Source organism: Brevibacterium atlanticum (assembly GCF_011617245.1).
Classification (GTDB): domain Bacteria; phylum Actinomycetota; class Actinomycetes; order Actinomycetales; family Brevibacteriaceae; genus Brevibacterium; species Brevibacterium atlanticum.
Genome location: NZ_CP050152.1, coordinates 3164595 through 3221604, shown reverse-complemented (window position 1 = coordinate 3221604; position 57010 = coordinate 3164595). Strand labels below are relative to the sequence as shown.

Annotated in this window: 52 protein-coding genes and 1 pseudogene (1 of these 53 running past the window's edge); 27 read left to right on the top strand and 26 right to left on the bottom strand. The window is 64.7% G+C overall.

Annotated features, from left to right (window positions below):
- A protein-coding gene (locus GUY23_RS14370; RefSeq protein WP_166973371.1) for an SDR family oxidoreductase crosses the window boundary here: on the top strand, positions 1-235 show its end. It extends 1385 nt beyond the left edge of the window; only the last 235 of its 1620 coding nucleotides appear in the window; its start codon lies off the left edge, out of view; it ends in the stop codon at positions 233-235.
- Here the strand turns inward: GUY23_RS14370 and GUY23_RS14365 are convergent.
- The 6 genes from GUY23_RS14365 to GUY23_RS14345 are packed head-to-tail and all read right to left on the bottom strand — an operon-like array spanning position 205 to position 5908.
- Positions 205-1683 (bottom strand): cryptochrome/photolyase family protein, encoded by a 1479-nt coding sequence (locus tag GUY23_RS14365; RefSeq protein WP_166973369.1) that lies wholly within the window; start codon positions 1681-1683, stop codon positions 205-207. The genes GUY23_RS14370 and GUY23_RS14365 overlap by 31 nt on opposite strands.
- Entirely contained in the window at positions 1680-3266 is a 1587-nt protein-coding gene (locus GUY23_RS14360) for a hydroxysqualene dehydroxylase (RefSeq protein ID WP_228282380.1), read from the bottom strand. The genes GUY23_RS14365 and GUY23_RS14360 overlap by 4 nt, the downstream gene beginning before the upstream one ends.
- Positions 3263-3586 carry a lycopene cyclase domain-containing protein gene (locus GUY23_RS18655; RefSeq protein ID WP_228282378.1) on the bottom strand — a complete coding sequence of 108 codons (324 nt, stop codon included), beginning with the start codon at positions 3584-3586 and terminating at the stop codon, positions 3263-3265. Before GUY23_RS18655 ends, GUY23_RS14360 begins: the two co-directional genes overlap by 4 nt.
- The gene (locus tag GUY23_RS14355; protein ID WP_166973365.1) at positions 3583-4014 is read right to left on the bottom strand and encodes a lycopene cyclase domain-containing protein; all 432 of its coding nucleotides are present in this window, start codon (positions 4012-4014) and stop codon (positions 3583-3585) included. Before GUY23_RS14355 ends, GUY23_RS18655 begins: the two co-directional genes overlap by 4 nt.
- Positions 4011-5297, bottom strand: a complete 1287-nt coding sequence (locus GUY23_RS14350; RefSeq protein ID WP_228282376.1) for a cytochrome P450 — start codon at positions 5295-5297, stop codon at positions 4011-4013. The genes GUY23_RS14355 and GUY23_RS14350 overlap by 4 nt, the downstream gene beginning before the upstream one ends.
- A 32-nt stretch (positions 5298-5329) precedes the next feature.
- Positions 5330-5908 (bottom strand): MarR family winged helix-turn-helix transcriptional regulator, encoded by a 579-nt coding sequence (locus tag GUY23_RS14345; protein ID WP_166973363.1) that lies wholly within the window; start codon positions 5906-5908, stop codon positions 5330-5332.
- A 115-nt stretch (positions 5909-6023) separates the two neighbouring features.
- On the opposite strand from GUY23_RS14345, the gene GUY23_RS14340 reads away from it, so the two are divergent.
- The 4 genes from GUY23_RS14340 (at position 6024) to GUY23_RS14325 (ending at position 10252) form a co-directional block, all read left to right on the top strand.
- Positions 6024-7151 carry a polyprenyl synthetase family protein gene (locus GUY23_RS14340; protein ID WP_166973361.1) on the top strand — a complete coding sequence of 376 codons (1128 nt, stop codon included), beginning with the start codon at positions 6024-6026 and terminating at the stop codon, positions 7149-7151.
- Complete coding sequence (locus GUY23_RS14335) at positions 7148-8074, top strand: phytoene/squalene synthase family protein (RefSeq protein ID WP_166973359.1); 927 nt, start codon at positions 7148-7150, stop codon at positions 8072-8074. The genes GUY23_RS14340 and GUY23_RS14335 overlap by 4 nt, the downstream gene beginning before the upstream one ends.
- Complete coding sequence (gene crtI, locus GUY23_RS14330; RefSeq protein WP_166973357.1) at positions 8071-9660, top strand: phytoene desaturase family protein; 1590 nt, start codon at positions 8071-8073, stop codon at positions 9658-9660. Before GUY23_RS14335 ends, crtI begins: the two co-directional genes overlap by 4 nt.
- A gap of 118 nt (positions 9661-9778) precedes the next feature.
- On the top strand, positions 9779-10252 hold the full coding sequence (locus GUY23_RS14325; RefSeq protein WP_166973355.1) for a hypothetical protein: 474 nt from the start codon (positions 9779-9781) through the stop codon (positions 10250-10252).
- A 101-nt stretch (positions 10253-10353) separates the two neighbouring features.
- Here GUY23_RS14325 and GUY23_RS14320 read toward each other — a convergent pair whose 3' ends face one another.
- Positions 10354-12030: a DEAD/DEAH box helicase gene (locus GUY23_RS14320; RefSeq protein ID WP_166973353.1), complete on the bottom strand. Its 1677-nt coding sequence runs from the start codon at positions 12028-12030 to the stop codon at positions 10354-10356.
- A gap of 341 nt (positions 12031-12371) precedes the next feature.
- Here GUY23_RS14320 and GUY23_RS14315 point away from each other — a divergent pair, with 341 nt between their 5' ends.
- The 5 genes from GUY23_RS14315 to GUY23_RS14295 all read left to right on the top strand — a co-directional run bounded on the left by GUY23_RS14315 (position 12372) and on the right by GUY23_RS14295 (position 17864).
- Positions 12372-13532 carry an ABC transporter substrate-binding protein gene (locus GUY23_RS14315; protein ID WP_166973352.1) on the top strand — a complete coding sequence of 387 codons (1161 nt, stop codon included), beginning with the start codon at positions 12372-12374 and terminating at the stop codon, positions 13530-13532.
- Complete coding sequence (locus tag GUY23_RS14310) at positions 13529-14416, top strand: ABC transporter permease (protein ID WP_166973351.1); 888 nt, start codon at positions 13529-13531, stop codon at positions 14414-14416. Before GUY23_RS14315 ends, GUY23_RS14310 begins: the two co-directional genes overlap by 4 nt.
- A complete protein-coding gene (locus tag GUY23_RS14305; RefSeq protein ID WP_228282374.1) occupies positions 14413-15168 on the top strand; it encodes an ABC transporter ATP-binding protein in 756 nt (251 codons plus the stop codon). The genes GUY23_RS14310 and GUY23_RS14305 overlap by 4 nt, the downstream gene beginning before the upstream one ends.
- A 69-nt stretch (positions 15169-15237) precedes the next feature.
- A complete protein-coding gene (locus tag GUY23_RS14300) occupies positions 15238-16716 on the top strand; it encodes an LLM class flavin-dependent oxidoreductase (RefSeq protein ID WP_166973349.1) in 1479 nt (492 codons plus the stop codon).
- A 2-nt stretch (positions 16717-16718) separates the two neighbouring features.
- On the top strand, positions 16719-17864 hold the full coding sequence (locus GUY23_RS14295; protein WP_166973348.1) for an LLM class flavin-dependent oxidoreductase: 1146 nt from the start codon (positions 16719-16721) through the stop codon (positions 17862-17864).
- A gap of 6 nt (positions 17865-17870) precedes the next feature.
- Here GUY23_RS14295 and GUY23_RS14290 read toward each other — a convergent pair whose 3' ends face one another.
- Both GUY23_RS14290 and GUY23_RS14285 read right to left on the bottom strand, forming a co-directional pair.
- Positions 17871-19079 carry a phosphatase PAP2 family protein gene (locus GUY23_RS14290; RefSeq protein WP_228282371.1) on the bottom strand — a complete coding sequence of 403 codons (1209 nt, stop codon included), beginning with the start codon at positions 19077-19079 and terminating at the stop codon, positions 17871-17873.
- A 135-nt stretch (positions 19080-19214) separates the two neighbouring features.
- Positions 19215-20288, bottom strand: coding sequence for an alpha/beta hydrolase fold domain-containing protein (locus GUY23_RS14285; RefSeq protein WP_228282370.1), 1074 nt, complete (start codon positions 20286-20288; stop codon positions 19215-19217).
- A gap of 181 nt (positions 20289-20469) precedes the next feature.
- Here GUY23_RS14285 and GUY23_RS14280 point away from each other — a divergent pair, with 181 nt between their 5' ends.
- The gene (locus GUY23_RS14280; protein ID WP_323127124.1) at positions 20470-21174 is read left to right on the top strand and encodes a peptidyl-tRNA hydrolase; all 705 of its coding nucleotides are present in this window, start codon (positions 20470-20472) and stop codon (positions 21172-21174) included.
- A 32-nt stretch (positions 21175-21206) separates the two neighbouring features.
- Here the strand turns inward: GUY23_RS14280 and GUY23_RS14275 are convergent, their stop codons facing one another.
- Positions 21207-21386 carry a hypothetical protein gene (locus GUY23_RS14275; protein ID WP_166973347.1) on the bottom strand — a complete coding sequence of 60 codons (180 nt, stop codon included), beginning with the start codon at positions 21384-21386 and terminating at the stop codon, positions 21207-21209.
- Between the two features lie 165 nt (positions 21387-21551).
- On the opposite strand from GUY23_RS14275, the gene GUY23_RS14270 reads away from it, so the two are divergent.
- Positions 21552-23081, top strand: coding sequence for a deoxyguanosinetriphosphate triphosphohydrolase family protein (locus GUY23_RS14270; RefSeq protein WP_166973346.1), 1530 nt, complete (start codon positions 21552-21554; stop codon positions 23079-23081).
- A gap of 197 nt (positions 23082-23278) precedes the next feature.
- Here the strand turns inward: GUY23_RS14270 and GUY23_RS14265 are convergent, their stop codons facing one another.
- The 3 genes and pseudogenes from GUY23_RS14265 to GUY23_RS14255 all read right to left on the bottom strand — a co-directional run bounded on the left by GUY23_RS14265 (position 23279) and on the right by GUY23_RS14255 (position 29097).
- The gene (locus tag GUY23_RS14265) at positions 23279-27076 is read right to left on the bottom strand and encodes a choice-of-anchor G family protein (RefSeq protein WP_166973345.1); all 3798 of its coding nucleotides are present in this window, start codon (positions 27074-27076) and stop codon (positions 23279-23281) included.
- 560 nt (positions 27077-27636) lie between these two features.
- Positions 27637-28017: pseudogene (locus tag GUY23_RS14260) on the bottom strand (Dps family protein); the annotation flags it as partial.
- 24 nt (positions 28018-28041) lie between these two features.
- Complete coding sequence (locus tag GUY23_RS14255; protein ID WP_166973344.1) at positions 28042-29097, bottom strand: hypothetical protein; 1056 nt, start codon at positions 29095-29097, stop codon at positions 28042-28044.
- 173 nt (positions 29098-29270) lie between these two features.
- Here GUY23_RS14255 and galE point away from each other — a divergent pair, with 173 nt between their 5' ends.
- Together galE and GUY23_RS14245 are read left to right on the top strand one after the other, a co-directional pair.
- Positions 29271-30263 carry a UDP-glucose 4-epimerase GalE gene (gene galE, locus GUY23_RS14250; protein ID WP_166973343.1) on the top strand — a complete coding sequence of 331 codons (993 nt, stop codon included), beginning with the start codon at positions 29271-29273 and terminating at the stop codon, positions 30261-30263.
- Between the two features lie 23 nt (positions 30264-30286).
- A complete protein-coding gene (locus GUY23_RS14245) occupies positions 30287-31426 on the top strand; it encodes an FAD-dependent oxidoreductase (RefSeq protein ID WP_166973342.1) in 1140 nt (379 codons plus the stop codon).
- A 3-nt stretch (positions 31427-31429) separates the two neighbouring features.
- Here the strand turns inward: GUY23_RS14245 and GUY23_RS14240 are convergent, their stop codons facing one another.
- From GUY23_RS14240 to GUY23_RS14220, 5 genes are all read right to left on the bottom strand, one after another.
- Positions 31430-32182: a class I SAM-dependent methyltransferase gene (locus tag GUY23_RS14240; RefSeq protein ID WP_166973341.1), complete on the bottom strand. Its 753-nt coding sequence runs from the start codon at positions 32180-32182 to the stop codon at positions 31430-31432.
- A 70-nt stretch (positions 32183-32252) separates the two neighbouring features.
- Complete coding sequence (locus GUY23_RS14235; protein ID WP_166973340.1) at positions 32253-32477, bottom strand: hypothetical protein; 225 nt, start codon at positions 32475-32477, stop codon at positions 32253-32255.
- 138 nt (positions 32478-32615) lie between these two features.
- Entirely contained in the window at positions 32616-33215 is a 600-nt protein-coding gene (locus GUY23_RS14230; RefSeq protein WP_166973339.1) for a hypothetical protein, read from the bottom strand.
- On the bottom strand, positions 33212-33847 hold the full coding sequence (locus tag GUY23_RS14225; protein WP_166973338.1) for a TetR/AcrR family transcriptional regulator: 636 nt from the start codon (positions 33845-33847) through the stop codon (positions 33212-33214). The genes GUY23_RS14230 and GUY23_RS14225 overlap by 4 nt, the downstream gene beginning before the upstream one ends.
- 289 nt (positions 33848-34136) lie before the next feature.
- Positions 34137-35468 (bottom strand): thioredoxin domain-containing protein, encoded by a 1332-nt coding sequence (locus GUY23_RS14220; RefSeq protein WP_166973337.1) that lies wholly within the window; start codon positions 35466-35468, stop codon positions 34137-34139.
- A 1027-nt stretch (positions 35469-36495) separates the two neighbouring features.
- On the opposite strand from GUY23_RS14220, the gene GUY23_RS14215 reads away from it, so the two are divergent.
- Genes GUY23_RS14215 through GUY23_RS18960 form a run of 5 tightly spaced genes read left to right on the top strand, consistent with a single transcriptional unit; the run spans position 36496 to position 41185 of the window.
- Positions 36496-36990, top strand: coding sequence for a DUF3995 domain-containing protein (locus tag GUY23_RS14215; protein WP_166973336.1), 495 nt, complete (start codon positions 36496-36498; stop codon positions 36988-36990).
- Positions 36882-38267, top strand: coding sequence for an MFS transporter (locus GUY23_RS14210; protein WP_166973335.1), 1386 nt, complete (start codon positions 36882-36884; stop codon positions 38265-38267). The genes GUY23_RS14215 and GUY23_RS14210 overlap by 109 nt, the downstream gene beginning before the upstream one ends.
- A 55-nt stretch (positions 38268-38322) precedes the next feature.
- On the top strand, positions 38323-38994 hold the full coding sequence (locus GUY23_RS14205; RefSeq protein WP_166973334.1) for a YciI family protein: 672 nt from the start codon (positions 38323-38325) through the stop codon (positions 38992-38994).
- Positions 38995-39035: 41 nt separating this feature from the next.
- The gene (locus GUY23_RS14200; RefSeq protein ID WP_166973332.1) at positions 39036-40010 is read left to right on the top strand and encodes a hypothetical protein; all 975 of its coding nucleotides are present in this window, start codon (positions 39036-39038) and stop codon (positions 40008-40010) included.
- A gap of 29 nt (positions 40011-40039) precedes the next feature.
- Complete coding sequence (locus GUY23_RS18960) at positions 40040-41185, top strand: FAD-dependent monooxygenase (protein WP_166973331.1); 1146 nt, start codon at positions 40040-40042, stop codon at positions 41183-41185.
- 85 nt (positions 41186-41270) lie between these two features.
- Here GUY23_RS18960 and GUY23_RS14190 read toward each other — a convergent pair whose 3' ends face one another.
- Together GUY23_RS14190 and GUY23_RS14185 are read right to left on the bottom strand one after the other, a co-directional pair.
- Complete coding sequence (locus tag GUY23_RS14190; RefSeq protein WP_166973329.1) at positions 41271-41822, bottom strand: ParA family protein; 552 nt, start codon at positions 41820-41822, stop codon at positions 41271-41273.
- Between the two features lie 199 nt (positions 41823-42021).
- Complete coding sequence (locus GUY23_RS14185) at positions 42022-42318, bottom strand: hypothetical protein (protein WP_166973327.1); 297 nt, start codon at positions 42316-42318, stop codon at positions 42022-42024.
- 54 nt (positions 42319-42372) lie between these two features.
- Here GUY23_RS14185 and GUY23_RS18955 point away from each other — a divergent pair, with 54 nt between their 5' ends.
- The 3 genes from GUY23_RS18955 (at position 42373) to GUY23_RS14170 (ending at position 46125) form a co-directional block, all read left to right on the top strand.
- A complete protein-coding gene (locus tag GUY23_RS18955; protein ID WP_166976183.1) occupies positions 42373-42915 on the top strand; it encodes a MerR family transcriptional regulator in 543 nt (180 codons plus the stop codon).
- Between the two features lie 507 nt (positions 42916-43422).
- Entirely contained in the window at positions 43423-44049 is a 627-nt protein-coding gene (locus tag GUY23_RS18645; RefSeq protein WP_228282365.1) for a DUF4143 domain-containing protein, read from the top strand.
- A gap of 237 nt (positions 44050-44286) precedes the next feature.
- Positions 44287-46125: a formate--tetrahydrofolate ligase gene (locus GUY23_RS14170; RefSeq protein ID WP_166973325.1), complete on the top strand. Its 1839-nt coding sequence runs from the start codon at positions 44287-44289 to the stop codon at positions 46123-46125.
- A gap of 74 nt (positions 46126-46199) precedes the next feature.
- On the opposite strand, the gene GUY23_RS14165 is transcribed toward GUY23_RS14170, so the two are convergent.
- The 3 genes from GUY23_RS14165 to bla are packed head-to-tail and all read right to left on the bottom strand — an operon-like array spanning position 46200 to position 48472.
- The gene (locus GUY23_RS14165; protein WP_166973323.1) at positions 46200-46997 is read right to left on the bottom strand and encodes an NAD(P)-binding domain-containing protein; all 798 of its coding nucleotides are present in this window, start codon (positions 46995-46997) and stop codon (positions 46200-46202) included.
- Entirely contained in the window at positions 46994-47485 is a 492-nt protein-coding gene (locus GUY23_RS14160) for an SRPBCC family protein (protein ID WP_166973321.1), read from the bottom strand. The genes GUY23_RS14165 and GUY23_RS14160 overlap by 4 nt, the downstream gene beginning before the upstream one ends.
- A gap of 60 nt (positions 47486-47545) precedes the next feature.
- Positions 47546-48472, bottom strand: a complete 927-nt coding sequence (bla, locus tag GUY23_RS14155) for a class A beta-lactamase (protein WP_166973319.1) — start codon at positions 48470-48472, stop codon at positions 47546-47548.
- A gap of 173 nt (positions 48473-48645) precedes the next feature.
- Here bla and GUY23_RS14150 point away from each other — a divergent pair, with 173 nt between their 5' ends.
- The gene (locus GUY23_RS14150; protein ID WP_166973317.1) at positions 48646-49641 is read left to right on the top strand and encodes a LysR family transcriptional regulator; all 996 of its coding nucleotides are present in this window, start codon (positions 48646-48648) and stop codon (positions 49639-49641) included.
- Positions 49638-50537: a serine hydrolase gene (locus tag GUY23_RS14145; protein WP_166973315.1), complete on the top strand. Its 900-nt coding sequence runs from the start codon at positions 49638-49640 to the stop codon at positions 50535-50537. The genes GUY23_RS14150 and GUY23_RS14145 overlap by 4 nt, the downstream gene beginning before the upstream one ends.
- A gap of 185 nt (positions 50538-50722) precedes the next feature.
- Here the strand turns inward: GUY23_RS14145 and GUY23_RS14140 are convergent, their stop codons facing one another.
- The 3 genes from GUY23_RS14140 to GUY23_RS14130 all read right to left on the bottom strand — a co-directional run bounded on the left by GUY23_RS14140 (position 50723) and on the right by GUY23_RS14130 (position 53371).
- Positions 50723-51559 carry a MetQ/NlpA family ABC transporter substrate-binding protein gene (locus tag GUY23_RS14140; protein WP_166973313.1) on the bottom strand — a complete coding sequence of 279 codons (837 nt, stop codon included), beginning with the start codon at positions 51557-51559 and terminating at the stop codon, positions 50723-50725.
- 169 nt (positions 51560-51728) lie between these two features.
- Positions 51729-52403 (bottom strand): methionine ABC transporter permease, encoded by a 675-nt coding sequence (locus tag GUY23_RS14135; protein ID WP_166973311.1) that lies wholly within the window; start codon positions 52401-52403, stop codon positions 51729-51731.
- On the bottom strand, positions 52403-53371 hold the full coding sequence (locus tag GUY23_RS14130; protein ID WP_166973309.1) for a methionine ABC transporter ATP-binding protein: 969 nt from the start codon (positions 53369-53371) through the stop codon (positions 52403-52405). The genes GUY23_RS14135 and GUY23_RS14130 overlap by 1 nt, the downstream gene beginning before the upstream one ends.
- Before the next feature lie 345 nt (positions 53372-53716).
- Between GUY23_RS14130 and GUY23_RS14125 the strand changes: the two genes are divergently transcribed.
- From GUY23_RS14125 to GUY23_RS14115, 3 genes are read left to right on the top strand one after another with little or no spacing between them, the layout of a single operon-like run.
- The gene (locus GUY23_RS14125) at positions 53717-54787 is read left to right on the top strand and encodes a glycosyltransferase (protein ID WP_166973307.1); all 1071 of its coding nucleotides are present in this window, start codon (positions 53717-53719) and stop codon (positions 54785-54787) included.
- Positions 54784-56427, top strand: coding sequence for a hypothetical protein (locus GUY23_RS14120; protein WP_166973305.1), 1644 nt, complete (start codon positions 54784-54786; stop codon positions 56425-56427). The genes GUY23_RS14125 and GUY23_RS14120 overlap by 4 nt, the downstream gene beginning before the upstream one ends.
- A 21-nt stretch (positions 56428-56448) precedes the next feature.
- Entirely contained in the window at positions 56449-56961 is a 513-nt protein-coding gene (locus GUY23_RS14115) for a GtrA family protein (protein ID WP_166973303.1), read from the top strand.
- Positions 56962-57010 lie beyond the last annotated feature (49 nt).

Here is a 57010-nt window from a genome sequence, read left to right as displayed (position 1 = left end):
GGTCGCGGACTCCGACAGGGAAGGCGCGGACTCGGACGGGGAAACTGGCAGGGACACCGGCGGGGACTGCGACTACCACCAGACGGCGACGTTCATCCCCTCCGGAGTGCGCGGGAGCCTCTACTGGGCCCTCGTCGCTCCCTTCCACCGGTTCATCTTCCCCGCCATGGCGAAGAACATCGCCGCCGAGGCCCGGCGTCGCGCTCAGTCCGATTCGGCCTTCATTCGGTCATAGGCCGCCAACGCTGCCTGCCGTGAGGCCTTGAGGTCGACGATCGGCTCGCAGTCCTCGCCGGTCCGTTCGGCCTGGGCGGTCCATTGGGCTTGGGTGAGGCCGCCCAGACCCTGGCCCAGCCACCGGCTGACATACTCACCGTGCGGGTCGAAGCGCTCCCGCTGACGTTCGGGGTTGAAGATGCGGAAGTATGGGGCGGCATCGGCCCCGCACCCGGCCACCCACTGCCACGACACCGGATTATTGGCCTCATCGGCATCGACAAGCGTGTCCCAGAACCACTGCTCACCGTGCCACCAGCCGATGAGCAGATTCTTCGTCAGAAAGCTCGCCGTGGCCATCCGCACCCGATTGTGCATCCACCCGGTCTGCCACAGCTGCGCCATGCCCGCATCGACGAACGGGATCCCGGTCGTCCCGTTCTGCCAATGCTGGAGTGCTTCGGGATCGTCCTCATAGGGGAAGCGTGCGAACTCCGGGCGCATCGGCTCGGTCTCGACGTGGGGCAGGTGGTAGGCCAGGTGCCAGGAGAACTCCCGCCAGTAGAGCTGCCGGATCCACGCATACCGGTCATCGTCGCTGATCTCCGGCAGGTCGAGCGCAGCAGCCAGGGCCTGCCTGGGGGAGAGCTCCCCGAATCTCAGCCGCGGTGACAGTGCCGAGGTGCTGTCTGGATCGCCCGGGACATCATGCGAGTCGCCGTAGCCATCGATGCTGTCGCCGAGGTCGCGTAGTTGTCGTTGGGCTTCCCTGCATCCAGGAGTCCAATGGTTCGCGACGGTCGATGTCCACCATTGCGGAACCGTCGCCGAGGTGGCTCCGCCGGTGTCTGTATCTGTCCCGTCGCGGAGGCCGAGGTCGTCGAGGTCTTTCGCCCAGTCGTGATCGTTGATCGTTGTCGTGAGAGCTTCGGACGGCGGCGTCTGTTTGGTCGGGGCCGGAAGAACGTCCCCAACCTGGCGATCGCGCACGACTGTGAAGTACGGGGTGAAGACCTTGTAGAAGTCCCCGCCTTGCGGGCTGATCGTCCACGGTTCGACGAGCAGCGCTCCGGGATGGGAGTGCGCGGCGATCCCGGAGTCGGTGAGCCGGGTCTTGATCTGCGCGTCGAGGTCGCGGGAGGCCGGCGCATAGCGACGCGACCAGCGGACGGCATCGGCTCCCAGGTCCGCAGCAGCCTGCGGGATGATGTCGGCGGCGGATCCGGCGGCGAAGAGCAGCGGAATTCCAAGCCCGTCGAGTGCGGTCCCCAGGGCGCGCAAGGATTCGTGCGCCCACCAGCGGGCCGCCGCTCCCAGCGGACGGGGTCCGAGGCCGTCGCTGTCACGCTGCTCTCTGATCCAGATGCCGATCACCTGGCCGTCGGCACGGGCTGCCGTCAGCGCTTCGTGATCGCTCACGCGTAAGTCGTCGCGGAACCAGACCAGCGTGAGGTGGTCATCGCTCATCGATTCGACTCTTCCTTCGACCGGTGTGGGCTGCCAAGCGGGCCACGCCCCATCGGTCCTTCAGGCCGGCGGTCCTGTCGCAGCCGACCCAGCAGTCCGCGGCGGAGCAGGCCCTTCCGTGGTGGTGACCAGACCGGGGTGCCCTCGACCCGCCACCCGGCCAGCAGTTCATTGGCGGCGAGGTAGCCGGTGGTCGCCGCTCGCTCCATGAGCGCCACCGGCAGTTCGCACCGAATGTGGTCGCCGGCCAGGACGAAGCCCGGAAGCGGAGTGGTCACCCCGGGGCGCTCGCCCCAGGGTCGGGTGTCGGTGAGTCCGCAGTCGGATTCGATGAGGAGTTCGCGATGGAGGATCTCGTTCTGCCGCGTCTCCGGATACACCTCGTGCAGATCCGCGAGCAGCCGCTCGATGAGCTCGCCCTCTGATTGCGGATCGGTCAGGGCGTAGGCGTGGAGTTCGACGACGGAACCGGAGTGCTCGTCTGCCCACCGTGCGGCACCGGTCTCGAAGCGGTCGAGCACGGAGACGTTGTCGAGCAGATCGAAGCCGCTCGTCCCCAGGAACGCTGGCCGCTCAGCAGAGGCCGCCTCGGCGAACCAGAGCCTGAGCACGGCGAAGGGCGGGGCGTTGCGCCCTGCTTCGACCTGGTCGAACCAGTTCTGCGAAGTGCGGTCGCCATGCGCCTCGATCGTGGCGATGAGTCGCCTGGTCCCGGCCGGATCGGCGGCGAGGACGAGGGCATCGGATTCAATGTCTCCGGCGGTCGTCTCGACACTCCAGCCGCGGGAGGTGCGGGAGACCGAGCGAGCCTCCGTTCGGGTCTCGATCCTCACCCCCAGATTCTGCAGATAGCGCCCGAGCGGCGCCCACAAAGCGGTGTCGTAATCGTCATCGGGCACGTCGAAGAGCAGGCCCTCGGCCGAACCGGCGAAGTAGGTGTGGAACATCGCGACGAGTTCACCGGCGGAGAACTCGTCCGGATCGGCGAAGAAGGACCGTGCGAACACCTCGAGGGCGAGGTCACGCGCCTGCTCGGGGAAGCGGAGGCGATCGAGGAACGCCGCCGCCGACTCTCCGTCATACCGGGAGAACGAGTCCGGGAAATCGACATCGATGAGCTCGACGGCCGTGCGCAGATCGACATCGGCCAGACCGCGCAGCGGGAAGGTGGGGCTGGCGAGGACGAAGCCGAGGAGATTGAACGGGGGAGTCCGCGGAATCGAGGCAAAGGAATCGGTGGGGCCGCCTCGGCGGGTGAGCGGATAATCGGCGATCGGTCGAAGACGATCGAGGTCAGGGTCGGAGCGGGTCAGCAGGTCGCGCAGGTTGTAGTACTGCCGGAAGAACGCGTGGAATCCCCGGCTCATCGTCCGGTCATCGCCGAGCGGCCACGCACTGACACGCCCGCCGAGGCGGGGCCCGGATTCGACGATCGTGACCTCGACTCCGCGTTCGGCGAGGATCACAGCGGCCGACAAGCCCGCGATGCCGCCGCCGATGACGGTCACGGTCTTCGGCCGGAGCAGACGGTCACGTCCGGGGGTGGCGGAAATACGGACGGCGTGGGGGTCGCGCGGGTTCACGGGGCCTCCTCGGTGCGGTGGTTGAGGGCACGCTGCCAGAGCATGAGCACCGCGGTGATCATGGCGAAGCCGAACCCGAAGTCCTCGATGGGGATGTCGAAGGGGAAGCGGATGCCGAGAAATTCTTGCGGGTTGTAGATGACGATCGGGTCGGACAGTTTCGTCAGCCATCCGTCGACGAGGCACTGGAAGGCCAGGCAGATGGCCAGCGCCGCCCAGTACTGCACGCGGCGGAAGATGCCGCTGCGGACGACGAAGAGTTCGAGGCCGATGACGACGAGCATGCCGATGACGGTCCACACGGTGTACTCAGCGATCATCGGATGTCGCCTCCGCCCGGTGGGTGGGGATCGGCGCTCGTCGGGTGGGCGGCCGTGGTCGGATGGCAGGCTTCGATCCGGCGGGCGGTGCGCCTCTTGACCCAGCCGATCACGGTGCCGACCGCCTCGTAGCTCAGCAGCGCGCAGACCGGGATGACGAGGAAGAACACGAGTTCCTCGAGCGGCAGGATCCCGAGGTCGATGCCGGTGACGAACCGCGGATCGTAGGTCCAGTGATCTCGAGCGATGGCGACGATGTCCCAGACGGCGAAGACGAGAACCACCGGCAGCAGAGCCTTGAGCAGAAGCGGCAGCCGCCGGTACACCCGCGCCGAGAACACGAACTCGAGCGGCAGCGTGATGAGCAGACAGGCACCCATGAGGGCGAGGTACTCCCAATGCCCGAGGCCGTCGACAGCGGCGGTCATGGTTTCGCCTGCCTGGCCGGACGGGCGGGCACGACGAAGCCGAGGTCGATGTTGCGGATCCGGTAGCCCTCGATGAGGTCATCCCACTCGACGGTGGGCTCCGTGAGCAGCCGGGGCTCGCAGGCAAGCAGCCGGTGGAGCAGCGCATCGGTCTCGAACAGGGCCAACGGTTTGCCAGGGCAGCTGTGGGCGCCGTCGCCGAAACTCAGGCCCGCGGCAGGGGCGGCTCCGCTCCGATGCGGGCAGACCGCCTCGGCGTCGGCCCCGTAGACCTCGGGATCGACATTGGCCTCACGCACGCAGACATCGACGAGGTCACCGGCCGGAACGGCCGTGCGGTCGTGCTCGTCGCCGATCTCGATCGCCGAGGTGGCGCGACGATAGAGATGCCCGACGACGGGTTCGACCCGGATGATCTCTTCGAGGATGGACAGCCGCCGAGGCTGCTCGGCCGCGAGGTAGTTCCGTCGGAGTTCCTCGTTCTCGAGCAGATGCCAGCAGGCCATCGCGATGAACTCGCGTGTCGTGACCATTCCCGCGGTGCCGTAGGTGAGGCACTCGACGAGGATGTCGCCGGTGCTGTGCCCGGAGTCGAGCAGATGGGAGATGACATCGCCGCGGTGCTCGCGCCGGTGAGCGCGGACGGCCGGGCGGACATCGTGGGTGAAGAAGCGCAGGAGCGGCACGATGCCGTTGACTGCGGCCTGCATCCATTGGCGTTTCGTCCGCCCCCAATTCTCGGCGGCGAGGTCGACCGGAGGCTGACGGAAGAAGGCGACGAGTCGCGCTGCCATGCTGTCGGTGGCGGACTCGGTGAGGCCGACCACCTGCGAGGTGACGTCGACGGTGAAGTGCAGAGCCGCCTCGTCGAGTCGGCACCGCCCCGTGACCACGGCCTCGTCGACGATGCCCTGCGCGGCGGCAGCGATGTGCTCGCCGTACCGGTCGGCGATGACGGCCGGGGCGAAGAACCGGGCCACCTCCCGACGCTGCCGGTTATGGTCCGGGCCGTCGGAGATGAGGATCGGGTGGGCGCGGAAGAGGCCGCGGGGGATCTTCTCCGCGGTGAAGCCGGCCTGTCTCGAACGTCCGCGAGCACGCAGGGCCTGCCGGGCCGGGGCGAACGCGCGAAGCCGCCACATGCTGCGGTCGGATTCGGCCGCCTCGGCAGCGGTCGCAGCGGTCCGGGCGGCGTTCGCTGCATGGGCGGCAGTGCCGATCTTCACGGTCTCGACAGCAGGGACTGCCGACTCGTCGTCGCGCAGGGCCTTGCGCTCGCTCACTCCCGAGCAGCGTTGCACCCGAGGAGCCGACGTCACGGCTGCTTCGCCCAGTCGGTGTTGCTCAGGGACAACTCCTCTGACATCCCGTCGAGGAAGCGGATGACAGCGTCGCGTTCGCGGCTGGTCAGACGGGCGGCGGCGTAGACGCGTCGGGCCTGTGAACGACCCACGGTCTCTCGTGCCGAGCGTGCCGTCTTCTCGGTGACCGTGATGGCGTAGGCGCGCCGGTCGCTGGGGTGGAGTCCCCTGATGACGTGGCCTCCGCGCTCCAGACGGTTGATCAGCTTCGTCACCGAGGCGGCCGACATGTTCATATGTGCCGAGAGCATCTTCGGCGTCACTACCTCACCTTGGCGTTTCGCGGCGATGAGGTAGTGGAGTGCACGCATGTCCTGTTCGCTCAAGTGCATGAACTTCCGCGATGCGTCCGAGAGGGTGCGCTCGGCCTCGCGCAGTCGGGCAAGGGAATTCATGAGGTGAGCGATCTGCTCTCGGTCAGCGTTCGACAGGCCCGAGGAATCGACGAGGTCACCGGGGAAGCCGTGCTCTGAGCCGGTGTACATGTTCGATGTGATCGGGTCGTGACTGTCCCCGACCTCCGGTGATTCCATAGCGCCATCTTACTGATCGATTCCCCTCCAACGCAGAAGAGTTGCTTCGCGTTTATATTAACCCAAAGTTTAGTATATTGTTGAGCCTGATGAAACTCGAACGAAGGACTCATCGATGACCACAGCCGCGGGCGTCGTATTCGGCCCCTCCATCACCTCAGAAATCGAGTCCGAGATCAGGCGCGAAATGGAGGCTCGAGCGCAGCAGCTGGCCGGACTCGGGGTGGCTGCGACCCGCGCATGGGATCTGGCCTCGCGGTGCGTCCTCGGTGGCAAGCTGCTGCGACCGCGGCTGCTCGTCGGGGCGGTCGACGCGCTGGGGGCCTCGCAGGTCCCGGGTAGTGCGGGCGCTTCGGCCCGGTCGTGCGCCTGGGCGAGAGACCGGGCCGTGCACATCGCGGCCGCAGTCGAGCTTCTCCATTTCGCCTTCCTCCTCCATGACGATGTCATCGACGGTGACCTCATGCGGCGCGGGCGCCCGAACTTCATCGGCCTCCTGCTCGAGGAGTGGGAGGCCGATGACGGCCCCGCACCCGCCCTGCCTCGGCTGCAGGCGGCCCGCAGCACCGCGATGTTGGTCGGAGACCTGCTGCTGTCGACCGCTCACCGGATCGTCTTCCGCGCAGCGCCGCCGGGGCAGACCGGAAAGCGGCTTCTCGGGGCCCTTGACCAGGCCGTGCTCGAATCGGTGTCGGGAGAGCTGACCGATGTCGCTCTCAGCGCAGGTCGCGTTCGTCCGGAGTTGGCCGAGGTCGTGGAGATGAGCCGCCAGAAGACGGCGACGTACTCCTTCGAACTGCCCTTGCGGTCGGCTGCGGTCCTTGCCGGTCTCGGGTCCGAAGTCGAGGACCTCCTCGGACAGGTGGGTGCCCTCCTGGGGCTGGCCTACCAGCTGCAGGATGATCTGCTGTCGATCTTCGGTCAGCCCGAGGAGCACGGCAAAGATCCGTACTCGGATCTGCGCGAGGGCAAGGAGACCGCGATCATCGCCCTCGCCCGGCGCAGTGCTGCCTGGCCGCTCATCGCACCGCACTTCGGCACCGGCAACCTCGGTGCAGGTGAGGGTGCGGAGGTGCGCTCGCTGCTCTCCGAGTGTGGGGCGGAGGCCGAGGTCCAGGCGCTCATCGGTGAACTCTCCGCGAATGCGCGGGACCTCATCTCAGCCGAACAGGACCTCATCGGTGCGGACATGGCGATGCTCATCGACGACCTCATCGGGGCCCTCGACGGGAGGCGATCATGAGGCGAAGCGTGGACCGGTTGGGTCCGCTCGGGCGCTACTCCTTCGTGTCGGAACGGATCTCGAAATCGGTCATCGGAGCGTACTCGACGTCCTTCGGCCTGGCGACACGTCTACTCGGTCCCCGCCACCGCGACCATGTGCGCAACATCTACGCGCTGGTGCGGGTCGCGGACGAACTCGTCGACGGGGTGGCCGCCGAGGCAGGGGTCGCCGCCGACCAGCAGAGGAGGATGCTCGACCAGCTCGAAGCCGAGACCGAAAGCGGAATGCGTGTGGGCTACAGCAGCAATCCCATCATCCACGCCTTCGCCCGCACCGCACGAGCAGCCGGGTTCGGTGCCGAACTGACCCGCCCCTTCTTCGCCTCCATGCGCACCGACCTGCAGCTGACGCCCGCCGATCCGAAGGTCACCGAGGAGGCGCAGGGGGTAGGCTTCGATGCCGACGACCATGCCGTTTACGTCTACGGGTCTGCTGAGGTCGTCGGTCTCATGTGCCTGCGGATCTTCATCCGTGACGAAGACTGCTCGAGTGATGCGCAACGGCGGCTGGTCCACGGTGCGCGCAGCCTCGGTGCCGCATTCCAGAACGTCAACTTCCTGCGCGACCTCGGCGATGACACCCAGCGCCTGGGACGCAGCTACCTCAGCGAGACGGGCCACGTCGACGCGCGGGCGCAGGAGCAGTGGATTGATGCGATCCGCACACAGCTCGATGCTGCCGCGCAGACGATTCCGCTTCTGCCCGGTGACGCCAGGGTGGCGGTCCTCTGTGCGCTGCGACTGTTCGCGGCGCTGACGGACAGGCTGGCCGTGGTGCCGGCCGCCGAGCTCCCACGACGACGGATCCGCGTAGCGGGCCCACGGAAGGCGGCACTCGTCCTGCGGGCGTTCTATGAGGTGCGGATGGGGGCGAAGCCATGAGCCGGGTGATCGTCATCGGCGGCGGAGTCGCCGGGCTCGCCACCTCGGCGCTCCTGGTCCGCGACGGTCACGAGGTGACCGTCCTCGAACGTGGCGACCGCCTCGGCGGGAGAGCAGGCAGCGTCGAAGAGCGGGGGTTCCGCTTCGACACCGGGCCCTCCTGGTTCCTCATGCGGGAGGTCTATGACCATTTCTTCGCTCTGCTGGGAACGAGCACGGACGAGCAGCTGGATCTGCGGCTGCTCGACCCCGGATATCAGGTCTTCTCCGAACCTGATGACGTCGCCGGTCTGCGCAGCGTAACCGTGCCGCACGGGGTTGAGGCGGTGGCCGAACTCTTCGAGAGCATCGAGCCCGGCGCAGGCAGCGCGGTGCGAACGTACCTGCGATCGGCGGGCGCGACTGCCGATGTCGCCCGCAGTCGATTCCTCTACAACCCGTTCGATCGGTTGACGCCGGTTATCGGTCGGGATGTTCTCCGGTCTCTGCCGCAGCTGACCCGACTGCTGATGCGGCCACTGGCCGGATTCGTAAAGCGGCGGTTCAAGGAACCCATTCTGCGTCGGATCCTGACGTATCCGGCGGTGTTCCTCGGCACCGATCCGAATCGGGCTCCGGCGATCTATCACCTGTTGAGCGCGTTCGATCTGGACCAGGGAGTCTTCTATCCGATGGGCGGGTTCTGGGCACTCGTCGAACGTATGGAGGAACTGGCTCGCGCGGCCGGGGTCACGGTCGTCACCGGAGCGGAGGTGACCGAGGTGATGGCGCAGCGGCGTGGTGGCCGAGCCGCTGTCACACGTGGTGGTCGACCGACTGTCAGCGGTGTCCGGTGGACCGCCGCCGAGGGGCGGTCGCAGGTCGAACTGGCAGACCTCGTCGTCTCTGCGGCCGATCTGCATCACACGGAGACCGAGCTGCTTCCGCAGCGGCTGCGCAGCTACCCGGAATCGGCGTGGTCGAAGGTCGAGAGCGGACCGGGGGCGATCATCGCGATGCTCGGTGTCGACGGGGCGCTGCCGGAAATCGGGCATCATTCGCTGTTCTTCACCGATGAGTGGGAGGAGAATCTGCAGGCGATCTTCGGCACCGACCAGCGGATCCCCGATCCGGCATCGTTCTACGTGTGCAAACCCAGCGCCACGGATCCCACGGTCGCACCGGGCGGGCACGAGAACCTCTTCGTGCTCATTCCGGTCCCGGCGGATGTGGAGATCGGCAGCGGGGGAGCGGACGGCGACGGGTCTCCCAGCGTCGAGGCGGCGGTCGATGCCGCGATCGAGCGCATCGGACTGTGGGCGGGAGTCGAGGATCTGCGTGATCGGATCCGGTTGCGCAGGACTGTGGGTCCAGCCGATTTCGCGCGGGACTTCCACTCGTGGAAGGGCGGGATGCTCGGGCCGTCGCACATCCTGCGCCAGAGCGCATTCCTGCGAATGCAGAACCAGTCCCGATGCGTCGACGGGCTCTATTACGCCGGGGCGACGACCGCGCCCGGGATCGGTGTGCCGATGTGCCTCATCAGCGCCGAGGTCGTGGCCAAGCGCATCCGCGGGGACCACTCGGCAGGGCCCACGCCGGTGTGATGTCACAGGCGGACTTGTCGGCGCGTGGGTGGTGGGCGGTAGTGTGGAAGGAGTGGCCGCGGCACGCGGAATGAGGCTGAAGGGCACAAAGCACGAGGTGGGAAGGCGATAGGCAGTCATGAGCAGCACAGAAGACTCCGCCGGAAACAGCTTCGCTCTGTCGCAGCCCGCAGTGAACATCACTGTCGCCGTCATGGTGCTGATCGCCGGAGCGATCTACTACTCGTTCTACCTCGTGGGGCACATTGCGGAGAACACGGTCTTCACTCTGAGCAATGTGCACGATCTGTCCGATGCCATGTTGGCTCCGGTCCTCACGTCGATGATCATGCTTCTCTTCACGCATAAGACGCTCGGCCGGTTCCTCGCCCACACCTACCTCGTGCTGCTGAGCATTGGTATTGCCGCATCATTCGCCAACGCCATGATCTTCGATCGATTCGGCTTTACGCAGTACGAGATACTCCCGAGAGTGCTTGTCACTGTTCCGGTGGAGATCGTGCTGTTCACGGTTCTCACGGCCCTCTTCATCAGCGGCGAAGCCACCGTGCGCGAACTCAGGGACCGAACTCGGCGCCGAACAGCTGCGTGACTGACGGCTGAGGCCGCCGGGGTCCCTCGCCGCAGACATGACGCCGGTCAGCCCAGTGTCGAAACTGGGCTGACCGGCGTCACGTGTTGTGAGGAGTGGGCTCAGCTGCTGGTCGAGTAGACCTGCTGCGAGCCTCCGGCGCGCGTGCGGTTGCGGCGCCGGGTCTCGGGACTCGTGCCACGAGAGTCGGAGGCGCGGCGGCTGCTCGGCTGACGGCTCGAGTCACCCGAGCGCTGACCGCCCGACCGACCGCTGCCGGAACGTCCGCCGCGGGAGTTCTCACGGCTGCGGTCGGAGCCACCGTTGCCGGCGCCATCGCGTCCCGAGCTTCCGCCCCGTCCGCCGCGCCCACCTCGGCGACGGCGGGATGATCGACCATTCGACGTGGAAGGTTCGGTCTTCTTCCGCGGCTGTGCCGGTTCCTTCGGCTGCGGTTCGACATACTCAGCGATCTCACCGACGAGCTCGGCCACCTCGGGGGAGTCAGCGGTGACCCTCTTCGGGGTCGCTTTGATGGCGGCCTTGCGGAGCAGGACCTGGGTGTCCTTGCGCTCATCGGGCGTCATCACGGTGACGACGTCACCGGCGCTGCCGGCGCGAGCAGTGCGACCCGAACGGTGCAGGTACGCCTTGTGCTCGGTCGGGGGATCGACGTGGACGACGAGCTCGACGGAGTCGACGTGGACGCCGCGAGCGGCGATGTCCGTGGCCACGAGCACCTTCGCATCACCATTGGTGAACGCGGTGAGGTTGCGGTCGCGGGCCCCCTGGGACAGGTTGCCGTGGAGGTCGACGGCGGGAATGCCGGCTGCGGTGAGTTGGCGTGCGAAGCGCTTGGCCCGGTGCTTCGTGCGGGTGAAGAGGATGCGGCGGCCCGTGCCCGAAGCGAGTTTGTGGACGAGTGCGTTCTTGTCATCGACCGAGACCTCGAACACGTGGTGGGTCATGGCCGAGACGTGCGAGGTCGCCTCGTCGACGGAGTGGAGGACCTCGTTGTGCAGGAAGCGACGGACGAGCTTGTCGACGTCGTTGTCCAGAGTGGCGGAGAAGAACATCCGCTGCCCCTCGGTCGGGGTCTGCTTGAGGAGGCGGGTGACGCCGGGTAGGAAGCCGAGGTCGGCCATGTGGTCGGCCTCGTCGAGGATGGTGACCTCGATGTGCTCGAGCGTGAGGACACCCTGGTTGAGCAGGTCCTCGAGGCGGCCGGGGCAGGCGACGACGATGTCGACGCCGGAGCGCAGCGCATCTTCCTGGCGGCGCTGTTTGACTCCGCCGAAGATCGTCGTCGTCTTCAGGCCGACGGCCTTGGCCAACGGGTCGATGACCTCGGTGATCTGGGTGGCGAGCTCACGGGTAGGAGCGAGGACGAGTCCGCGGGGTTCGCGGGTGCGGTGTGACCTGTCGCCGGCGGCCTGCGATTCGGCGAGGCGGGCGACCAGGGGAATGGAGAAGGCCAAGGTCTTGCCGGATCCGGTCTTGCCGCGTCCGAGCACATCGCGACCGGACAGGGTGTCCGGAAGAGTGTCCTGCTGGATCGGGAAGGCGGAGGTCTTGCCTTCGCGGTCGAGAGAAGCGACGAGCTTCTGGGGAACACCGAGTTCGGCGAACGACGTCGGTGCTGCGGTCTTATTGGTGCGAGTGGTGGTACTTCCGCTGCGACCGTTGGAGGAGCTGCGGTTGGTGGTGCGTGTCTGTGACGTAGTGATGGGATGGCCCTTCGACGTGCCGGAGGGCGTGCTGGTGCCGTGGATTGGTGGCAGGCAGCCGCTTCCGGTCATGGAATGAGCGCTGTCGGCGCTCTCGATCGCCGAGAGAAAACGGCTACGGAATATGCGCGGGTGATTTCACCCAGCTGCAGAGACGAGGCGTCCTGACGACGCAGGGAACCCGAAAACGGGTTCGCAAGTACCTCCAGTATAGCGGGGGAGAGGCTGAGGGCAGAATCGGCGGCGACGGCCCCCTTAGATTAGTAAGTCTATGAAGTTACTAGACAATTTATGAAGCTGGTTGACGCGACGGGACCGCGCATAAGTGCCGTGACCATAGCGTGTGGGAATCGCCGACTCCCCGCACGCGGGAGATCGGTGCCGACGACACCGATCGAAAGGTCACCAGCCTCATGGCACTTCCACCTTCCGGCGGCTCCGCCCGCAGGACACCGCCACTACCGACATCACGACATCGACGACGGGACCAGCGCACCCGACGCCGCGCCCACGGCCTCGTCGGGATCCTCGCCGCAGCAGCACTGACCCTGAGTGCCTGCGGGGGAGCCGCCTCGGGGCAGGGGTCGGTCGCCGACCTCCAGGATGAGAAGCTGCCCGAGGAGATCCCCGCCGACACGACCCTGCGCATCGCCGACCAGCAGGAACAGCAGCAGGTGGCGCTGCAATCCTCGGGAGAGCTCGAGAATCTCGACTTCAAGGCCGAGTTCTCGAACTTCGTCGGCGGACCTGAGATCCTCGAGGCCTTCCGCGCTGATGCCGTCGACGTGGCCCGAGTCGGCGACACCCCACCGATCCACGCCTTCGCCTCGGGCGAGGTGGTGCCGATCATCCTCGCCTTCCGCTCGAATCCCGACTCGGTTCGGCTTGCCACCTCACCGAAGACGAAGGTCCACTCGACCTCCCAGCTCAAGGGCGCGAAGATCGCCTACGCCGAGGGCACCGCCCAGGGCTCGATCGTGCTCAAACTGCTCAAGAAGGAGGGACTGAGCACCGACGACGTCGAACTCGTCCGCCTCGAACTCGCCGAGTTCAGCGAGGCCCTGCAGTCGGACGAAGTCGACATCGCGCCTCTCACCGGTGCCCGCTTGGCCCGCTACCTCGACGGCTACGAAGACAAGGGCGCGGCCTACCTCCCGGATAAGGAGACCTCAGGACTGGGCACCGGGCTGAACTTCATCTACGCCCGCAAGGAAGCCCTCGAAGATCCTGCCAAGGCGGCAGCCCTGCGCTCCTACGTCGAACACTCGATCAAGGCGAGCCAATGGATCGACAAGAACACCGACCAATGGGTCCAGGACTACTTCGTCGACAACCAGGGCGTGAGTGAGAAGGACGGTTACTTCATCCGCAAGCAGGAGGGCCAGACGGTCTTCCCGACCCTTGACGACGTCGTCGACGACGAACAGAACACCATCGACGTCAGCTTTGACGCCGGCGAACTGCCGGTCGAGGTCGACGCGGATGAGATGGTCGACCGCCGGTTCGACGACGTCATCACGAACACCGTCGACGAGATCGGCGCCCACCAGACCAGAGAGGAGCTCGACGAATGAGCACCGCCACCGTCAACCACGAAGAGAGCGTGCACAATCATGATGAGAGCGTGCGTCTGGCTCCGGGCCAGCACAGCGTCAGCTCTTCGACCGCCCCTGCCCTCGAACCTCGCCGGTCATGGCGAAGCCGCCTCTCGCCGCGCCGCATCTCGCTGGGCATCGTCATCCTCATCGCTGTGTGGGTGCTCGGCTCGGCGCTGGGACTCATCGACCCGCTCATCCTGCCGGCGCCGTGGACCGCGGCCGCCACCGGTCTCACGCTCATCGAGAACGGCCGCCTCACCTCGAATCTGCTCACCTCGGTGCAGCGGGCGGTCATCGGGCTGGGACTCGGCACGGTCATCGCCGTCATCCTCGCGCTCTTCTCCGGGCTCTCCCGCCTCGGCGAGAGCCTCATCGACGGACCGATGAACGTCAAACGTGCCGTACCCACCTTGGCTTTCATCCCCCTGGCGGTCGTGTGGCTGGGCATCGGGGAGGGGATGAAGATCACCCTCATCGTCTTCTCCGTGATGGTGCCCATCTACATCAACACCCACGCCGCCCTGCGCGGACTCGACGGCCGCTATCAGGAACTCGCGTTCACCCTCGACCTCACGAAACGCGAGTTCATCACCAAGGTCGCCCTCCCCGGCGCGCTGCCCGGATTCTTCACCGGGCTCCGCCTGGCCGTGACCAGCGCCTGGACGTCACTGGTCGTCGTCGAACAGATCAACGCCACCTCCGGAATCGGCTTCCTCATGAACCAGGCCCGCCTCTACGGACAGATCGACATCATCGTGGTCGGGCTCGTCGTCTACGCCGTCCTCGGCGTCGGCAGCGACCTGCTCGTCCGCCTCGCAGAAAGGAGGGCGCTGACATGGCGCCAGACACTCTCACGGTGACAGGCTCTCATACCTCATCCCAGACGAATTCCCCTACCCCCGCCGAGGCGGCCCCGCAGCTTGTGCGTGTCCGCGAGCTGACCCGCCGGTTCGCTTCCCGCACCGTGCTCGACCACATCGACGTCGACATCGCCGCCGGTGAGTTCGTCGCCCTCCTCGGGCGCAGCGGATCCGGGAAATCCACCCTGCTGCGCGCGCTCGCCGGCCTCGACCGTGGGGCAGAGGGAAGCATCGATGTGCCCGCCGAACGTTCGGTCGCCTTCCAGGACTCCCGGCTGCTGCCGTGGCAGAGAGTGCTTGAGAACGTCACCCTCGGACTGCGCGGCGACGATCCCGCCGGGCGCGCACGGGAGGCCCTCGCTGAGGTGGGGCTGGCCGGACGGGAGCAGTCCTGGCCCAAGGAACTCTCCGGTGGTGAGCAGCAGCGGGTGTCACTGGCCCGGGCGCTCGTGCGTGAGCCGGCGCTGCTGCTCGCCGACGAACCGTTCGGCGCCCTTGATGCGCTGACCAAGTCGAAGATGCACGGACTCCTGCACACACTGCTCGAGCGACATCGTCCCGCCGTCCTCCTCGTCACCCACGACATCGACGAGGCGCTGCTGCTGGCCGATCGGATCATCGTCCTCGACGAGGGACGGATCTCGACCGATCTGCGGGTCCCGGCGGCTCATCCGCGGACCGTCTCCGATTCCGAACTCGCCGAGCTGCGGATCTCCCTGCTGGAGTCCCTCGGGGTCGACACCCGGGTCTGAGATCCCACCCTGCCGCAGGCAGCCACCCCAGACATCGGAAACCAACGCTCTGAATCGGAAGGACACGCCATGACGACGACACCGCCCACGGCGACGACACTGCGCACGACGCCACCGCGTGAGAGGACCCTGCACCTCAACGCATTCCTCATGACCACCGGTCACCACGAAGCCTCGTGGAGGCTTCCCGACAGCGATCCCGAAGCCGGAACCGACATCGACCATTACATCAACTTGGCGCAGACTGCCGAGCGGGGAGGCTTCGACTCGATCTTCTTCGCCGACAGTCCCAGCCTGCGCGCCGAGGTGGGACGACGGCCCGCGGGCAACCTCGAACCGCTCACGCTGCTGAGCGCGCTGTCCGTGGCCACGAAGCGCATCGGCCTCATCGCCACCGCCTCGGCGAGCTACAACTCTCCCTACAACCTGGCCCGCCGCTTCTCCTCGATCGACCACATCAGCCGGGGGAGAGTCGGCTGGAACGTCGTCACCACCGCGGGGTCCGACGCGGCACGGAACTTCGGTCTCGATGAGCGTCCCGCCCACCAGACCAGATACGAACGTGCCGAAGAGTTCCTCGAGGTCGTGCAGGGTCTCTGGCAGAGCTGGGATGCCGACGCGGTCATCGCGGACAAGGCCACCGGCGTCTGGGGTGATGATGAGAAGGTCAACGCCATCGACCATGAGGGTCGCTTCTTCAAGGTCGCGGGACCGCTCAACATCCCTCGCTCACCGCAGGTCTACCCGCTGATCGTGCAGGCGGGATCCTCCGAATCCGGCAAGGAACTCGCTGCGAAGTTCGCCGAGGCGGTCTTCACCGCGCATCAATGGCTCGACGAGGCGGCCGCCTTCGCAGCCGATGTCAAGGACCGTGCGCGCAGGTACGGCCGCAACCCCGAGCATGTGAAGATCCTGCCCGGAATCGTCCCGGTCATCGGCGCCACCGAGGCCGAGGCCCGAGCGAAGGACGACGAGCTCGACCGCCTCATCCGCCCCGAGTTCGCGCTCGCCCAACTCGCCCAGACCCTGCGGGTGTCCCCGGATGCCCTGGCGCTGGATCGGCAGCTGCCCGCCGACCTGCCTGATGAGGACGAGATCGAAGGAGCGAAGTCGCGGTACACGCTCATCGTCGACCTGGCCCGGCGGGAAGGGCTCACAGCACGCGAACTCATCGGCCGCCTCGGCGGGGGTCGCGGGCATCGGACCGTCGCGGGCACACCCGAACAGATCGCCGACGCGATTGAGGAATGGTTCGATGCGGGAGCGGCCGATGGTTTCAACATCATGCCGCCGGCGCTTCCCAGCGGACTCGACGATTTCGTCGACACGGTGGTCCCGATCCTGACCGAACGGGGCCTGTTTCGGCACGACTACGAGACGACGACTCTGCGCGGTCACTACGGCCTGCCGGTCCCCGGTCCGCGGAATTCCGGCGAGTCGTCCTCTGGCCAGTCGACTCCAGGCGAGCCCACTCCTGGCCGGCCCACTCCTGGCCAGCCCGACCGGGATGACGAAGACACTGCAACGACGATCAGCGAGGTGGCCTGACCATGACCGAGCCGAAGTATCTCTGGTACATCCCCAATCAGGCCCGTCCCGGGCACCGCGGCGATGAAGTCCGCGCCGACCACAACTCGTTGGACACGCTGACCGAACACGCCCGGGCGGTCGAGGCCAACGGCTGGGAGGGTGCGCTGCTGGGCACCGGGTGGACGCGGCCGGATACGTTCACCGTCGGCACCGCCCTGGCCGCCCGCACGGAAACGTTCCAGCCACTCATCGCCGCTCGGCCCGGGTACTGGCATCCGGCGAACTTCGCGGCCGCGACGGCCACGCTCGATCACCTCAGTCGGGGACGTGCTCTGATCAACATCGTCTCGGGCACTGACTCGGCGTCGGCCTATGGAGACACCGTGATCGAGAGGAGCGAGCGCTATGCCCGCACCCAGGAATTCATCCACCTGGTCAGGCGGCTGTGGACCGAAGACGCGGTGACTTACGATGGGCGGTTCTACACCCTCAACGACGCGACCCTCGGGGCTCGACCATTCGCTGTGGGGGAGCGGACGCAGCCGACACTGTACTTCGGTGGGGCTTCGGCCGAGGCCGAGAGAGTCGCCGCCGCCGAGGCGGATGTGCAGCTGTTCTGGGGAGAGACCTACGCTGCTGTGGCCGAGAGAATTGCGCGTCTGCGGGCGCTGTCTGCCGAGGTCGGGCGGGCCCATGCGCCCTTGGAATTCGGACTGCGCGTGACCGTCGTCGTTCGTGAGACGAGTGACGAGGCGTGGAGCGTGGCTCGGGCACGTGTGGCGGGCATGCACGATGAGAACCAGGCGAAGGTGTGGCGGGAGAACCACCGGCAGTCGGTGGGGCAGGACCGTCTCGTTGCGCTCGCCGATGAGGGCGACGTCCTCGACGATGTCCTCTACACCGCTCCCGGTCGCCTCGGTGGGCAAGGCGCGGGAACCACGTGGTTGGTGGGTTCGTTCGCCGAGGTCGCCGCGGCGCTCGACCGGTACCGCTCGCTGGGCGTCTCCCACTTCATCCTCTCGGACACGCCGTACCTGACCGAGGTCGAGCGGGTCGGGCAGAACCTGCTGCCGCTGCTCGAACGGGATGGGGCGGGCGCGACCGTGACCGAGGGGGACAGGATCGAGCGCGTCGAGTCTGAGCGCGTCGGGGCCGGGCTCGGATAGGACCCCTCAGCGCTGGACGGGGGTGGGGCCGGTCGTTTCGGAGTCCAGGTCCGTCATTTCGAGATCGGGCTCGGCCGCCTCGAGCACGGGATCGGCGGCAGCGCGGTCGTGGGCTGTCACCTCGAGGATCGGAACAGGGGCAGATTCGTTGACTGGATCGGTCACCTCACGATCGAATTCAGCGGTGAGGCCGGATTCTGTGGTGGGGCCGACCGGACTCTGTCGTTTCCGACGGTGGCCGGTGACCCACCCTGCCAGTGTCACCGAGGCCCAGCCGATGACCATGCCGGCGACATCGTCGAGGAGGTAGTGCCAGCCGAAGTACAGGGTGGCGATGATCGTCACGCCGAAGAAGATCCAGGCGGCCGCCCTGATCGCCGGCTTCTGCTTCGTTCGTGTCATGAACAGTGCCGCAGCGAACGTGACCGAGACGTGCAGCGAGGCGAACGCGGCCACTCCTTGGATCGAGTCGCTGCCGAAGGGGTTGCTGAGGTAGTCCATGCGAGTGGAGATCAGAGAGTCCTGGAGCTGGCTGACCCCGGTGTCGGGCAGCGCCCGATAGGCCTCGGGATTGCTGAACGCCGGCCCGACCGACGGCAGCAGGTAGTAGCTGATGACACCGAAGACCCAGTTGAGGCACAGGGTCGTGGCGTACCAGGCACCGATGGCGTGGTTGCGGCTGAGGACGAGGACCGCGCCGAGGCTGATCGGGATGAGCGGGAGATACGCGAGGTAGGCGATCGAGAGCAGGCTCGCCATGACGTCGGTGCCGAGCACATCGTGGAGCACCACTGCCGGGTTGTGGCCACCGGTGAGCCAGTAGTCGAGGTGCAGCAGCTGCCGGTCGTAGAGGGTGCCGTCGCGGACGACCGGCAGCACGCTCTTGAGATTGCGGTAGGCAACGTAGCAGAGGTAGAAGCTCAGCAGGCCGGCACCGATGCACAGCAGACGATGGGTGTTCCACTCCTTCTTGGCGACGTCGACGAGGCTGCCGGACAGGTTCCGCCACCCGCTTCGTCTCACCGCCTCGACGAGGAGTCCGCCGCCGATGAACCCGAGAGCCAGCAGGGGCAGTCGGATATAGGAGGGTCCGAGGAACCCGTCGGGATCGCGCAGCGGGAGGTCGAGACAGAGGGATGGGATCACGGCGGCCGCTCCGACGAGCAGAGACAGCGCCATGGCAAAGGTGTAGGGCCAACGTCGCATTCTGGTCATCGGCACACCATAGTGATTCTGTTTCAGTGCTTCGTCGGATTTCCCTCGAAGCCGGCTGACCGGTGGGCGGTTCTGCGGTGTGGTAGCGGTGTGGAGAGCTGTGCGTTTCGTCGGTGCCGCGGCGGGCGTGGTGCTTCAGCGCAGCTGTCGGGCAGCGAATGCTGTAGCGTGGCGCAGCACCGTGGTGGTGTCGTCGAGGACACGTCCGAAGTGGAGGAACGAGTGGAGGACGTGCGGGTACTCCTCGAACGTCACCTCGGTGCCTGCGCGTTGAAGTGTTCTGGCCAGCGCGCGGCTGTCGTCGCGCAGCGGGTCGAGTCCGGCGGCTGCCACGAACACCGGTGGCAGACCGGTCAGGTCGGCGGTCAGGTGTGCGACGTAGGAGGATTCCGCGTCGTCGGGTGAGGCGAAGTATTCGCTCATCAGATTGTTGAGGTCGCCGGCTCCCATTCCGTCCCAGTCGCCGCCGAAGAGTCTGCGGCTGGCGGAGTCCACGAGTCCGTGACCGCCGTAGATCGAGATGAGGGCGCGCAGGGAGGCAAAGCTTGCGGGTGCTGCCGCCACGACTTCCGGTTCGTCGCGCAGCAGCAGTGCCGCACCGATCGCCAGACTGGCTCCGGCAGAGTCGCCGGCGGCGGCCAGCCGTGCACCGTCGAGTCCGTACTCGCGACCGTGCCTGGCCAGGTCATCGACGATCGCCGCGCATTCGTGGAGGGCCTGCGGGAATGCCGCCTCGGGGGAGAGGGAATAGTCGACGCCGATGACGGCGCTGCCGGTCGCCTCGGCGAGGACCCGCATGATCCGGTCATGGGTGTCGAGGTCGCCGACGCTGTACCCGCCGCCGTGGAGGAACACGATTCCGGGCAGAACCGCCTCGGCGGTAGGGCGGTGGATGCGGATGGGAACGTCGACGCCGGCGGCACGGATGTGTCGATCGTCGGTGCGGGCCATGATCGGCCCGCCCTCGTTCCACAGGGTTCGTTCGGCGCGGTATTCGGCGCGCTTGGCCAGGGTGTCGCGGTCGGCGGGGGAGAGTTCACCCGCTGAGTTCGCGGCCATTTCGCCGATCGCCCGACATTCCTCGGCCCGCGCGGCCTGGATCGACAGGACCTCGCGCATCTGCGGTGACATCGCCTCGACGATGTCGGTGGGAATCGTGGCGAGCAGCTCTTCGGTGAGCTCGGAGTCGACGGTTACGCCGGGAATCATCGGCCTCTTTCCTGGTCAGCAACTGTTTCGCCCAGTTTAGCGAGGCACGGTGGCGGACGCGGCAGCGGTCCGCTCTGGTACCCACGGAATATCCCGCGCCCGAGGCTGTTAATACTCTGGACGTGCGTGACCATCTGGCCGCGCCGCCTGAGGAAGCGACGGACACAGCAGGAGCGAACCTTTGACCGAAAACTTGCGCAACGAACACATGCGCCGACACGAAACCGACCATGAGGTGCCCTGGTCCCTGCCCATCGTCGTGCGCCGGTCGAAGACCGCTATCACCCGCCACATCGACGTCCTCGAAGCCACCGCCCGCGCCGTCGTGACCTTCCTCGACGATCCGCGCACCCAACCTGGCGGCCAGTGGCACGATGCCGTCGCCTACTGGCGCGATGGCGCCATCCGCAAGGTCGTGCGCCGCGGTGACGGCAAGAAGCTCGAGGATGCTCGGGCGTTGGGCAGCGTGAGCGTGACCTTCGGCGGCACCGACGATTTCGGCCCCGCCGAGGCGCTCGTGTTCGAGCCCGGCCCCGTCGAACCGTTGCCGCACGAGCTGAAGAAGCTCCAGGTCGGCGGCACAGAGTTCCCCGATGAGGGCGAATCGTCGGTCCCCGTCGCCGAGGCGGTCGTGACCGTCGAACTCTCACCCGAACTGACGCTGACGACCGGCAAAGCCGCTGCCCAATGTGGGCATGCCGCGCAGTTGGCGTATGAGCAGATGCCCGCCGAGGTGCGTGATCGTTGGCGCGACTCGGGCTTCAGTCTGCGCGTGCAGACGGCTACGAAGGACGCATGGGCGGACAACGAGCAGCAGGTCAGCGTCGTCGACGCCGGTTTCACCGAAGTCGACGGACCCACGGAGACCGTGCGCGCCAAGTGGTGAGCGGCGCGTCCTGCTCGGCTGGTGAAGAGGTCTCAGGCCTCGTCGAGGTCGTTCAGTTCATCCTCGGTCAGCGGCCGCGTCTTCGTGCCGTTGCCGAACTCGTCGAGATAGATCATGTGCTTGACCATCTCGCCGGTCTCTTCGTCCTCGACCTCGATGATGTCGCCGGGTTGGGTCGCCGGCTGGTAGAAATCCTCATTGACTCCGGTCATCGTGACCACCTCCTACAGGTATCTCGACCGTACTCCAGTGTGACAAGAGTCTCAATCATCCCCCTTACTACCTGACGGCGGCCCAGCAACCTGGCGCCAGGTTGCTGGGCCGCCGTCAGGTAGCAATAGAGGGTCTGTCGGGACCGGAATCGGTAGGCTGAGTGGATGGAACGTCTCAAACTGCACACCACAGGGGGCCGCGAACGCAACGTCGCCGAGGTGGCCCGTCCCAACGAGGACGAGTTCCGCGTCGATATCGAACGGATCCGATTCTCCCCGTTCTTCTCCCGGCTGGCCTCGGTCACCCAGGTGATCCCACAGGCCGGGTCCGGTACTGTCATCCACAACCGGCTGACCCACTCACTCAAGGTCTCCGCGGTGGCCCGGTCGATCGCGATCACGCTCAACAACGCCGATGAGCGGACACGGGAAGTTGTGGGTCGCCTCGGCGGGTGTGATCCGGTGGTCGTGCAGGCGGCAGCGGCCGCCCACGATCTGGGGCACCCACCGTTCGGCCACCTCGGCGAGAAGGAGCTCGACCGAGTGGCGCGGGCGCTGCTGCGCCTCGATGACGGTTTCGAGGGAAACGCGCAGACATTTCGGATCCTCACAGCGCTCGACAGCTGTGAGGCCACGGCGCGGGGGCTCAACCTCACGCGGGCGGTCAGGGCGGCGGTGCTGAAGTATCCGTGGGAGCGCGGGGAATGGAGCGGTGATCGGGTGGACTCGGCGGCGCGGATGCCGCGTGGGGTCGGCGATGAGGTCTCCGAAGGGGCGATGAAGTATTCGGCCTACGTCACCGAGGTCGACGAGATGGCGGAGGTGCTCTCCGCATTCCCGGCGATCGGGAGGTATCAGCAGACGCTCGAGTGTGCGGTGATGGATGTCGCCGACGATATCGCATATGCGGTGCACGACCTCGACGATTTCTACCGGTCGAACGTGCTGCAGTACACGGCGGTGTCGGCTGAACTGGGACGATGGCTGCGTGACTGCCGGGAATTGGCGGCATTGGATGATGCCGAACTGGACCGGCGTCGGCCGGGGCATGCGCTCGAGGCGATTCGCCGGCACACGCGGGAGAAGGATCCGTGGATCGCGTCCGAGGAGGCGTTCCGGGAATCGGTCGAGCGGATCAATCGGGACCTCGTCGAGGGCCTGCTCGCGGTTCCCTACGACGGTGGACTGGAAGCCGATCGGGCAGTCACCCGATTCACCAGGAGGTGGATCGATCGGCTGCAGGCCTCGATCGTCGTCGACCCGGATCCGCACATCCGCAGCGGGCATGTGCGGCTGAGCCAGGATGCGTGGCATGACGTGGTGGTGCTGAAGTTCGTGCATGCGAAGTTCGTGCTCGAGCGTTCTGATCTGGCGGTCTATCAGCGCGGGCAGACTCGGATCATCGCGTCTTTGGTCGAGGGGTTCCACGAGTGGCTGCTCGATCCGGATGAGGCGACGCGGATTCCCCGGCGTCTCGTCGATTCCGTTGAGGCGTCGACGCAGGAGTATCAGGACCTGTACGCGCGCAATCCTGCCGCGCTGGGGGAGGAGGGTGCGGCGGCGATCGTCCGGCGGGGCCGAGCCCGGGCGGTCGTGGACTACGTCGCCTCGTTCACCGATGCGCAGGCGATGTCGGTCAATGCCCTCATCACCGGAGCGTCCGAGGAGCCGTGGGAGGCCGGACGCGGGTTGTAGGTTTTGGGGCGTGGTGTGGGCGGCTGCTTTCGGTGTTCTGCGGTTCGGGCAGCGGGAGAGCTGGGGCACACGAACGGCGGGGCCACCGGGATTGGTGCCGACGACACGCAAACAGCGGGCACACGAACGGCGGGGCCGGAGTTCTCACTCCGACCCCGCCGTTGTGGCGTCAGCTCAGTGACTGAGCTGGGTCACCCTCAGTGTTTGCCTGCCGAGGCACGGTAGCGGCGGGTTGCCCACACCGCTGCGGCACCACCGGCGAGGAGCAGTGCGGCGAATCCGACCATGGCCGGGACGCCGTCGGCACCCGTCCGCGGAAGGTCTCCACCGGCGCTGCTGCCCGAGGCATTCGTGCTCGAGCCAGCCGAGGCGTTGGCACCGGATCCGGCATTGGCGCTCGCCGAGGTTCCGGCGTTGGCTGATGCGGCCTGGTCCGAATCAGCCGACGCCGAGGAGTTCGCCGACGTGGCCTTCTCAGAATCGGCCGAAGCGCTCGCCTCGTCACCATCTGCCGAGGCGCTGGCTGCGCCTCCGTCGGCCGAAGCATTGGCCTCGTCACCGTCGGTGGAGGCATTGGCCTCTGCACCTTCAGCGGCTGCGTCAGCCTCGTCACCGTCTGCCGCTGCCGCAGCGGAAGCCTCCGATGAGGAGTCCGCCGTCGATGCTGCCGAAGCGGCGGCCCCGGCGTTGGCGTTGGCTGCGGCGGATGCTTGTGCGTTGCTGTCATCCTCATTGTCGGCGTTCGCGGCGGCGTTGGCTGCCTGCTGTGCCGAGGCGTTCGGATCCGAGGTCGCGTCCGTCGAGGTCTCCGAGGAAGCCTCTTCGTCGGCGGCCGACTCCGCAGCTGCTTCGGCGTTCTCGTCCGCTGCTGCCGATGCCGTTTTGTTGGCATCGTTATCGGCTGCTGCTACTGCTGCTGCCTCGGCTGCCGCGTTGTTGTCGTCATCGGCGTTGGCCGAAGCCGAGGCCGAAGCGGCTGCGTTCACGTTGGCATTCGCGTCAGCTTCGTCAGCTGCATCGGCGTCCGGGTCGGCCGAAGTGTCGGCCGCAGCTCCGTCGTCATTGCCGTCGGCATCAGCCGCGGCCTGAGCCGAGGCCTCTGACGAGGAATCAGCATTAGCTGCTGTCGCTGCTGCTGCAGATGCGTTGGCATTCTGAGCGGCAGTGGTGTCAGCGTTGGCCGAGTCATTGTCGTCGCTGTCGGCTGTCGCAGTTGCGGCTGCCTGAGCGGCGGCGTTGGTCTCCGTGGTCGCATCGGTCGAAGCCTGTGCGGTGGCTTCTTCGTTTGCGGCGGAGGACGCTGCTGCCTCGGCGTTCTCGTCCGCTGCAGCGGATGCCGTGTTGTTGGCATCCTCATCAGCTGCTGCTTGAGCAGCTGCTTGCGCGGCGGGATCTGTATCGGCATCGGCCTGTGCAGATGCGGCGGCCGAAGCGGTAGCGTTCGCGTTCGCCGTGGTGTCATTGCTGGCGTCCGAAACCACCGAATCATCGGCGTCGGCAGCGGCAGATGCCGACGCTTCAGACGAGGAGTCAGCAGTAGCTGCCGAGCTGGCAGCCGCCGAAGCGTTGGCATTGGTTGCCGACGAGGCCTGAGCATTCGTCGAGTCCGAGTTGTCGGCGTTCGCGGCGGCATTGGCTGCCTTCTGCGCCGAGGCGTTGGTCTCGGTCGTCGCGTCCGCCGAGGTCTCCGAGGAGGCCTCTTCGTTGGCTGCGGATTCGGCAGCTGCTTCGGCGTTCTCGTTCGCTGCTGCCGATGCTGCGGTATCAGCGTCGGGGTTGGCCGCCGCCTGAGCTGCTGCCTGCGCGGCCGGATCGCCATCGTCATCTGCATCGGCGGATGCCGAAGCCGAAGCCGCTGCGTTCACGTTTGCATCTGCTTCATCACCTGCAGCTGCGTCCGGGTCGGCATCGGCCGAGGGATCAGCGTCGGCGTCTGCGGCTGCATTCTCCGAGGCGGCGGCCGACGAATCTGCCGTCGAGGCCGCCGACGCAGCAGCTGCCGGATCGGCGTTCGCTGCAGCGGAGGATTCCGCATTCGTGTTCTCGGAGTTGTCGGCGTTCGCTGCGGCCTGAGATGCGGCTGTCGACGAAGCGCTCTCGTCTGTCGTCGCGTCGGTCGAAGCTGTAGTCGATGCGTCTTCCGTCGCTGCAGCCTGGGCTGCGGCCTGTGCATCCTCCTCCGCGGCGGCTGAAGCGGTTGACGTGGCGTCATCGTTGGCTGCGGCCTGCGATGCTGCCTGGGCCGCCTCGTTGCCATCGTCATCGGCAGTTGCCGATGCGGCAGCAGAAGCCGCTGCGTTCGTGTTCACGTCATCATCACCGGGCTCCTCCGGAGCATCAGCTGTTGCACGAACCGACGACGACGCGAGGTTGATGTCGATGGCGTTTGCCGACGGCAGCAATTCCAGACTTACGGCGTTGACCGTGAAGCCGTCGCCGTTGTCGCCGTCAACGTAGCTGTTCTCGAGCGCAGACTGGGCGCTTACACCCTCCTGCTTGGCGGGCACAGGCGACTGCTCATTGATTGTAAGGTCGACGACCTGGTTGAGCGCCTTGAACACGGGATCGAGCGAGGTCAGGACCGGATTGACGACGCCGGTAAGACTCTTCGAGAGCTCGTCCGAGGTCGCACTAAGGATACCGCCGATGAGCGGCTTGGTAATGCCGAGTACTGCATTAATAACCGGAGTGGTAATCACGTTGAGAATTTGGCCGACACTGATGTTTGTTCCGAGGACGCTGATCTTAAGATCTGTAGTGACGGTCGGCTTGGTGGTATCTGTACCCGCCAGTTGGCCGAGGGTGGCGTCCACCGTGACTTTGCCTCCGACTGTCTGCCCAAGCAGCGAAATCGACGCGGGCAGGTCGATGACAAGGTGGACGTCATTGAGAGCATCGGAGACAGTATCGGTGATCTTCTCGGTCAGAGCGCCGAGTGCGTCAGACACCGCGGTTGTGATCTTGGAAATCGTATCCGACGTCAGCACCTGAGTGTTCGGGTCCAGACCATTCAGATCCTCACCATTACCACCCTCGACGACCTTGGCAAGATTGATCTTGATCTTTCCGCTCTCGAGATCGATGGATACGATGCCGGACTTGTCTTCGAGCTCCTTGTTGATGAGGTTCTCCACGATGCCGTTCAGAGCATCTCCGACTTCGACGGACACCTTAGTGTCAGCTCCGCCGACTTTCACGGAGGCCAGCAACACGTCGAGATTGAGGCCGATGCCCGCAAGGGAATTCGCGAGGCCCTCATCCCCGATGACTTCTTCGAGAGTGCCGCCAGCGCCGTCGACGACCTCTGTCAGCGCACTAGAGATTCCTTCAACGGCAGGACTCGAGACGGTCAGAACGCCATCAGCGACCACGTACTCCGGAGTGTAATCAGTGCCGTTGCTATCGGCGGTCGAAGCGATCGCGCCAAGCTCGAGACTGAGGTCGTCGACAACCTGGTCGGTGACTCCACTGAGGCCGAGCTGATTGAGGACAGCAGTCAGGTCGACGTTGGCGTTACCGAACTTGCCCTCGTTTATGTCGTCGAGGTTCAGGGCACCGTCGGACCCGACAGCGCCCGCGCTCGCTTTTGCCTCATTGTATTTGGGGGCGTGCCCGTATGAATTGAGAGCTCCGGCGTTCCCCAGATGGAGTAGGCCCTCTCCGTCTCCTTCGCTGATCAGCGGCAGGGAAGCTCCGTTGCCCAGATCGATCTTGAGCGCATTGAGAGCTCCGACGTCGAGAGGAGTAGTGCTGGCTCCTGTGTGATCCGGCGAGCTGCTGTATGCCGAAGCTGCGTCGGCGAGCTGTCCGCCGAAAAGCTCGGACTGAATCAATTGCCCCCACGCTTCGGCGTCTTGCTGTGCTCCATTGTCAGGTCGCCCGGCCGCTGCCGCCGGGGACACGGTCATTGCAGTCAGCGCGAGTGCCGATCCGGCGGCGACCGTGCCTAATGCAATCTTCCGACCGGTTCCAGGCCGGCCTCTCAGTATTCTCATGGTTCTCCACATCGTTCGGATCCTGATCACTTCCAAGCACGGCCTGGGCGGAAACGGGCAGTTTCCTGGCAGATCGCTCACAACATTACGGAGTAATCAAAAAGTAATCAGTAAATCACAGGGAAAGTTACACCGTCGTTATAGTTACGCTCAGGTAGGTTCGGGTGATTGTGGAGGTCTGGTGCGATGCGCCTCGATCGTGCCTAGACCGGAAAACCCCGCAGTGACGGTCGTGTTGGCTCTCAGTGAACCCATCGATCGGGGTAATGAGCCAGTCATAATTGGGGACACTATTTCTGCTCCAGTTTGTCGCAAATCGACACACGTGAAACTTCCAGCGAAATCATGTCGTGACCATACAGTGATCAGCAATGCTGCGAATCGCGCAGTGTGGGCAGAAAACACCCGCCGCCAAACAGCGCCTACAGTCGGCTCAACCGACGGGAGTGACAATAATCGGCGAAGGAGTTGGGGATGGCCACCAGGTCTCTCACCAGACCGGGCGCAACTCCGGAGCGGACTTCGCCAGTCTCTATTGCGGCCCCGGCAGTCACAGCGACTCACTTGGGAGTGCGGGTCTCGGCGCTGATGAACCAGGCCTGCTGCTCGAGTTGAGTGATGAAACTGTGGAAGCTGTCGGCGGTCGTCGGATCCGCCGAGTCGACCTCGTCGTGGCAGCCACGCATCGAGGCCACGGTCGCTTCGATCGACGCGACCATGTGATCGATGGCGTCGTGGGTGCTGATCTCTCCGTTCGGGAACTCCGGCAGCCCGGTCTGTTCGGCGATCTCCGCGGGGCGGCCGTCAGGGGAGGCGTGGAGCGCCCGCATACGCTCGCCGATCTCATCGCTGCCGGCACGGGCAGCGTCTGTGACCTCATCGAGGTTGAGGTGGAGGTCACGGAAGTTCGTGCCCACGATGTTCCACCGCGCCTGCTTGCCGCTGCAGGTGGGACGTAACGCCTGTCAGGCTGTGTCGGTCTCCTCGTCCTGGGCGGTGTAGACGCGGGAGCGCAGTCGTTGGGCGTGAGTGAGGTTCTTGAGGTCGATGTCGCTGTCGAAGCTCGACCCGAGTGCGCCGGCGACGACACCCATCGCGGCGCTCAGCCATGCGATGTCGAGGTAGTTCGTCAAGCGGGCCTCGGGCCGGTGGATCGTCTGGGCCATGAATTCGGGGTCGATGACGATGAGCCCACCGGCGAGGATGCCGATGACCAGCAAGACATAGAGCCCGGTGACGCAGATGGTCAGTGTGAGAACAGTGGACAGGTTGTAGTAGAAGACGACCTGAGCCAAGCGCTCATTGACCGGACGGTCCCAGAGGCGATTGATCGTGATCAGCCAGCCGACCATGACAGCGATGGCGATGGCGCCGATCGAGATGAGACGTGCGGTCGAGAGGTGGTGGGACATCTGCCAGATGGAACTGTAGAAGATGCCGAACGCCCCTGTGGCAGCGGCTGCGGCCATGGCTCGGGAGAGTTTGCGCGACATCCGCAGCGGCTCGTTGGCCATGGTCATGCCCAGCACGAGGCGAGTCCCACCGGTGAAGGTGTGAGCGTGGAGGGTGCGGCGGCCCGAGTCGGCCCGACTCGACCACTGGCCCCAGCGGGGAAGACAGTGTGTCTTCGCGGGCAGATGACCATCGGGGAGGAGCTGATTGACGCAGCTCATATAGACCTTGAGCAGACGGCGCTTCGTCGTCAGAGCGCCGAGGGTGGGGCACGAGATCACAGCGATGTTGCGGTCCGGCAGCACCTCGGCGATGAGCGGTTTGCCATGGGTGTGGCGCGGGATGTCCGTGAGCATGATGACGAGGTCAGCTGCGGGAAAGCGGTCGACGATCGCGTCGAGCGTCGACAGCTCGAGCCGGTGGTCGGCCTGGACGCGCAGCGCTTGCGTGCACACGTCGACAGTCACCTCCGATTCGAAATCTTGTCGGAGGAGTTCAGCGAACTCGTCCTTGAGCGAGGCCACTCGGCGGCTCGGGGGCCCGGGATCGCAGGTGAGGAGGATGTGCATTTTCCCACTGTGGCAGGGCCGACTGCTCATGGCCAGGGCGGCCGCGCTTTCCGACGCTTTCCCCACCAGCCGTTCAGGTCCGGGTCGATGGCTCCGTTCCGTGGCGAGCACGTATTCTGGTTCCGATGATGTTCTGATGTCGACGAGTCGACGAGACGAGGAGGGCCCGAGCCATGACAGTACTGGTGACCGGAGGGGCAGGCTACATCGGTTCGCACGTGGTGAGGCTGCTCACCGAACGAGGTGACGACGTCCTCGTGGTCGATGACTTCTCCACCGGAATCGGAGCCCGGGTCGACGGTCTGCCTGTCGTCGATCTCGACCTGGCAGCCCCCGATGCTACCGACCGCCTCGTCGCCGCTATCGAAGAGCACAACGTCGACTCGATCATCCACTTCGCCGCGAAGAAGCAGGTCGGCGAGTCCGTCGAAGAACCGGTCATGTACTACCGGCAGAACATCGGCGGCCTGACGAACATCCTCGCCGCTGTCGAACGCGCAGGCATCGAATCGCTCGTCTTCTCCTCCTCGGCCGCGACCTACGGCATGCCCGATGTCGACATGGTGGGAGAAGACCTCGACTGCCGTCCGATCAACCCCTATGGCCAGACGAAGCTCATCGGCGAATGGATGATCGACAACCAGATCACGGCCTCGAAGATGCGCGGGACGACGTTCAATGCCGTGAAGTTGCGCTACTTCAACGTCGCCGGAGCCGGCTGGCCCGAGCTCGCCGACACCGCAGTCATGAACCTCATCCCGATCGTGTTGGGCCGGCTCGCCGACGGCAAGGCTCCCGTCGTCTTCGGCGACGACTACGACACCCCCGACGGCACGTGCATCCGCGACTACGTCCACGTCAAGGACCTCGCCGAAGCCCACATCGCCTCGCTGGACTACATGAAGGCCGGGGGCACTACGGAGACCGTGTTCAATGTCGGTACCGGCACGGGCGCCTCGGTCAAGGAAGTCATCGACACCATCGCCGAGGTGACCGGCCGTGACATCGTCCCCGACATGGGCGAGCGTCGCGCCGGAGATCCGCCGGCCCTCGTTGCCGACGTCTCCCGGATCCAGGCGCTGCTGAGCTGGAAAGCCGAATTCGGTCTCGAAGAGATCGTCCGCAGCGCCGTCGAAGCCGCGGAAATGCTGCCCGAGCAGAACTAGGCATCGTGTAGAAGGGCTGGTTCATGTCCCACCACATCGTCATCGGCGCCGGGCTCGCCGGAGCCGCGACCGCCTATGCGCTGACCGCCCGCGGCGAGGACGTCACCGTCCTCGAACGGCACACCCCAGCGAACGATCGCGGCAGCTCCCACGGCTCCGCCCGCATCTTCCGCTACGCCTACCCCGACCGGCTCTACACCGAACTCGTCGTGAGATCCCGCGACCTCTGGTCCGCAGTCGAGGCCGCAGCCGGCACCGAGCTCATCTCCGTCACCGGTGCGATCGACCACGGCGACGTCCGGCACACCGCCGAACTCGCCGAGATCTTCGACGCCGTCGGGGTCGACCACGAAGTCCTCGACCCCGCACAGGCTTCTGAACGCTGGCCGCAGTTCGCCTTCGACACCGAGGTCCTCTTCCACCCCGATGCCGGCGTCATCGACGCCGAAACCACAGTCAACACTCTCCTCGACCTGGCTCGGGCCACCGGTCACGCTCGGGTCCTCACCGATTGGACGGTCGCCGAGGTGACCCGACGTTCCGCGGGCGGCTTCAGGGCCACCTCGGCGACAGGGGAATCCGTCGAAGCCGAAAGCGTCATCGTCGCTGCCGGCGGATGGCTGCCCGCCCTCCTCGGCGCTCTCGGACTCCCCGAGGGATTCCTCTCCGCGCTGCCACGGTTCGAAGTGCGGCAGGAGCAGGCCTTCCACATGCCCTACCGCGACGCCGACGAATCAGGGCTGCCGCGCACCCGCTGGCCGACGTTCATCCATAAGTCCTCCGAGATCTTCACCTACGGTCTGCCCGGCGGCCGGGATGCCGGATTCGCCGGTCAGAAGCTCGCCCAGTTCAACGGCGGCCGAGTGATCGATTCGGCGCTCGACCAGGACGGACAGATCACCGAGGAGATGCGGACTCGGATGATCGACTACGCGAAGCGCCACCTGCCCGGACTCGTGCCGGAGCCGTACGCGGAGACGACGTGCCTGTTCACGAACACCCCGAACGAGGACTTCGTCATCGATGAGGTCGACGGGCTCGTCATCGTCTCCGCCTGTTCCGGGCACGGGGCGAAGTTCGCGCCGCTCCTCGGCGAGTTCGCAGCCGACCTCGCGACCGGTGCCGGCGGCGTGCCTGAGCGGTTCCGGGTGGGTGCCCGGTAGTTCTCACCCTCGCTTCGACGCCACGATGAGGTGACGGGTCGAATACGCGACGAAAGGGTCGCCTCGGCGCATCCGGGCATCGAGTTCACGCAGCTGCGGCTCATAGCTCTCGACCGTGAAGTCGGGAACCCACCACGGGCATTTGCGCAGGATCCACACGATGGCCCCGACGTCGTAGAACTCCATGCGGCAGCGTGCGGTCCGCAGCGAATCGACGGTGAGTCCGGCAGCCTCGGCGGCGGAGGATTCGGCTTCGGGATCGCGGGCCTTCCGATTCTCCGGCAGCGGCCCGAGGAAGAACTCGATGAGGTCGAACGCCGATTCGGGACCGACGTGCTGGGCAAGATAGGTTCCTCCGGGCACGAGGACGCGGGAGATCTCCGACCATACGGGTGTGACCGGATGACGCGAACTGACGAGGTCGAAGCTGCCGTTGGCGAAGGGCAGTCGGTGCGGGTCCGCCTCGACGACATCGACACCGCGCGGACCGAGCCGGTGCCGGGCGATGGCGACGTTCGGGGCGTAGGACTCAGTGACGGCCATGCGCGCGGGCAGGACCGGTGCCTCGTCGATGACCTCTCCGCCGCCGGTGTCGATGTCGAGGGCCGCAGTCGCCGTCGACAGGCGCCGGGCGAGCAGTGTCGCGTAGCCCCACGGTGGACGCTCTTCGGTGGCGCGCCAGTCGAGCCAATCGAACCCCCATCCGGAGGCGTCGGCGGACTGGGCCTCGGCGACGAGCTCGTCGAATGTGCGCATAGGGGTATCCTCTCACCGATCAGCCGATGGCAATTCGAGAGTTGTCTGCGGGCCCGCACCCATTGACCAATTATGAGTCGTTGCCGGGTTTGGCCACAATCCTCGAAACCACGATGATGAGGCCCCATATGCCGATGGGAATCGCTGGCCAGAATGTCACCAGTTCCCCGGAGAGAATGGAAATGACCACCCACACCGCTGTTAAGACGGCTGAGAAGCTGAGCCATGCGCTCACTTCCTTCTTCAGCTTGCTGTTGTCGGGGGCGCTATTGAGATTGCGGTCGGGGTCAGTCATCGATCGGACCTTCCTTCGGTGTGGTGTCATGGATGGAGAAGCGGTGCAGTTCAGTGCAGAGACGGGGACGGGTCCGCTGTGTTGTGAGAATCTCCGAAGTGAAGACATAGAACGGCCGTATGCCTATCTGCCGACGACTTACGGCGCATCGGATCGTTGAACTTCGGTCTTCCTGTTCTCTGGTCGGTCGAGAGCAGGGTCGCCGGTTCCTGCGAAGGCGGGACCGGCCAAGAACCAGATGCCGGTGACGATGCCGATGGTGTGAAGAATCCCCCAATACGGGTGTTTGCTGATGGTGCTGATGCTCTCGGGAATGGCGCCACCGTCAACGGCGATCATGATGACCAGGCACACTGCAGCGATGGCAGCGGCAAGCAGTACGCGCAGCCATTCTGCCCAGATGGCCTTCACCTCTTCGGTGGAGCCTTCGGGCGGTTTGACTGGCTTTGGACCGTTGGCGAACCGATAGCGGAACCAGACGTCGACGCGTCCGATGATTTGGTGTCCGAACGCCACAGTCAGGCCGAGATAGACCGCTGCCAATGCATGCGCGTGTGTGGGTTCGGCTCCGCGCAGCAGATCAACGGAGACAAGAACGACCAGCGCGAGGTCGATCAATGGTACGCAGGCGAGGATCACAGAACTGACACGCCGCGCGCCGAGGAGATAGCGCGTCGCCAATCCTCCGAGAAGGAGCACCCAGAACGCGATCTCGGCTCCGATGATGGCGATGATCATGAGCTTCCCTCCGGTTTCAGACTCGAGAGATGGTCGTCGAGACCGGCGATCACATCGTCAGTGCTGACCAGCTCCGGGGCTGTCAGTCGCCGGAGGAGGAGGCCGTCGATGACGACGGCAAGTTGCTGAGCGGCCTTGTGCCGATCGAGGTCCTCCGCTGCTGCGCCGGAGTGGACCAGCCGATCGATGCAGTCTTCGTAGAATCTCTGCAGTCGCAGGTAGCTGTCACGAGCCGTTGCCTGCAGCGGCGGATGGATGACGGCTTTGACGACGAACTGGAGATGCGTCTGGAAGTTCGCGGTTCTTTCGTCGCCGATGGGCAGGAGCTGATGCAGACCTGCCCTGACCTCGTTGAGACTCCTTTCGGCAGGTTGAGACGCCGAATCTGCCGTGCCGGCGTCGCGCATCGCCGCTTCCACATTTTGGGCGGTCCGCTGCATGAGTTCGTTCATCGCAAAGACGTGGAGCTCATCCTGCGTAGAGAAGAAGTGCCTCACTGACCCGGCGGACAACTGCGCTTCTTTGGCCACTGCCCGCACCGAGGCGGCCTCGAGGCCTCCCTTGCGCAGAAGTCCCCACACCGTATCGGCCAGCAGTTTTCGTCGTGCGTCTGCATCGATAGTTCGTACCATGCAAACCAGACTAACACAGCTGTATTAGTTTGAGTCAAGAGTCAGTTCTGGATGCTTGTCGGTGCGTCTTGCCTGCGCGAGGGCGCAGAAGTCGTGAAGACTGAAATTCGATACCAGGGCCAGGCGGTCATGGCTGTCGGAGGGGTAGTTGTCGGCTGGTCTGACGATTAGTCTCCTGCCGGCCGAATACCGGCAGCGGTGCGCTCGATGTGGGTGGTGAGAATGCTGCTCAGGCGGCCCGCCGGCTTGGTTCGGCGGTCTCAGATGTCGCCGACGAGGTGAGCCAGCGTCACGCGCCGGTGAGCAGTACGAGGACGGTGCAATGGGATTCGAAGGGATTGCGCATCACATGTTCCTGATCTGCAGGAATGGTGATGGTGTCCCCGGTGCCGAGTTCGAAATCCTCCGCGCCATGGGTGTAGATCATCGAACCGGTGACTATATGGGCGGTCTCGAAGGACCTGGGCGGATGTGGCGCGAAGGTGACTGTCGAAGTGCCAGGCGGCAGTTCGTAGCGAACGAGTTCAGGGCCGTTCGGCGGTTGCATGATCGTCGTTCGACTCACGCCTGACTCATCGCTGAACTCGATGGACTCTCCCTTGCGCACGATGGTCGACTCCGTCGGTCGCAGGAGATCGGTGATCTCAACCCCGAGTACGCTGGAGATCGCCACAGCGTTCGTCAGGCTGGTATTCAGGGCTTGATTCTCTATCCGAGAGAGTGTGCCGCGGGAAATTCCGGTCGCGTCCGACAGCTGCTCGAGCGAAATCCCGATCTCTGCGCGTCGCGCTCGGACGGCGTGCCCGAATCGTCCCGTGACGGAAGAACCCATTGCCTCCACCTCAAAGTTTCCCATTCGGCACGAAAAGGCTACCATCCGAAACGCTTCCGACTGCAACGAGGGTGACAGTTGCTTCCCACCGCGGAGTATCGCCGAGCGAAGCTTTCCCGGCTCGGTCCACAGCGCGCCCCTGCTGTCCCACAGTTGCCCATTGATGAAGATTGACGGTGTGCCAGAGATGTGTTCAAGGGCATCTGTCTGGACGGTGCTGTGAAGCCATGGCTCATAGTCGAGATCGGCGATGCATCTGCCCAGTTCTTCTGGGGCATCGGATGTTGATGCCAGCTCCTCGATTCGTTCGTCAGTGAGTCCCGGAGTTCCCTCTTTCGGCTGGTGGGCGAAGAGTCGATTCTCGAATTCGAGGAAGCTGCTCGGCTCCGAGTCATACACGCACGCGGCTGCATTGGCGGCGCGGGTGGAGTAGTCGCCGGTCGTCGACATCTGATCCAGCATCGTCGTCGTGTGTATTCGCAATACTTCTTCTTCTACGAGGCGTTTGATGTCTGCGCCGTTGGTTTCGGGGAACAGGGCGCAGAAGGGGCACATGAAATCCAGGTAGACATCGACGATCGGCTTACCCTCCGATTCATCGGCACCGAAAGGGAAGTATGGTTCGTCCGCAGAGATTCCTGCTGGTGCATCAACGCCAGAACTGAGCGCAGGCGCGGCGGTTGAGCTGTCAGGAGAGTCAGCTGCAGATCGATGCACTATGCCTAGGGCGGTTGCGGCCAGGGTGATCGCCGCTGCTGCGCCGATGAGCCCGTAGGGAATTCTCCGCACTCTTCGTTCGGTGTGGGCTTCAGCAGCAACGGCTGTTCGCTGCTGGTTGCAGTGTCGCCGCTTCGGCTGAAAGCGATTCGGACTGCTGGGGGACGATTCGTTCCTCTCGTGGACCTGCAATGTTGAGCCGTGACGGCGGTCGGGGCGATTCCTGTTCCTCGCCTAACGGAGCCTTCGAACTCGGCGCACTCGGCTTCACTGCCCCGGTGTGGGAGCGTTGCCTGTCCAGAGGGAGTGTCGAGAAGCTCTATTCGCCAGTGTTGCGTAAACGCGCCATGATGACTAGATTACGAAACATGGTATCAGGCGGATGTCGCTTGAGAACAGAACTTCCAGAGACGCTTCGAAGTGAAAGAAGACCAAGGTCGAAACTCCATGAAAAATGGTGAGAGCGCAGAACCGTCGGACCCGAGTCGAAGTCGGGCAAGTGAGAAGCTCAAGCTTGTCGATGGACTTGATGGGCGATGGCGAGTGATTTCGCTGGTATCGGCTTCTGATACGTTCGTGGTCGGGTCCGACTCGTTCGTCATCGCCGGGCTGCTGCCGAACGTCGCAGCGACTCTTGATGTCTCAACCGGACGGGCAGGGTCACTGGTGACCGTGGTCTCCGCGGTCTACGCATGCAGTGCACTGCCGTCGGCTGGTGCAGGTGTTGTCGCAGTTCCGATCTGCCTATCCCTCCCGAAATCGGCGGCCCGTCAGACAACGGACCTCGTGGGCGTGGGGAGAATGCTCTCGGAACCGAGAATCACTGCTGGACTGATCCGGACGCTCCTGATTTTCAGCGGTGTCTATCTCGTCTGCACATACCTCAGCACTATCGCGACGCTCGAAGCAGGGGCATCATCCAGGATGACCATTCTGCTCACTGCCTTTGGCCTCTCGGCCAGTCCGGGAGAGTCCGTCGCCGGCCGACTGGCGACCGACCCCAGGCGAGGCAGAATCGTGCATTGCTGCCTGAACCCGCCGCTTCTCACCCTGCCCATCATCTGCAGCGGTCAGCGTCAACTCGCTCACGGGCCAGCCGATGCAACACAGTAGTCATGAGCGTCTGCCCCTGCTGGGCGCCGCAGCCTGTGGAATCATCCACGCCGGGTTCAGCCTGTATTGGGCCTTGGGAGGCCAGAGCCTCATCGACACACTTGGCTCGGACATCGCGGATTTCTTCTCTACCCGTCAGGCACTCTTGGGCGCGGTAGGAATAGTGAAGATCATTGCTGCCTGTGCCCCTTTGGCCCTCGGCATCTTCGAGTGGCCGCACCCGATGGTGACAAGAGGGTTCTGCTGGGCCGGTGGGGGAGCCCTCGTCGTCTGGGGAGGTGCAAATACAGTCATCGGCAACGCTGTCCTGCTTGGAGCAGGCGACGACAGCCGCACTGTGGACCGAGTGGCGATGGCCGGTCACGCCTGGTTGTGGGACCCTCTATTTCTTCTCTGGGGAACATTGCTGCTGATCGCGCTCGCCGTCGGTGTGCCCCGACACTCAACCAGAACGAGACCACGTCGAAAAAGACAGAGGTGATCATCATCAGGCCGGCCAGAAGCACAGACCAACACCACGCGGACAATGCAGAGGGTCTTTTCGGAAGAAGAGCGGCTCGGCGCTCATCCGTGTACTCAGCACACGGTCGCATCATCGCCGCGTGGAGCCTTGCTCATCTCATCAACGACGGATGTACCGGAGCCGTACTGGCGGCGATCCCCAGCCTGATTGTCTACAAGGGCTTTGACCAACAGACGATCACGACGATCATTGCCGTTGGCTCCGTCATTTCCAGCATCGGCCAGCCCATCGCCGGACTCGCCGTGGACAAGACTCGACGGACCGTCATCGGTGCGATCGGACTCAGTGCCTCCGGAATCGGACTGGCGATGTCATTTGCAGGGCGAGATACGGTGGGGATCACGACGGCTGTCCTGCTTCTCTACGTCGGATCATGCATCTTCCACCCAGCGGCCGCATATTCCATCCGGCGCTTCGCAGACGCCGGCCCTCGTTCGACCGCAGTCTTTGCCACTGGGGGAGCACTCGGATTCGCCGTTGCTCCGCTGCTGTTTCGGCCAGAGTTCGTCCATGCCTCGTGGCTGATGGCCGTGGTCATCGCTGTTCCTGGAGTGCTCGTTTCACTGCTCTGCCTGCTGGCCAATCGAACGTCTCCAACGGACAGCCTTCCGCACAGCACCAAGGCCCAAAGGCGATTTCGCCCTAACCGCATGTTCGTCCTGGCGGTTGTGTCGGCCTGCCTGTGGTCAACCGTATTTCTCGGCATCAACACGTTCCTGCCGTTGACCATGCACTTCAGTTTCGGAATCGCGCTCGATACTGCTAGCAGAGGTCTCGGATTCTTCGGTGCCGGGGGAGTCGTCGGAACTCTGGTGGGAGGTTGGGTCGGCGCCCGTATCGGTCTGAAGCGCACGATGATCATCGCTGGGGTCGCATCAACCGCATGCGCGACCTTCCTCGGACTGGCAGGTGACGCCACATGGGTGCCGTTCCTTGCGCTTGCTCTAGGCGCTGCGCTCTACCTGGCCTATGCGCCGCAGCTGCTCATCGCGATGAAAGCAATGCCTCACCATACAGCTGCGGTGTCTGCGATCATCCTCGGTTCCTCAACGACTATCGGCAGCGTCTTCATTCCGGTCCTCAATCAGGTCGCCGAAGCCCTTGGACATCGCGCGCCTCTGGTCGCACTCATCCCGTTCTCCGTCCTCATGATCGTCATATCGACAATGCTCACATCCGACCGGCCTCACCGAGAAAGGGACCATTCAGATGCCAACCGAAACGACAACGACTGATACAGGCAGCAGCGACGATCTGCTGTTCATCATCGACATCGACTACATCAGCGAGATGGCTCGCATCGACCGATTGCTGCCCGACCATCGGGAATGGCTCGATGAGCACTTCAGGACGGGGACTTTTGTCAGTTCAGGGCCCAAACAGCCTCGTTCCGGGGGAGTGATCCTGGCCCGCGGCATAAGCAAAGAGGAGGTCGCGAGCGTCGCGGCATCCGACCCATTTATCCTCGCCAGGGCTGCAGTCAACAGGGTCATCACGTTTACCGCAACCAAGAATGCCGATACTGACACCATGTCGAGTCGGCTAACCACCGCGACTGCAGGCAGCGACTGCTCGCAGTTCACGAAGATCGATGCAGAATTGACCGCGTTGTCGAAGTGGATCGACGAGGACAACGCCGATCGTGACCCGGAGGCCGTGACGTGGGGGCGGATTGCGAAGACCATCGAAGAAGCCGGCGAAGCTGTCGCTGCCTATATCGGTATGACCGGTCAGAACCCGCGCAAGGGAGTGACGCATTCACAGACCGATGTCGAAAACGAGCTCCTCGACGTCGCCATTGCGGCATTAGGTGCCTATGAGCATATGACGAATCATGCTGGATCTGCGATGTGCTCTCTGGCGAGGAAGCTCGACAAGATCACCAAACGGGCGGGGCTCTCTGCGGCCGAGGTGACCGGTCCACGGAACGTCGAAACGACAGGCACCGACGCGGAATCGTGACCACGAATCCGTCTCCATCAAACAGAATGAAAGGAACCACCATGCCGAATCTGCTGACTCGATCCGACCTGAGAGAGCTGTCGTCGGACATCGGACTGTTGAACGAGGCCATCGACAGACTTGAGGGTTCGCTCATCCGAAGCCATCTGGGCGACGCCGGCGAAACAACCTTCACGGGTGTGAAGCTTCCCAACGGCGACGAGCTGGCCAACCAGTTCACCTCCTGTTCCACAGGGGCAAGCCTCAGGCTCTTCCCGCGGGTCCATGAGGGCCCACGGCAGAACGCCCGTCTCGGTATCCGGATCAGCCGTGAGACCGGCGAGGTCGAGACACTCATCTGTCTTGACGATTTCAACGAGTTGCGGACCGCGGTTCCAGCAGCAGTGGGTGTGCGTCATCTGGCACCAGAGTGTGCCAGCAGGCTGACTGTCCTTGGCAGCGGCGCACAGGCGCACAGCCATGTGCGCACGATCTCCCAAGTGATGCCGCAGCTCGAAGCGATCACAGTCTGGAGCCCGACGCAATCCAACCGAGAACGGTTTGCAGAGGAGGTCGGCCGATCTCTTTCAGTTCCCGTCACCGCGGCCCCGACCGTCGATGCCGCCGTCGACGGCTCCGACGTCATCACGGCCGCGGGTCGCTATCACCCGGGAGAACCTGCTCTGCCGCGGCCCGAGGCAGTCAGCCCTGGAAGTCTCTTCGTCACGATGACCGGATCGGGTATGAACCTCCTCAGCCTCGGTGCACGCTTCGTTGTACCCACACGACAGCACCCTGAGCTCATCGCACAAGGGTTCTCCAGCGGATTCCTCAGTCAGGCTCCACCGACGATGCCCTCCGAAGCTGTCGAACTCGCAGACGTCATGCTGGACCATGAGCCTGCTCGTTCTTCTTCGGGACAGACTGTGGTGTTCGAGCTCGGAGCCCCATACCTTTGGGATCTGCCGATTCTCGACTGGATCAATGACTGGGCGATCGCGCGTGAACTCGGCACCAGCATCTCATTCTCCGACTGATCGCTGTCGATCTCACTGAAGGAGAGAAGATGCGGATTGCCGTGATCGGAGCCGGAATCGCTGGACTCACCGTCGGTCTCGGACTTCAGAAGAGTGGCCACGACGTGATGATGTACGAGCAGCGAGCGGACGCAACCTCCATCGGTGCAGGGCTCACGCTCTTCGACAATTCATTCGCCGCTCTGGACCTGCTGGGTCTCGGCGAGGCGGTCAGAGACGTGTCGAGCAGTGATATAGCCAGAATTCGTGCTGGTCACCGACGCCCCTCTGGAGAGTGGCTCCTGACACTCCCACAATCGACGGTCGCTTCGATGCGCAGTGTTCACCGCGCGGACCTGCATGGTGCACTCCTGCGTCAGCTCGAGCCCGAGACTCTGAGACTCCGAGCCCATGCCACTGTTTCCTCAGACGGCTCTCCGACTGTCACGCTCGGCGAGCAGAGTGAGCAATTCGACCTCGTCATCGCAGCCGATGGAATACGCAGCCGCAGTCGCAGCGCTATCGGTCTTGACCCGGGCCTTCGCTACGCTGGGTTCACCGCATGGCGAGGAGTGAGTACCGATCCGGTCGATATCGGAGGTGAAGCAGGAGAAACCTGGGGGCCTGGCCAGATTTTCGGGATCGTTCCCTTGAGGGACGGGCGCATCTATTGGTTCGGGACGCGAAATATCCGAGAAGGCTCTGACTTCGCTGATGAACGTGAAGTCGTACGGCACCTGTTCACCGAATGGCATAGGACAGTTGGGAACTGCATCAGAGCGACGTCGGCCGAAAACATTCTCCGTCACGACATCTATGACCTCGCTGCCCCGCTCCGTTCCTTCTCACGTGGACGGACAGTGCTCATCGGAGACGCCGCTCACGCTATGACACCCAATCTCGGTCAAGGAGCTGGGCAGGCGATCGAGGACGCGGCTACTCTGGTCTGCTTGCTGTATCGTGCGTCGACAGGTCAGGTCGACACGGCACTGGCAGCGTACTCGGAGCTGCGCGGACCCCGGACACGGTCGATCTGGAGACGATCACGTGTTGCCAGTCGCGTTGCACAGACGGCGAACCCCCTCCTGGTGTCTCTTCGAGATTCCGCCCTTCGCCTCACTCCTGGGCAATTTCTCGGAACGGTGACTGATCGGCTCCAGTCGTGGCCATGGTTGCAGAGGCATTCCCGTGGATGAGATCAGCTGGAATCCAGGCATGTGAGATGAACCATGCTGGCGAATCGGCGGACGGATCACCGCAGACCGTGTTCGGCGACCTCGCCTAGTCCTCCGGCGCGTCAATGCGCTCCAGCAAGCCCGGATTCGAGTGCTTGATGACATCGACAGCGACGTCTCGCACGTTCCTGTCAGTCGAGTCGAAGACGGCGTCGAAGGCACCAGCTTCGTCGATGATCGACGAAAGCTCTTTGAACCGCGCCAGGTGCCACTTCAATTCGTCATCCGAAGTTCCATGGCGTCCACGCAGCCGTGCTTCTCCAACGCCTTCATCAGCGGTGATCCGGCAGACGGCCATGGGACCACCACCGCAGGCGGCTCGGTACCTGGGGATCTCATCTCTGTCCTCGAGCACGCCAGCGAGCACGATCACGTCGGCGCCGGCTGCGCGGTAGTTGGACGCGACAGCTGACAGATTCTGCATCTCGATCTCGTGGTCGAAGGGGTCATGTTCCTCGCAGGGCCAGCTGCGGCGCAGACCATCGAGATCGATCACAGCGTGCGGCACTCCGGCCTCAGCCAGAATGACGGCGATCTCGTCCGCTGTCGTCGATTTTCCGACGCCGACAGTTCCGTTGAGAAAGATGTTGGTGAACACTGGGTCCTGCTTTGTGCGGTTGGTTTGGCTGTTTCCGGGAGATGTCGATTCGACGATGATTCAGACGTCGGTGACATGGGCCCCGAACGAATGCATGGGACCATCGTCTCATTGATGAACCCACGGCCGTGCCCGAGTGTTCAACTGCCCCCTTCGTCAGTGAGGAATTGGCCGGAGAACCAGTCCTTGAGATCCGTCGTCAGATCCGACGGCGCCTCGAAAGCCACCACGTGCCCGGCACCGGGGAAGTGAGTGAGGCTGGGGTCTGCTGGCAGCAGGCGAGCCAGGCGACAGGAGGATTGCTCGACGGGAATCCACGGATCGTTCTCACCCCACCCGATGCGGACTGGACATCGCACTTCGACGAGGCGGTCGACGATGGGTGCGGTGTGCTCAGGGGAGAGTGTCGGTCGGGGCCGATGATCCGGGTGGCCACCTCGGCGCCGTCGCTCAAAGTGATACGGCGGGACTGCGAGGTGGTGTCGTGGTCGTCCATGTCTCGAACCTAGAACTTCAGGTTCACCTGAAGTCAAGACGGCATGATAGGCGGATGAAGATCGGTGAGGCAGCACGCGAACTCGGGGTGGCCACGCACGTACTGCGGCATTGGGAAGACGAAGGCGTCGTTGTGCCCGACCGGACGGGTGCGGGGCATCGAGACTATTCGGACGAGCACGTGAGCAGGGGCCGGATCGTGCTGTCCTGCCAAAGTGTGGGGATGAGTCTCGCGGAGATCAGGGCGATCCTTCACCGCGGCGAGGCTGGTCGTGCCGTGATCATCGAAGCCCGCATCGATGCGATCCGTCGCCAACGTGCGGCTCTCGGAACCGCCGAGACCTTCCTCCTCCACGTCCGCGGGTGCCGGCATGACCTGATGACTCGGTTCCTGGAATGCTCGGAGTACGCGGGGCGAGCTGAGAGTGGTGAGACTGGACAGGATTGCGAGATGCTCAGTGAGAACATCGCGATCTGCTCAATAGAAATACCGCGATCTGCTCAATCAGGTGGTGGATTCGGTCTATGTCATACAGCAGGCGAATCATTGACTCCGTTCTGGATGAGGTCTTTCCGCCCCTGTCGGCGATCGCTGTAGAGGGTGCTAAGGGCGTGGGCAAGACAACAACGGCGACACAGCGTGTGCGGTCTGTTCTGTCACTGAATCGACCTGCCCAGCGAGAAGTCGTTGTGGCCGATTACGATCACATTGTCGATATTCCTACGCCGGTCCTGATCGACGGTTAGCAACTTGTGCCGGAGGTCTGGGACAGGGTTCGAACCGCCGTTGATGATGACTCTTCCGGCGGTCGGTTCCTATTTGCGGGGTCGGCGGGCGTGGCACCGAACGCGCGAATCCATTCCGGAGCAGGCCGTATCGTCACGATGACCATGCGTCCTCTGTCGCTGGCCGAGCGAGAGTTATGCGAACCCAGCGTTTTCCCTGTCGGAGCTCCTGCGCGATGCAGAGCTTGCGATTGGTGGGCAATCGCCGATCCGGCTGTCGCAATACACCGAAGAGATACTCGCTTCGGGTTTTCCCGACATCAGGCAGTTGCCTGCCAGAGCCCGCCGCCTTCAGCTCGACAGTTACGTCTCGCGGATCGTGGAAAAGGAACTGCCCGACAACGGAATCGAGGTCAAACGACCTGACACGCTGAGGTCGTGGCTGTCAGCCTGCGGGGCCGCAACGTCGACCGATGCAAACTTCACACAGATTCTTGACGCGGCGACGGCCGGAGAGGCTGACAAACCTGCGCGAAATACAGTCCACTCGTATCGAGAGCATCTGCAACGGCTCTTCATCCTCGACCCGCCGCCTGCATGGACCCCGGGATTCAATCCGCTCAAGCGGCTCACCAGAACCCCGAAGCATCACCTTGTCGATCCAGCCATCGCCGCAAGATTGAGCGGGGTCGGTCAAAGCGGCCTGCTCAAAGGAGACGGACAAAGAGCCGCGGCTGCGACTCGTACATGGCTCGGAGCGCTGTTCGAATCGCTGGTGACTCAGAGTGTGCGGGTTTACGCGGAAGCAGCCGAAGCACGGGTGGGACACTTGAGGACGAGGGACACCGACCGCGAGATCGACCTCATCGTCTCGTCGAGAGTGAAGATCGACGCGTTGTGGCCATTGAGGTCAAACTGGCCGCAACAGTCGGCGACTCCGACGTGCGACATCTCAATTGGCTGGCGAAGAAGGTCGGGGATCGACTGGTCAATCGAGTGGTCATAACTACGGGCGAGTCGGCCTACCGTCGTCCCGACGGGGTTGCGGTGATTCCGTTGGCGCTGCTCGGTCCTTGAGCGTGGATGGACTCTGAGGCGGTACACCGCGAAATGCTCAGTAGGGCATGCACTGGAGGGCCACCTCGGCGAGGGGCTGCTTCGGTGCACGGGGCCCAGTGCACATTGCACGAATTCTCGGTTCGGGGGTGGTCACAAAACGGACCATAAGCGGCATGATGGCCTTATGACCACTGATATGGATATTGCGCTCAGCGCCGAGCTCGATCCGATCGTCGACATCGCCGCCGGACTCGGTCTCGACGCGAAGGACATCATTCCCCACGGATGGACGAAGGCGAAGGTGCCGATCGACGTCCTCGATGAGGCTGCGGCCGGCACCGATGATGGCCGGCTCATCCTCGTCACGGCCATGAGCCCGACCCCGGCCGGGGAGGGTAAGACGACGACGAGCATCGGACTGGCCGACGGGCTCAACGAACTCGCCCGGTCGAAGCCCGAAGTCGGCAAGGCCGTGCTCGCTCTGCGGGAGCCGAGCATGGGCCCGGTCTTCGGGATGAAAGGCGGGGCGGCCGGCGGCGGATACGCACAGGTCGTGCCGATGGAGGACATCAACCTCCACTTCACCGGCGATTTCGCGGCCATTGCCGCGGCGAACAACCTCGCCGCGACGATGCTCGACAACCACATCCACTTCGGCAACGTGCTCGACGTCGACCCGCGGCGCATCCACATCCGCCGGGTCGTCGACCTCAACGATCGCGCGCTGCGCGGGGTGGTCATCGGGCTCGGCGGACTCAACGGGGGAGTGCCCCGCGAGGACGCCTTCGACATCGTCGTCGCCAGCGAGGTGATGGCGGTGTTCTGCCTGGCCACCTCGTTGGCGGACCTCAAGGAGCGGCTGGGTCGGATCGTGCTGGCGCACAGCCGCGGCCGCGAACCGATCACCGTGGCAGACATCGGTGCGGCCGGCGCGATGACCGCGCTGCTGCGCAATGCCTTGGCACCGAACCTCGTGCAGACGCTCGAGCATTCGCCGGCGTTCATCCACGGCGGGCCCTTCGCGAATATCGCGCACGGCTGCAACAGTCTGCTGGCCACGAAGGCCGGGTTGGCCTTGGGGGACTGGGTCGTCACGGAGGCCGGGTTCGGTGCGGACCTCGGGGCCGAGAAGTTCCTCGACATCAAGTGCCGGACCGCGGGCATCTGGCCCTCGGCCGTGGTCGTCGTCGCGACCCTGCGGGCACTGAAGTATCACGGTGGGGTCGACGTTGCCGATGTGAACTCAACGAATGAGTCAGCCGTGATCGAGGGGATGAGCAACCTCGAGCTGCACTGTAAGAACCTGCGCGAGATCTACGGGCTGACCCCGGTGGTGTGCTTCAACCGGTTCCCCACGGACACCGATGAGGAGATGGCAGCGGCGATTTCGCACTTGAGGGGGTTGGGGATTGCGGCTGTTGAGTCCACACACTGGGCGGACGGAGGCAAGGGTGCGCTGGCGCTCGCCGAGGCTGTGGTTGAGGCGGCTGGTGGTGCGGGCGCTGGGGCTCGGGCCGGTGGGCGCGACGGTACGGCCGGACCTGCTGTCGAAGACGGTTCACTCTTCGTCGGGGGCGTGGCCGCCGGGGACGCCGAAGCACCTCCGGCAACGACCGCCTCGGCGTCGGGAGCTGCCTCGCGGGCGGCCTCGGCGAGGTTCAGCTACGAGCTCGACCAGCCGCTGGAAGACAAGATCCGCACCATCGCCCAGCGGATCTACCAAGCTGCCGATGTCGATCTGCCGACCGCGGTGAAGCGGAAGCTCAAGCAGTTCACCGAGGAGGGGTACGGAGACGCGCCCGTGTGCATCGCGAAGACCCAGTATTCGCTGTCGACGGATGCGAGTCTGCGCGGGGCTCCGACAGGCCACATCATCGAGGTCAAAGACGTGAGGCTCTCGGCGGGAGCCGGCTTCGTCGTCGTCATCGCCGGTGACATCATGACGATGCCCGGCCTGCCGAAGGAACCGTCAGCGCTGAAGATCGACGTCACCGAGGACGGCAACATCACCGGCCTCTTCTGACCCAATTGCTACCCGACGGCGGCCCAGCAACCTCGCGCCAGGTTGCTGGGCCGCCGTCACGTAGCAATTAGCGGTCAGTCGGCGTTGGTCACTCGTTCGAACACGGCGTCGAGCGTCGCTGCGAGGTTCGCGCGGTTCGTCTCGTCCATCCAGTCCCGGTTGACCTGCTCGTTGAGGCCGCCCGGGGTTTCGTGGGCGGCGACGAGGTCGGCGATCGGGGCCTCGGATTGGTCGAGAGTGGTGCCGAGACCGACGAACTGACCGCGGATGAAGTGGTCGGCATCGGCCTGGTCCCAGCCCCGGTCGACCAGCCACGCGGTGATCGTCTGCAGGAACGCGAAGTGTGCCGACATCGTTGCGGTGACTGCGGACAGGGTGCTGAACTTCGTCTCGTCCTCGGCAGTGACCGACCCGCCGAGGAGGTCGAGGAGGGCCTCGACATCGTGGTCGGCGGGGTACATCGCCGTCACGCCCATGCGCTCACGGACGGCTGGGAGTGGGATGATCCGCACGACCCTCGGTGAGTTCGGCAGATGGTCTGCCAGTACGTCGGTGGAGACTCCGGCAACTGCGCTGACCACGGTCTTCTCCGCCGGAATGTCGAGGTCGTCGAGGACGTCGGCAGCCTGCTGAGGCAGGACTGCGAGGACGATGAGGTCGCTGCGATCGACGACCTCCTGATTGCTTGCGGCCACCTCGGCGGTCCCAATTGTGCCGGCCAGATGACGTGCGTGGTCGGCATTGCGCGGGGAGAGAGCGAACCGCAGGCCGTTCTCAGCCCGGCCGCCGTCTTCAGTGGCGGTGCCTGCGCTCAGACCCTCGACCATCGCCGAGGCGATCTCTCCGACTCCGATGAATCCGATCGTGCTCATGCTCTCCTCCTTGAGATCTCGTCCTGCTGTTCGATGACCCTCTTGATCGCGCGGAGGGTCTCAGGGATGCCCTTCCTCGCCGCCGCCGTGCGCTCAGCGACCTGCTCGTCAGCCCGGTCCCCGTATTTCTCGACGAAGAACTCCTGACCTTCGGGGAGGAACTCCCACGACTCGGTGAGCCGAGTGCCACCGTCCACTGCCTCCACGCGGTAGGTCCAGTGAACCCGGCCGGGTCCCACGCTCCACCCGAACGCACGTCCGTCATCGGCGACGATGACCTGACTGCGAGTCTCCCATTCGCGGTCCGCAGTGACGTTGCGTCCGGTGAACCAGGCGCCGACCTGTGGCCCGTCGCCGTCGTCCCACCAGCACTCACGACAGATCGGCGACCACTCGCCGGTTCGTGTTACGTCTGAGACCGTTGCATAGACGGTATTCGGATCAGCATTGATGAGAATCGAATCGGCAAAGGTAAGAGATGCGGTCATGCTCGTAACTCTACCGACTGCGCCGATCAGGTCGGCGGCTGTCCGTGGAGTCAGCGGATGTCAGCGGAACCCGTCGAGCACCGCCTCGGCGACGGCAGCGACGAGCGCCGCTCCGGAATCTGGGTCCTTCGCTTCGGTGAGCACCGACAGCACGATCGGGTCCTCGCCCGGAGGTGTCACGACGGCGATGTCGTTCTGAATCGTGTCGGAGTGGCCAGACTTGTCCTTGACGCTCCACCCGTCGGGAGCCCCGGCACGGATGAGGGGATCTCCGGTCTCGTTGTCCGACATCCATTCCAGCAGCTGGTCTCTGTCATCGGTCGACAGCCGTCGGGGATCGAGCAGTCCTTTCAGATCTGCTGTAAGAGCGTCCGGAGTCGTGGTGTTGTCGGTGCGTCCGGGGGTGACGACGTTGAGACCAGGCTCCTCGTCGACGATCTCAGTGGTTGCATCTCCCTCGTTTTCCAGCGCCGCATTGAGACCCTCGGGACCGCCGATCTCATCGAGCACGATGTTCATCGCGGCGTTGTCGCTGACTCGCAGCGCGGCCTCGGCGATGTCGGTCAGGGGAAGACCGTCATCGACGTGCTTGCCGGTCACAGGCGTCCAACCGGCTTCGTCGACATCGTCCTGTGTCCACGTCACGTTCTTTTTGAGCTGCTTCGGCGTCGTGCGGTCGAGGAGCTCGGCCACCGCGAACACCTTGAGAGTCGAGGCGAAGCCGAAGCGTTCATCTCCCCGATGGCCGACCGTAGTGCCGTCCGCCGTGTCGACAGCGCTGACTCCGACTCTCGCGTCGTAGCGGTCTTCGAGGGCCTTGAGTTGATTGTCGAGCTGCCGGTGAGCGGAATCCTCCGTGACCGCTGGCGCCGCGTCGGTATAAGAACCGGACTCGTCCGCTGGTTGTGCCTCGCTTGAAGCGCAGCCGGCGGCGACCAGAACCGTCGCCGTCGACGCTGCAAGAATCTGCAGTGCTCGGATGTTCATCGATTCGTTCCGTTCTCTCCTGGTCAGTCGCTGTGGGATTGGGCGTTCGGACAGGAGCGGTCTCACTGTCGACGAGCTCGCAATGCTCGGTGCTGACTATCCTTCTCCGTTCTCGTCATGCAGTCGAAGACTCGAACATCAGCTGCCATATCAGCAACGCATATCATGAGGTGATGGACCTGGTTAACGCGTGCCGAACATTCACCGCCGTCAGCGAACTCGGCAGCATGACACTTGGTGCTGCCGCCAACGGGATCCCGCAGCCGGTGGCCAGCCGGCGCATCGCCGGACTCGAGAAGCAGCTCGGTGCGCGTCTCTTCGAACGGACCGGACGCGGAGTCAGCCTCACTCCGTTCGGGCGTGACATGCTCGCCTCGGCGACCCGCCTCGTCGAACTGGCCGACGAGATGATGCTCGACGCCGACAGCGCGAAGCTGCGGCCGATCTCCCTGGCGGTTCCGACGGCCTGCTCCAGACGGAACCTTGCGGTGTTGGCCGCCTCGGTGAAAGACAGGGGACTGCGGGTCGACTTCCACTCCGTACCGCCGGGCCAGCGAGCCGACGATCTCGCTGGGAGAAGAGTGCGCGCGTTGCTGCGAGCCGTTCCCGCGGACGAAGGCACATGGGCCGTCGCGTTGGGATGTGCTCATCGCTCTCCCCTGATGGCTCCTGTGCGTATCGCTGATCTGAGGAGATCCCGTTCGCGGGTCCCCGGTGACGACTTCGAACTCGCAGGTCGACGCCTGCGACTGACGAGCGAGGACAACGTCCCACACATCCGCGACCGGATCCGGCGATGCGCCGAGACCGCGGGCCTGCTTCCCTACCAAGTCGTCGTGGACACCTCAGATCCCGACGCAGTCGCCGCGGTGCTCAGTGAGGGTGACCTGCTGCTTTGCAGCGAAGCCGAAGCCGCGGAACTCGAACTTCCCTGGGTACCGCTCATCGACCCGACCATCTCTCGGGGCTATACGTTGGCGGCCGCAGCGGACGAAGACATAGCCCTGCTTGCCGACTTCGCCGAGGAGTTCGCTGACTGCCTCGGCGGATCGATCGTCTCAGGCCCGAGACGACGAGGCTCGGCGACGGTGAGGACGCATGCGCGAACAGGCCGGGCCGCCTCGGCGCAGGGCCCGCAGATCGCACGATCGACTGGGGAAGCGCCATGATCGGGCGGAAGAAGGTCGTCAGAGCGGCCGGAGCAGAGCTTGAGAACGCGGGTCTTCGCGCCAGAATCATCGCCCGTGATCTTGATACGAATGCTGAGGTTGCGCTCTCGCCCGACGGAGCGCTGCCGCTGGCGTCCTTGGTCAAGGTGCCGATCGCGCTGGCAGTGCTCAACCGGATCGTGGCGGGGGACCTCGCCGCCGACGAGCAGGTCCGAGTAGAACCGGCTGCTGCCGGATCCGCGAGCCCGACGAGTGCGGCACGATTTCGGCACCCGGCGCGGATCGCGCTCGAGGATCTGCTTACCTTGGCCGTATGCTTCAGCGACAACACTGCCGCCGATGCACTGCTCGACCTTGTTCCCGCAACTGAGGTCGAGCAGGATCTCGATGCTCTGGGGCTGCGGGACATCGATATCCGGCACCGGCTCGACGCGCTGACCATGACGCCGCTGGAGAGCCTGGACGGAACCGAAGCACACCTTGCCTACGACTTGGCGACCGCGGGGCCGACCCACGGCGATGGTCACCGGATCTGGCAGCTTGACGTCTCCCGCGCCAACTCCGCCACCGCACGCGGCCTGTTGGGTCTCCTCGCCGAGGTGTGGCGCCCCGCAAGGCTCGACCACGGCGTCGCCGCGCGGCTGCGGGAGCTGATGTCCGGCAATGTCGTTCGCCATCGCCTCGCCCCCGACCTCATGTCCGATTCGGCTCGGTGGTCATCGAAGACCGGGACACTGCTCCACCTCAGGCACGAGATCGGCGTCGTCGACCACGCCGACGGTCAGTCGATCGCCATCGTCGTGCTCAGCGAATCAAGCAATCCCGCATCGGTTCAACCCGCCGCCGAGGCTGCTCTCGGCGCCGCGGCTCGTGCCCTTCATGATCTGCTGAGGTGAGGGACCGCCTCGGCGGGATCATCACGGCGAGAGTCTCGACGGGACCGTCTTCGACGAGGGAACCCGCTGTGTCCTGTTTGGTGCGACGGTTCGTCACGGCGGTCTGCATCTCCCCATACAACCTGACGGCGGCCCAGCAACCTCGCGCGAGGTTGCTGGGCCGCCGTCAGGTAGCAATAGTGGGGTCAGAAGCTGGGGAGGACCGATCCGTCGGACCACTTGTCCTCGATGAACTTCTTCACCTCGGGGGAGTGGAGCAGCTCGTCGAGCTTCTTGATGTTCTCGTCATCCTTGTTCTCGGTGCGGGCGGCGAGGAAGTTGCCGTACGGGTTGTCCTCGGCCTTCTCCAGCAGGATGCCGTCCTTGGCCGGGCTCAGGCCGGCTTCGAGGGCGTTGTTGCCGTTGATCACCGAGGCGTCGACGTCCTCGAGGGTGCGAGCCAGCTGTGCCGCGTCGGCCTCGACGAACTTCACGTTCTTCGGGTTGTCCTCGACGTCGGAGAGCTTCGCATCGACCGCGTCGACTCCGTCCTTGAGGGTGATGAGCTTCGCGTCCTCGAGCATCTTCAGTGCCCGGCCCTGGTTGGACGGATCGTTGTTGATGCCGATCTTCGCGTTCTTCGGAATGTCACCCACGTCCTTGATGTCCTTCGAGAACAGCGCGAAGGGCTCGAGGTTGATGGGTTCGAAGCCGGTGATCTCATAGCCCTGGCCCTCGACCTCGGAATCGAGGTACGGCTTGTGCTGGAAGTAGTTCGCGTCGATGTCACCGTCGTTGAGCGCCTTGTTCGGCAGCGTGTAGTCGGTGTACTCCTTGACCTCGATCTTGAGGCCGGCGTCCTCGGCGAGGTTCTCCTGGACGAAGTTGAGGATGTCACCCTGCGGCACGGGGGTCGCACCGACGACGAGCTTCGTGAGGTCGCCGTCCTTCTCTCCGACGGAATCATTGCCGCCGCCGACGAGTCCGCAGCCCGAGAGCAGCAGGGTCGCGCTGGCCGCGATCGCGATGAGCTTGGTCTTCATGGTTCTCCTTGATGTGTTGTGTGTGTCGTGGAGCGGTGGATGAGGGACGATCGCCGGAAGGCAGTGGTCAGAGGCCGGTTCATAGTTGCGAAATGTCTGATCTATACGGGATTCGCCGACCTTTTGCCACTATCAACTCGGTGATCGCCAGCCACACCGCCGAGGCGGCTCAGCGGTGGTCGACCGCGCGGGCCAGCCGATCGCCGATGAACTGGATGAGCGTGACGATGAGAACGAGGACGATGATGCAGGCGATCATCGTGTCCGCCTGGTAGCGCTGGTAGCCGTAGGAGATCGCCAGCGCTCCCAGTCCGCCGCCGCCGACGGCACCGGCCATAGCGGTGTAGGACACCAGAGTCACCGAGGTGACCGTGGCGGCACCGATGAGACCGGGCTTGGCCTCAGGGACGTAGACCTGGCGGATGACCTGCCCGTTCGAGGCGCCCATCATCAGGGCCGCCTCCACCTTGCCCTCGGAGACCTCACGCAGGGAGTTCTCGACCAGGCGGGCATAGAACGGGATCGCCCCGATCGTCAGCGACACCACGGTCGCCTGCCAGCCGAGCGCCGATCCGACGACGAACCGGGCGAAGGGGATGAGGGCGATGATGAGGATGATGAAGGGGATCGAACGGGTGATGTCGACGATGAAGGACAGCACCCGGTAGACGAACTGGTTCGAGTTCAGTCCGCCCTTGGAAGCGGTGAACAGCCAGATGCCCAACGGCAGTCCGAAGAGGACGGCGAGCCCGGTCGACCAGGCGGTCATCAGCAGCGTCTCGATGGTCGCGGGCCACATCTGATCGGTGATCGCGGGGTTGTCGAACCATGTGGGATCGTTCATCAGGCAGCCTCCTCCGCATGGATTCCATCGGCTTTCAGCGCGCTGATCAGGCCTTTCGACTGGTCAGTCGACGTCACGGTGAAACGCAGCCGGCCGATCTGACGGCCTTCGATCGTCTCCACAGCCCCGGCGAGGATCGCCTCGGCGCTCACTCCGGCCTTCTGTGCGGAGGTGAGCACGGTGGGCAGGTCGGTGCCGGCCAGGGAGACTTCGACGAGGCGGCCGTCCGAATCGGCGAGGCCGACCGGGGGCAGGGGGACGAGGTCCTTGGCCAGTGCCGATCTGGGCTCGGAGAGCACCTCGGCGAGCTTCCCTGTCTTGGCCACGCGGCCGTCGGCGAGCAGTGTCACGGAATCGCAGATCTCGCGGACCACGGACATCTCGTGGGTGATGATGAGGACAGTGATGCCCAGGCGATCGCGCAGGGAGCGGATGAGGCTGAGGATCTGATCGGTCGTCGAGGCATCCAGTGCCGAGGTGGGCTCATCGCACAGCAGCACCTTCGGCTCTGCGGCCAGCGCCCGGGCGATGCCCACGCGCTGCTTCTGTCCGCCGGAGAGCTGAGCGGGGTAGTTGTCGACGCGCTCCCCGAGGCCGACGAAGTCGAGGAGTTCGCGGGCTTTGGCCAGGCGATCGGCCTTGCCGACTCCGGCGATCTTGAGCGGCTGGGCGACGTTGTGCAGCGCGGTGCGCGAATCGAGGAGGTTGACGTGCTGGAAGACCATGCCGATGTTGCGGCGCGCCTCGCGCAGACCGGCCCCGGACCGGTTCGTCAGATCGACGCCGTCGATGGACACCGTGCCCGAGGTGGGGCTCTCGAGTCCGGTCAGGCAGCGGATGAGCGTGGACTTGCCGGCGCCCGAGCGGCCGACGACGCCGTGGATCTCTCCGGCAGGGACCGTGAGGTCGATCTCCTCCAGGGCGACGGTGCCTCCGAACGCCTTCCGCAGTGCGCGCAGTTCGATCACAGGCGCCTCCTCGTGTGGTTGGTCAGCGCCGCGCACGGTGGTGGACGGCGAATGAAAGGGGATGGGGCGGCCTACGGTCGAGTAGGGCCGACGATTCAGGATGCCAAGGAATTCCAGGATGTTCACATGCGGATGTCATAAATCGACGCACAACGCCGTGATCGTGACCAAGCACATACTCGCCGAGGCGGATCCGAGCTGTCGGTGCATGCTCAGGGGAAGGTGCATTGCAATTTCCCATTCCGTAACCCGCAGTCCATGTCCGAGGCGTAGACCAGTGGAATCGGCAGAACTGCGCACCGAGATCGGCTCGGCCGGCGCACACGAACGACGATGGGACTGGGTATGCAAGAGACGACCGTGAGGATCGCGGCGATCGTTCCCTGCCACAACGAGGAGATCACCGTCGCGAAGGTCGTCGGCGACCTCAAAGCCGCCGTCCCCGGCATCACGGTCTACGTCTATGACAACTGTTCGAGCGATCGCACCTCGCAGCGTGCCGCCGAGGCCGGCGCCATCGTGCGCAAGGAGAACGTCCCGGGCAAGGGCAACGTCGTCCGCCGCGCCTTCGCTGACATCGATGCGGACATCTACGTGATGATCGACGGCGACGATACCTACGAGGCTGCGCACCTGCCCGAGATGATCGATACCCTGATCTCGGGCCCCTACGACCACGTGCTCGGTGTGCGTCAGGACAACCAGGAGACGACCTCGTATCGGCCCGGCCATGAGGCGGGGAACCGGATGTTCAATCAGCTGACCGGGGCACTCTTCGGATCCGAGGTCTCCGACATGCTCTCGGGCTACCGGGTGTTCTCCCGCCGCTTCGTCAAGTCGTTCCCCGCGATCAGCCGCCGGTTCGAGATCGAAACCGAACTGACCGTGCACACGATGTCGCTGCGCCTTCCCACCACCGAGGTGGCCGTGGACTTCCGCGACCGACCCGACGGAAGCGAGTCGAAACTCTCGACGTTCAAGGACGGGTTCCGCATCCTCGGGCTCATCTCCGCGCTCGTGAGGCACGAGCGCCCGCGCCTGTTCTACGGCACCCTCACCGTGCTGCTCGCGGCTCTGTCGCTGGTCTTCGGTCTTCCTGTGGTCTGGGAGTTCTGGCAGACCGGACTCGTGCCGAGGTTCCCGACCGCGATCCTCGCCGCAGCTCTCATGGGTCTGGCGTTCCTGCTCGGCAGTGTGGGGCTGACCTTGGACGGTCTGCGGCGAGCGCGTCGTGAGACCTCCCGGTTGGTCTACCTCAGCCTGCCCGCAGTGTCCGGACGACCCTTCACGCAGCGTCAGGCTCCGCGACAGACCGGTCCCGCGGACCGAGAGTTCTCGACTTCGGAGGCAGAGATCTTTGCCGACCCGGCACGGATGAAGCCGAACCGGCAGGTGCGGGCACGCTTCGCTTCATGACCGAACTGCAACCGACGAATGATCTTCCGGATCCTCCTCACGCCGACTCACCCATGCCGGCGCCGAAGCCGGGGACGAAGACGCTGACGTCATCGTCACGGCTCACCGTTTCATCGATGCCCGATCTGCTGCGGCGACCACTGCTGTGGGATCTGCTGCTGGGAGTGCTCGTCGTGGCATGGTCGATGATCTTCCTGCGCTTGTTCTGGCCCGGTCGAGCCAACGTCGACATCGCCAATCAGTACCTACAGGCCACCGGGAAGACTCCGGTCACCGATTGGCATCCACCGGTGATGAGCGCGGTATGGCGGATGCTCATGGCCGTCACCGGAGCGCAGGGCAGCCTGCTTCTGCTGCAGGTCGTGCTGCTGGCTGCAGCCGCGTGGGCGATCGGTGTGCTCGTTCACCGGTCAGGAGCACCGAAGTGGGTGTCGCTCTTAGGGCCGGGCATGATGGTCACTCCCTGGGTCGTGTCGCAGATGACGACGTTGTGGAAGGACACGCAGATGGCTGTGGCTCTTCTCCTCGGCATCGTGCTCATCATGATCACGCGCTTCGTTCCGAAGTCGTGGCTGCTGTGGCTTCCTGCGCTGGTCCTCCTCGTCTACGCGGTGGGGGTGCGCAAGAACGCCGTGTTCGCGGTCGTCCCGATCGCTGTGTACGGCGGGTGGTGCCTGGTCCGTGCGTGGCGGAACCGACGTCGACGGTCGGGCAGTGTTGCCGTGCCCGCCGGTTCAGCCGATCCTGCGAGCTCGGTCGCGGTGACGAGCCCTGCGCAGAAGCGCCGCCCATTCCTGATTGTCGCAACGTCGCTCATCGTGCTCGTGCTCATCGGGGGAGGCGTCAAGGTCACCGATGCGATCATCGAATCGCAGACGAGCGTGAAGAAGACCGGTCAGATCTCCCAGATCTTCCTCGATGATGTGATGTTCTCCGTCCCTGATGCCGAGCTCAAGGCTGCGGGTGCCCCGAAGGAACTCACCGACCACATCAGCACCGCACGCGAGAAGTGCCTGGAGAAGGGTGAGATCTGGGACTCGTACTGGAACTGCTACGGCAAGGGCGAGAGCGGGGAGGACTTCTCGCCGATCGCTCATCAGGACGCACTCAAACGCCTCTGGCTCGACCATGTCATCACTCACCCGCTGCGCTACGTCGAATACCGGGCGTCGGTGTTCTCCTACTACTTCTTCACCTCCGCGGTCGAATACTGGCCGGCCGAATGGCACGTCGAAGCGGCGAAGGCCGGCCTCGACGAGGGTGACCCCAAGGCCGACTACATCGTCCGCCCCTATGTCGAGGACTTCGCCCTGGGCACGTTCCCGATGCTGTTCACTCCCTGGTTCTGGACTCTGGCGGCCATCGTGCTGCTCGGCCTCGCCTTCCGCTCGCACGGACGCGGCCGGCGACCGTACTCGCGGGCGCGGTCCTTCTGGCCCGAGATCACGACCTTGGCCGCCTCGGCGCTGTGCTATGTGTTCGGGTATTTCCCGATCGTGCCGGCCAACCATTTCCGGTACACCTTCTGGCCGGCGCTGGCCGTCACCGTCGCCTGTGTGCTCGCACTGTCGATGTGGAGGAGAGGTCGCACGGACGCTCCCACACCGCCGAGCGCAGCATCCAGCGAGTCCGAAACCTAGAGTCATAGACTGGCCTCAGTTATGAAAGAGTCATTCTCGGTCCGTCTCCGGCGCCTCGCGGTGGAAGCCTTCAAGTTCCTCACCGTCGGCGGGCTCGGCTATATCGTCGACGTCGGGCTGTCGAATGTCCTCGCCTACGGCCTCGGCCCGATCCCCGCTCTGCTCGAGGGCAGCCCGATCAAGTCGAAGATCATCTCCACGATCCTGTCGATGATCGTCGTGTGGATGGGCAACAAACTCTGGACCTACGGGGACCGGACCACCCATTCGAACCTGCGCGGCGTGGTCCTGTTCGTCGTCGTCAACCTCGTCGGCATGATCATCTCCGTCGTCCCGCTCGGTGTGACCTGGTACTTACTCGATATGCGCGACCAGCTCACCTATAACCTCTCGACGAACGTCATCGGCATCGGGTTGGCGATGATCTTCCGCTTCTACGCGTACCGGACGTGGGTGTTCAAAGACCAGACCCCCGACGCCGAGGTGGTCGTGCCCATGGAAGAGCCGAGCCGAGTCCCCGACGACCGGGGTTGAGCACAGTCGGCCAGTTCAGTGCTCTGCGGCATTCCCCGTCGAGACAACG

Bases quoted from the DNA above. Each gene is read 5' to 3' on its own strand.
- GUY23_RS14365 (WP_166973369.1), bottom strand. From the start codon at position 1,683: ATGAGCGATGACCACCTCACGCTGGTCTGGTTCCGCGACGACTTACGC.
- GUY23_RS18655 (WP_228282378.1), bottom strand. From the start codon at position 3,586: ATGATCGCTGAGTACACCGTGTGGACCGTCATCGGCATGCTCGTCGTC.
- GUY23_RS14355 (WP_166973365.1), bottom strand. From the start codon at position 4,014: ATGACCGCCGCTGTCGACGGCCTCGGGCATTGGGAGTACCTCGCCCTC.
- GUY23_RS14345 (WP_166973363.1), bottom strand. From the start codon at position 5,908: ATGGAATCACCGGAGGTCGGGGACAGTCACGACCCGATCACATCGAAC.
- GUY23_RS14340 (WP_166973361.1), top strand. From the start codon at position 6,024: ATGACCACAGCCGCGGGCGTCGTATTCGGCCCCTCCATCACCTCAGAA.
- GUY23_RS14335 (WP_166973359.1), top strand. From the start codon at position 7,148: ATGAGGCGAAGCGTGGACCGGTTGGGTCCGCTCGGGCGCTACTCCTTC.
- crtI (WP_166973357.1), top strand. From the start codon at position 8,071: ATGAGCCGGGTGATCGTCATCGGCGGCGGAGTCGCCGGGCTCGCCACC.
- GUY23_RS14325 (WP_166973355.1), top strand. From the start codon at position 9,779: ATGAGCAGCACAGAAGACTCCGCCGGAAACAGCTTCGCTCTGTCGCAG.
- GUY23_RS14320 (WP_166973353.1), bottom strand. From the start codon at position 12,030: ATGACCGGAAGCGGCTGCCTGCCACCAATCCACGGCACCAGCACGCCC.
- GUY23_RS14315 (WP_166973352.1), top strand. From the start codon at position 12,372: ATGGCACTTCCACCTTCCGGCGGCTCCGCCCGCAGGACACCGCCACTA.
- GUY23_RS14310 (WP_166973351.1), top strand. From the start codon at position 13,529: ATGAGCACCGCCACCGTCAACCACGAAGAGAGCGTGCACAATCATGAT.
- GUY23_RS14300 (WP_166973349.1), top strand. From the start codon at position 15,238: ATGACGACGACACCGCCCACGGCGACGACACTGCGCACGACGCCACCG.
- GUY23_RS14295 (WP_166973348.1), top strand. From the start codon at position 16,719: ATGACCGAGCCGAAGTATCTCTGGTACATCCCCAATCAGGCCCGTCCC.
- GUY23_RS14290 (WP_228282371.1), bottom strand. From the start codon at position 19,079: ATGACCAGAATGCGACGTTGGCCCTACACCTTTGCCATGGCGCTGTCT.
- GUY23_RS14285 (WP_228282370.1), bottom strand. From the start codon at position 20,288: ATGATTCCCGGCGTAACCGTCGACTCCGAGCTCACCGAAGAGCTGCTC.
- GUY23_RS14275 (WP_166973347.1), bottom strand. From the start codon at position 21,386: ATGACCGGAGTCAATGAGGATTTCTACCAGCCGGCGACCCAACCCGGC.
- GUY23_RS14270 (WP_166973346.1), top strand. From the start codon at position 21,552: ATGGAACGTCTCAAACTGCACACCACAGGGGGCCGCGAACGCAACGTC.
- GUY23_RS14265 (WP_166973345.1), bottom strand. From the start codon at position 27,076: ATGAGAATACTGAGAGGCCGGCCTGGAACCGGTCGGAAGATTGCATTA.
- GUY23_RS14255 (WP_166973344.1), bottom strand. From the start codon at position 29,097: ATGCACATCCTCCTCACCTGCGATCCCGGGCCCCCGAGCCGCCGAGTG.
- galE (WP_166973343.1), top strand. From the start codon at position 29,271: ATGACAGTACTGGTGACCGGAGGGGCAGGCTACATCGGTTCGCACGTG.
- GUY23_RS14245 (WP_166973342.1), top strand. From the start codon at position 30,287: ATGTCCCACCACATCGTCATCGGCGCCGGGCTCGCCGGAGCCGCGACC.
- GUY23_RS14240 (WP_166973341.1), bottom strand. From the start codon at position 32,182: ATGCGCACATTCGACGAGCTCGTCGCCGAGGCCCAGTCCGCCGACGCC.
- GUY23_RS14235 (WP_166973340.1), bottom strand. From the start codon at position 32,477: ATGACTGACCCCGACCGCAATCTCAATAGCGCCCCCGACAACAGCAAG.
- GUY23_RS14230 (WP_166973339.1), bottom strand. From the start codon at position 33,215: ATGATCATCGCCATCATCGGAGCCGAGATCGCGTTCTGGGTGCTCCTT.
- GUY23_RS14225 (WP_166973338.1), bottom strand. From the start codon at position 33,847: ATGGTACGAACTATCGATGCAGACGCACGACGAAAACTGCTGGCCGAT.
- GUY23_RS14215 (WP_166973336.1), top strand. From the start codon at position 36,496: ATGCAACACAGTAGTCATGAGCGTCTGCCCCTGCTGGGCGCCGCAGCC.
- GUY23_RS14205 (WP_166973334.1), top strand. From the start codon at position 38,323: ATGGCTCGCATCGACCGATTGCTGCCCGACCATCGGGAATGGCTCGAT.
- GUY23_RS14200 (WP_166973332.1), top strand. From the start codon at position 39,036: ATGCCGAATCTGCTGACTCGATCCGACCTGAGAGAGCTGTCGTCGGAC.
- GUY23_RS18960 (WP_166973331.1), top strand. From the start codon at position 40,040: ATGCGGATTGCCGTGATCGGAGCCGGAATCGCTGGACTCACCGTCGGT.
- GUY23_RS14185 (WP_166973327.1), bottom strand. From the start codon at position 42,318: ATGGACGACCACGACACCACCTCGCAGTCCCGCCGTATCACTTTGAGC.
- GUY23_RS18955 (WP_166976183.1), top strand. From the start codon at position 42,373: ATGAAGATCGGTGAGGCAGCACGCGAACTCGGGGTGGCCACGCACGTA.
- GUY23_RS14170 (WP_166973325.1), top strand. From the start codon at position 44,287: ATGACCACTGATATGGATATTGCGCTCAGCGCCGAGCTCGATCCGATC.
- GUY23_RS14165 (WP_166973323.1), bottom strand. From the start codon at position 46,997: ATGAGCACGATCGGATTCATCGGAGTCGGAGAGATCGCCTCGGCGATG.
- GUY23_RS14160 (WP_166973321.1), bottom strand. From the start codon at position 47,485: ATGACCGCATCTCTTACCTTTGCCGATTCGATTCTCATCAATGCTGAT.
- bla (WP_166973319.1), bottom strand. From the start codon at position 48,472: ATGAACATCCGAGCACTGCAGATTCTTGCAGCGTCGACGGCGACGGTT.
- GUY23_RS14150 (WP_166973317.1), top strand. From the start codon at position 48,646: ATGGACCTGGTTAACGCGTGCCGAACATTCACCGCCGTCAGCGAACTC.
- GUY23_RS14145 (WP_166973315.1), top strand. From the start codon at position 49,638: ATGATCGGGCGGAAGAAGGTCGTCAGAGCGGCCGGAGCAGAGCTTGAG.
- GUY23_RS14140 (WP_166973313.1), bottom strand. From the start codon at position 51,559: ATGAAGACCAAGCTCATCGCGATCGCGGCCAGCGCGACCCTGCTGCTC.
- GUY23_RS14135 (WP_166973311.1), bottom strand. From the start codon at position 52,403: ATGAACGATCCCACATGGTTCGACAACCCCGCGATCACCGATCAGATG.
- GUY23_RS14125 (WP_166973307.1), top strand. From the start codon at position 53,717: ATGCAAGAGACGACCGTGAGGATCGCGGCGATCGTTCCCTGCCACAAC.
- GUY23_RS14120 (WP_166973305.1), top strand. From the start codon at position 54,784: ATGACCGAACTGCAACCGACGAATGATCTTCCGGATCCTCCTCACGCC.
- GUY23_RS14115 (WP_166973303.1), top strand. From the start codon at position 56,449: ATGAAAGAGTCATTCTCGGTCCGTCTCCGGCGCCTCGCGGTGGAAGCC.